Raw genomic sequence first — 57,671 nt, 5'->3', positions numbered from 1 at the left:
TGGATTGATCTAGATAACGATGGCGACTTGGACTTTATGCAAGTTAACGCTGAAAAAATGGTGACAGAGCAAAGCCCCCGTAACATTTTATTTGACAATAACGGCAATGGAACATTCGATTATCACCCTTCCCCCGTCTTTGAAAATTTAAATAGCGAGCGCGTGCTGATCACTGATTTTAATAACGATAACATTCCTGATATTTTCGGCTTTAATGGTTACAGCCCGTTAGTAATTTTACAAGGCAACAATGATTTTAGTTTTACCGATGTCACAGCTAAGGTGTTGCCACAATCAATCGATACAACGGGTACTTTAACTCTTGCCCATGCCGATATCGATAATGATGGAGATATGGACTACTACCTTGCTAGGGGCAAATTACATTACACCATCGCCAATAATAGTATCTCATACAATGACCAACTAAAGCGTTTAGACTTACGAGACGAAGGCAATAAAAGTCATGATGGCTTGAGCCTAACAACACAGGGGGATTTGATTCTAAGTGATTTTTATCATTTTCCTCGGGGCAAAAAAATGAAAGCTATGCCGGTCTTTTTAGGTGCCGAACAGCGACCCATAAACACGCCAGTCTCAGAGCAAAGCATCGCTGCAGATCAAGCCCAAGGATTTGCAAAAAATATCAATAAAACAGGCTGGTATATTGGTCATTTAGGTAACAACAAATGGCGGGTAGAATGGTATTTAGAGCATAATTTAGCATGGGATGTGCGCGCTTCGTTCAAAAATGTCACTAGCTATAACACAGATTGGACACCACAAAACCTAGCATTAAGTGATATTTTACTACGTAACGATAAAGGTCAACTTACGGATATATCAGCGCAATTACCAAAACAAACTATTGATAATAACTGGGGCGTGGTGCCGGGTGATTTTAATAATGACACTTTAATTGATTTCGTGGTGTATCGATTTGGCCATTTAAAGCAACGCGTGGCTGATGTGATGCTTATTAACCAAGGCAATAACCAATTTACTAGCCAGCTATTAAATTCAGCCACCAGCGAGTTAAATCAAGATTCTCATGGTGATATGGGCGCAGCATTTGATTACAACCATGACGGTAAGCTTGATCTGCTCAGTGGCGATGACGACAACGGTCGTTGGCACTTGTATAAAAACACCTCAGCGATGCTTAATAACCATTATAGCTTAGTGCGTATCGGATATTCGCCATCAGGGATTGATGCAATAGGGGCAAAGGTTGAAATAAAAACGGCCCAAACGATCCAATATCAAGTTGTCGGTTCGCACAGTGCAAACCACTCACAAAGCTTAATGAACATTGCCCATTTTGGCTTAGGGAATGATGCTAACATCAAGGCGATTAATGTCACTTGGCGTGATGGCAGCAATCAAGTATTGCGTAATCAACCCGCAGACCGTTTAATCGATATAGGTAATATAAAATACTGATAAAAAGCCCCAATTTTGGGGCTTTTTAATATTTAACAACTGTTTTTTCTCATAAAGAGTTATCACGTTTTCAAACTTAAATTTGAAGTACCTTCAAAGCAATGATGTCGATTATTGATAATAGTTAAGTCTCTATTAATCCAATAAAAATTACGCTGAGCCTTTGTTAATGCAACAAGGTAAATACCATCAAATATTTTAGTTTGGATTTTATAATTAATGCATTGGTTTAATCTTTTACCTTGCCTGTCGCTGCCCATTCCACCCCACGGCGCATAACATTTATAAAGTGCTCATCTTCGAATACTTCAATGCCATGCCCTAGCGTTGTGTGAAACACTCGACCTTGGTGATACTTGACCGTCATCAGCACAGGCTCATGGCGTCCAAATCCATTGAATTTTATATCGTCAAATGCACTTGCTAACACAGTTAAATTTTGTGCTGGGCCGCGAAGCCGGTTGTATAATTCGTCTTTGCTATGAGTCCAGTTTTGAGGAAGTAATTTTGTGATCGGGTGCAGCTGCCTTAAAACGATTTCAAATGCATGCTCTTTACCGTGTCCACCGCCTTGTCCTTTTGATGTATCACGCTTTAATAGTCCTTGTTCATCAAAATAAATGTAAGGGCCACTCTTTTCGTTACGACCGCCCCAACCACCCAGTCCAATCATTTGATTGTATTCAAACCATTCAGGAAACGAGTTGTTAGCAGCGTGAATAGATACAAAACCACCGCCATTTTTCATGAATTTTTCGAACGCTAATCTTGTTTGTTTCGGCCAAGGTGCCGCTTTCCAACCAAAGTTAGAAATCACCACATCATAATCAGCAAAGTTAGGTGAAAATGTTTCGTCTGTTACAGGCTGTTCGAAATCTTGATGCTTTCTTCCATCATTAGCAGGAAATTGCTCCTGCAACTTGCCACCATTCCACGTTTTTGTGGTTCGATAAATATCAACCTCAAACTGACCTGTTTGCTCAAGAAATGTTTTCATCATGTTCGATGTTTTCGGCCAAACATAATGGTTATTTTGACCGTCTACTAGCAACACTTTTATTGATGAAGTACTGGCAAATAGTGATGTACAACCGCACAAAAGCACTGTTAATAACGTGATGAGTAATTTGATCATGAAATTCCTATTCAATAAGCTCATTTAATGTGTAATAGACTTTCTCTACGCTAACACTTCGGCCATTGACATCTTTGAGACCAGCAAAGTCAATTTGCACAATTTTATCTGCCATTAATGGCAGTTCAATATCAATCGACTTTTTGTCTTTGCTTAGCGTTATGTGACTGACTGATAACTGAGTTAAGTCTTTTTTCGGCGAACCATAATTGCCTGAATAATGATAGTGCCAAGATTGCGCCGACAAACTGTCCAATTTCACAGACGCTGCGTCCAACTCATCCGTATATGTTAATCTGAAGCCTGTTTTGGTGAGCTTAATGTCTAATAATTCAAATGGATTGGTGCCATCCCAAACCACTTTTTCTAAACCGAATGGTTTGCCACCTTGTGCCCCCCAACCTCTTGCGGTTTGTCCAATCCAAAGTTGGCCGTTAACGTCAAATTCTGCACGTACATTGCCACTTTGAAACCTATTCATGAAGTTAATAACCGCACCTTGGTATTTGCCGTTCACTTGGTCCAATAAAACACGGAAAACGTTTGATTGCGTTTGGTCGCCTATAAAAATCTGCCCCTCAAATGGTCCGAATTTTCCTTGCGTGGTATTCCACTCAGGGTTGCCGGGTGAGTTGGCGACTTCAACATGTGGTATCCAAACCACTGGTTTTTCACTCATTGCTGCCAAGGTGTCTAACGATAAATTTTTTATTTTTTCTTTAGTAAAACCATCAATTTCAATCAAAGATACAGGGTGGCCGTAAAACTTATCTTTCTGTAACAAATGCATCTTTGAGGTTGGTACCCAATCCCCTTGATTATCAGTAAAAAATATTTCGCCACTAAGACTAGCACCGATCCCGGCAGGAGAACGTAAGCCGTACGCATAAGGAGAGTAACGACCATTTTCATCTACTTTAAAGGCAAAACCGCGATTTCCACCAGCGCTTCCCATTGCGCCCATAGTGAAAGCATCTGGGTTATTGTGGCTCAAATTAAGAGTGCCAAATAAATTACCCGTATTGTCTTTTACAGGCCCAAAGGTAAACTCATGATAATTGTCGTGAAACTCCCAATCATTTGCCACGGGTATATAAGCATCTGCTTTATTATCATTATTAGTATCAATTAATCGCGTCAGTTCTGGTTTTTGCGCAACTAAAATTGAGCCATCGTCGTCAACCATTAATCCCGTTGGCTCATGTAGGCCTTCAGCAAACTTTGACCATTGCCCTTGCTTAAGATACCAAACCTCACCAAAACGAGTAGCAACCCAAATAACGCCAGCACTATCACTGTCTAAGCCAGTAACATGAAAACGAACATCTTTTGGTGTTTCCACAGTGATTATTTTATACCCATCAGGTTTATATTCATGTTGTGGCGCTTGTTGTGCATTAATCGACACAGCAACGGACAGCATTATTATCGATGATAAAAAATTAGTTATTATTTTCATACTAGCTTCACTTCTCTATTGAGGCTGTCAATTCAAACGAGCCTTTGCTGTTAGTAGTAATGACTGCTTTATCTGCAGTGATTTTGCCATTCTCGGACGACCAAATTAAGTTCTCAGAGGTGGGCAAACGTAAAGTGACTGTTTTATTTTCGTTGTTTGAGTTGAACAAAAAGCTTATTTTGTTGCTGTGTTTAGCAATTGCAGTGACACTAAAATTAGTATCCCCAATTGCATAGTTGAAAACCGGCTTTGAATTAACCTGTTGATAGCCTTTATAACTGCACACCTGCTGAGCGTCGGTTACGTGCTTTATGCCTTGAGGCGACTTAAATATCCACTCACCCAACGGTAAACTTGGATCTTCACCGCGACCTGATATATTTGGCCCTATATTGAGAAAATCTCCTTGCCATAGCCCATTAATAGAACAAGTTTTGCTATTGAATGCATAGTTCAACTTGGTTGGCATTCCTACAGATATGCTCAAAGGCGGAAGCTTATGGATGCGTTTTCTTAGAACTATGGTGTCTGACGTCGCTTTGATTTCAAATTTTTTGCCGTCCATGATCACTTTAGCGCGGCTCGAAACTGCAAATAACTTAATGGTCATGTCTAAATTAGTAGCGATAACTGTTAAGTTTCTTTGCCCAGGTTTACTCTTTCCAGAGCGGTAAGTAAGCTTTAAACGCTGTTTGCCTCGCTTAAGTCGCCAGGTTGGAAACCACGGCGTTCCGCCTCTTTGAACCTGCTTGCCATTTATAAATACTTCCATTTCATGAGGTGCGCCCCACTCTAACCAAAGCTGAGCATCTTTATCCTTAGGCGCGTAAAAATCGCCTTCAAACTCAATAAAATAATCTTGTACCTCAGGTATCGCAAAGTCAGCAAGGTTCTTTGCAAGTTGCCCAGACTTGATCAATTTGTCTTCCCTCACAACCTGATCATGTTCATTGTCTAATTGATAGAGCTTATATTGAAGATCATCCCACCCTTCTCGCTTTGACAACACATATGAAACAATTGAGCGAAGCTGTTCTTCAGAAAAGACATCAGCAAACCCAGGCATTCCGGCACTCATAAAACCGTTTTTTACATTGTTTAATATTTCTGAGGGTCGTTTTCCGTGAACCCATTCGCCATCTTTTAAATTAAATCCACTTGCGCCGCTCAAATCTTTGTTGTGACAAGACGCACAAACCTGCTCAAACAGTACTTTCCCATGTTGCAACACAACAGGATTAGTACTGCTTTGGATCAGACTTTCATCTAGCTCTTCAGAATTAACCTCAACAGCCGTAAACAGCATTAGAGCAACAGTAAAAAGTCGTTTAATCATATCAATACACTCCACAGTCAAAGACTAATCAATCGTCCATTGAACGTTTGCACCAAATCCAAGCTCTTGGCCTGGAACACCAACGGCCACTTGATAGCTTTTATCAAAAAGGTTTTGTACATAGACGTTTAATCTAATGTCTGAACGAATTTGCCACTGTGTCGTGATATCAATTTTATTGTAAGCGCCCAAGTCGTAAACGCTATTTTCGCCAGTATGTTGGCTTGTTCCAAGGGTCTCTCCAACATAATCCATATTTAGCGAAGTGGTCACATTGTCATTCACTTGGTATTGAATTCCTAAGCCGCCCTGCCAATCAGGACGCCCAGTTAGAATTTCATTTTCGCTACTTTGAAGGTCAATGTAAGTAAGGTCGAAATTATATGAAAAATCATCGTTCAGCTGTCCTTGCACAATTAGCTCGATACCTGAGCTAATGATTTTTGAGCGGTTTACCAGTGAAAATGTGGCGAAATCAAAATCAACAAGATTGGTATATTCATAGTTAAACACTGACAAGCTAACGTTGGTTTGTTCTAATATAAACTCAACACCAATGTCTTGGTTTGTTGCTTCCTCAGGGTTCAAATTAGGGTTACCAATCAAGTTATTACTCAGTGCATATAAACTTGGCAATTTAAAAGCGGTGCCTGTATTGGCAAACACTCGCACTTGTTCATTAAATTGATAATTTACGCCTAATTTCCACGTCGTTTGATTGCCAAAATCTTTGGTGCTGTCGTATCTAATACCTGAGAAAACCGTTAATCTATCCACTTGCCACTTGGCATCTACAAAGCCTGCTAGGTTTTCTCTGTCTATGTCATATTCGCTAGGCAGATCAAACACAACCATTTGTCCCATATCTGTAAAGGTATGCATTTGCGTACTGCCATTGGTTTCACCCGACTCTGATTTAAAATCAATACCCACAGTGACCAGTGCATGGTTAAACTGCAACCCATTTAAAAATCGTAATTTGTAGTACGAGTAGTCGTTCTCAGAGTAGCTTGGTGGCGCTGAAAAATAAGGTGCTATACCTGGGGATTTTAAACTATCTGACGAGCTGAAAACTTCTGCCTGCAATGCTAACTGATGACTTTGTGAAATCACTTGATTATGACGTACACTACCTGAATATACTTGGCCTTGTTTGTCATCTTTTATCGAGTCTTGAGCATATAAAATGCCGCCACTTTGGTCTGCAAACGCTTTTTGTTGATAATCGCTGAAACGCACACTCAGCTTAGTCTCACTGTCGTTATTATATCTAATGACACTGTGCGCATTTAGTTCAATAGATTCTTGCTCATCACCAGTAGCCGAGTCGTCACTATTGATTGCCGTTACACCAATTTTTGCGCTATCGAACGCGACTGTCGCCGTCGCGGTTTGTGAACCATTATCAAAGGCACCGGCCGAAACCAAGGTGTTACTGGCATCAGCATCATAGGTAATAAAATTGATCACACCAGCAATGGCATCAGAACCATAAATTGACGATTGTGCGCCTTTGATCACTTCTACACGTTGAATCAAGTCTTTCGATAGCGTACCTAAATCAAAACTGCCGCCACGACTGTCCAATGGGTTATTTATTTGCACCCCATCTATCTGAACAATAACGAAGTTTGTTTCAGCACCACGTAAAAAAATCTCTTGGCTTACACCTGATTTTTGAACTCGAATTCCTGGCACCAAGGTTAATATATCGAGTGCCGACAACCCTGCGATAGTGTCTATTTGGCTCTTTTCGAGTACGAATAGTGAACTCGGCATTTGATTCGCTTTTACGGGATAGTAATTACCGTAAACTTGCAGCTGCTCAATCTGCGCGTTAACCGACGCGACAAAGATAAATGACATTATTGTCGCACGCATCATTAATTTCATTTGATAAAACATTACAACCCTATTTTTTATAACTAAACCAAAAAACCCGCAGCAATACTGCGGGCTACGTACTTAGGCAAAATAGTTAGAAATTAATACGGGTATTAAGTCTAAATGTACGTCCGGTATGGTATTGATAAACCGTACGTGATTTAGTGGCTTCACCTTCAAGTGGGCTCCCTTCATCAAAGGTTACACCACCCGCTTGTAAGAAACGGCTAGTGAAATATTGTCTAACGCCTTCATCTGTTAGGTTAGCGACTTGAAAAGAAACACTGATATTATCATTCACTTTATAACTAGCTGAGAAATCAAGTGTTTGACGGCCTTCTTCCCAAAGCGAACCATTCTCCCATGAGCGTTGAACTAACTGATCAGTTGTACCTTGATACGATAAACGTAACTGGTGACCGTTTTTCTCCCAAAAGCCGGTCAAGTTATAGCTATGCTCAGGGGTATACGCCACAGCAAGAGAAGGTACTTTCACATCGCTATCAATTGAAGATACTTCTTGATCATATTTTGAATCTTGGTAGGTATAATTTGCCTGCAAGCCTAAACCAGACCAGATCCCAGGGAGTGAGTCATACGTTTGCATGTACTGTAATTCAAGACCTTTAATTGATGCACCTTTACCATTTTTAATCTGAGTTGTATTAAACTTGGCACACATTTGCTCTAAATCACCTGAATACATCCAATCTAGCTCGTAATCTTGGCCGCCTTGAAAACGCTTAGGCATACACCCCTCTAAGCTATCTTCACCAGCAATCAGTACGAGATCATTTGGATCATATGTTTCCCCCTCAGTTAAACCAACATCACGTAAATCATCCATATAGGTAACGATGGTTTCTGATTCTTCAAAGTTAGTCATGTCTTTATAAAATAAAGTAGCCGCTAATAAACCTGATTCATTAAAATACCACTCATAGGATAAATCGAGATTAAATGACTCCAAAGGATCTAGCTTAGGATTCGTCAAAGTAATGGTGTTATTACGATTTTCGCCGCCCCATTGCGTTTCCTTTACTTTAAAGCCAGGGCGAAGCGAATCAATCTGTGGGCGTGCCATTGTTTTTGATGCCGCGAACCGAATAATTGTGTCTTCACTGTATAAGTAATTGACATTTAAGCTCGGTAAAAATAAATCATATTCGTGCTCATCTGTAACGGCAAAAGAACGTAAGCTTCTATCTTCCGTTGGTAATAAGTTACCTGCTTCATCATAAACTCGTTCACCGTATATCCAATGCTTCTCTGTAGACACATCAGCGTGACGCCATAAATACCATTCTGATTCAAACTCACTACCTTGTATTGCATTAGGATCATGGCACGGACCTTGATCTGGTATCTTAACATCATCAGTCTTATCATTGGTTCCTAAGGTGTCATAACCCAAGCCATCTGTTCTAGACCAACGAATTTCTTCATTATAATCGGTGCCATAGAACGGCGTCGCGGCACAAAGTGGTAAGCTTGGGTCGCGCAGCTCAGCAAGCTTGAAAGGGTCCATTAAGCGGGCATTATTTGAGGGGTCATAAGCAAATTGCACACCAGAGGCGCCTTGCACTTCAACCGTTGTTTTTACATAACGAATACCTACATCACCAGTGATACGGCCATCCTGCAGGTCAAAGTTAAGCTTTGTGTAAAATGCTAGATTATCTAATTCTGTATTTCGGGTATTCGAATCATCCGTATTAAATGCTACTTCGGGGCTACCTAATGCTACTTCAAACGCTTTGAATGCAGAGAAACTACTCCAACCATCTGTCACAGCATCGCGACCATATCCAAGGCCCGCCATAAAGTCATCAACAGGGAATTCTCCACCATCGGTTATCATTTCACCGGTAATATCACGCAGGCCACTGCCCAGGACCGCTGGCAATCCAGTGTTTGGGTTTGTTACTACAACTCCTTCACCTACATTATTAAAAGTACCTTGTTGCGCATCAACATACTTAGTGCGATTTGACCACTTCGCGCCAAACTCAATTGAGCGAAAGTTATCTGAATCAAGTACGTAGTCAAAGTCGACAAACAAAGACTTTTGCTCATCTTCTACAGTGTTTAATGTTCTGCCCATGTAAGATAGATGCTGAGCATCTAATTCGTCCGGATTAAAACCCGTGGTGCTGTAATTATCCCAAAGGCTGTTAGGATCACCAAAAGTATCATTTTCGCCATAGTCAATTAAGCCCGTTCCGGTTACTAAATTACATTGCCCACCATTGCTACAATCATAACCCACAGGCTCCATATCTTCTGGAGGCACCGTTGCCAAACTCCATGCACTAATATTGGCAAAGTTTTGTAATGCCACATACACAGAGTTATTTGGAATTTGCTCTGTTTTAGAGTAACCAATACCCGCATCCATAGTCAGTGAATCACTAAAATTATGCTTCATATCTAAAGAGAATATTTGATTTTTATTTTCAAAATCGCCTTCAGATTGTACTAAACCACCACTACCGAAACGGTTAACGTATTTAGTGAATGTATTGGTTTCTAAATCAATGGTACGCCAATCTTCTTCTGGATCGGTGTAACCCGCGATAACACCCGCTAATCCAGGATCTTCACCTTCAACTAAGTTTTTGGTCTCCACTGAGCGGGTATTAATACCGTGCATTGAGTTATTAATATCTTGCTTACCAATAATAGCATTAAAGTTAAACTCGGTGTCCTCTGAGGCGCGCCATTGCAGGCCTAAATTAAAGTTAATACGATCATTTTGACTTTCATGATATTGATACTGCACATTACGCGGTGTAATACCGACTGCATTTTCAACTATATTACCCTCAGTATCTCTTGCTAAAGGTGACTCAATTGCATACCACTCTGTTGCAGAGTATTGATCTTTACGATACGCATTAGTTTCTTTGACAGCCGTAAAAACAAAACCAAAAGTATCGTCAAAGAATTTTCTTGAAAACGTGCCCGAGACTTTATAGTTATCTTCTTCTGATAAGTCGTTATAACGACCTTCAAGCGTCATGGTGTTTATTTCATAATTTAAATCGAGCGGCTTGGTTGTGGTCAAATTAATATTCGCACCTAATGCACCTTCTTCATGATCTGCACTTGGGGTCTTTACGACTTCGATTTTTGATAAGATATCTGATGAGTACTGAGATAAATCGACACCTTGGCTATAGCCCGTTGAGCCGAGCTGTACACCATTCATACTAATATTATTTTGCTGAGAGTTAGCACCACGAACAGTCACTCGTGCGCCTTCACCATCTACTGTCTGTACTGACACACCCGTTACGCGTGAGAGTGCATCGGCAATGTTTTGGTCTGTCGATTTACCAATATCCTCAGCGTTAATTGAATCAACTACGTTTTCAGCAAAACGTTTATCATTAATTGATTTTTTTACACTTGCAGCTAATCCACTTACTTCAATAATTTCAATATCATCTTCAGCTTTTGTTTTTTCATCTTCTTGTTGTTGTGCATAAATCAAATTCGAAGCAAATAGCGCTGCTGTCAATGCGCTGAGTTTAAATGTCTTCTTTATTGTCGTCATGTGTGTGTTCCCTGTTGAAGGTTTTATTATGTTGTCAGATTGTTATTTTGTAAACATAGTATGAGCAGCAATTCATTGTCAACTGTATTTTGTTAACAATATTAAATTAATTCTAAAAAAAGCGAAGCTGCTTTCACGCTTACTTCGCACTCGTTATCACGGTTTCGCTAAATTAAAGGGATTCAACGTTATTTATAAAAGTCAGTTAAATTATTTGTTAAATTTTTTAACATAAGGCCAACCTGCAAATTGTTTACCCGTTGCAGGGTCGGTGCGCCACTCCCAACACTCTAATTGATAGTGTTGCTGCTGGTGATTAACCTTGATAATGCCATAGCCTTCACTTTTGAGCTCTCGGTCGGCCAAAAATTTACCCCAGCTGTTATTTTGTTTAGCAAACTCTTGGTGGCTAATTTTTGGATTGGCCACCGCTAATACACGCATTTTATTACCAAAGGTATCAATAAATTCTCCCGTATTTCTATCGTTATTGCGTTGATTAGAGAGCGCTGGTTTAGGCTCAAACCAGCGCTGCCAAAATGCGGCACTGGAAGGTCCGGCAAAAAATAAACTACCATCATCGTAATCCTCAATCCCTTGATAAGCTAACAAGCCTAAATGCTGATCACCGGCAATAACCAACGCATTGGCTTCACTGACCAACTTAACTGCCCGGGTTCTACCATCCGCTGGGTAACCATTTGAATCAAAGTCAATAAGAGCTTCCCCTTTTTCATCTGTCTGTGGTGACCCCCATATTGATGCCGTAATACAAATTTTAGGTTTACCTGGGTGCATGCTTTGCCAAGCTTTTAAAAATTCCTCTTGGCGTTGACCTAATAGTTCACCCGTTGTTGCAAGTTTGTCTGCTTTATAATCCGGTGGAGATTTAAATTTACGATCCTCTACAATGGCAAAACTAATTCCACCATATTCAAATGTGGCGTAAGCCACTGGAATGCCATATTTAATTGGTGTAGGGTCGTACGGATCCGGGTTATGCCCATGTTGAATGCGATAAACCATTCTGATCAAATCTTTATCCCATTTAAAGCCACCATCTTCTTCTTTTGCTTTATCTGAGTTTTCACCACCATCTCCCCACAAGTTACCTTGCAATACGTCGTGGTCATCAGCAAGGATGATGGTTGGTTTGTCTTTTATGCTGTCGGCAAACGCCCAATACCATAAATACCATTTATATAGGGTATCTAGCTTGGCATCAGGTGTGTGGCGGCCATACCGAGTTGGGTAAGTTTCATAGTATTGGTCACCACAAAAGACATACATATCGGGATTATGATAAGCAGTATTTTCTATCAGTTCAGTATGGGGAAATAAAATATTGTCTTTAGTGTAGCGTCCAAGTTCTCGCTCTGTGGCGATAAGCTTAGTGTAATAGGTATTATCAAGGCTTTTCGATGTAGGTATAATGCAAGAATACAGTGCAATAGCAAACTCTTTACTATTTTGAGGGTCCTTCGCCACGGTGCCGTGGTATAAACTATCGCGCGCATTATTTGGGTCAACTATACGGTATGAGTGAGTGTGTAAATAATCCCAGCCAGTGACTCTAAAGCGCGCTACGTAGCCATCTTCAATCTTTGCATTGGCAGCTAATCGCCAATTTTTATCACCTTGCGTTTTATATTCTAAGCTTACGGATGGCAAAGCCTGTGTATCAAGCGGCATTAATTGGCACGTTAACTTTAGTACCTCCTTATTTACTGTATACATGCAACCTACAACGGGTCCTAATGTATTACTAATATTTTTAGTTATTTTTGCTCCACCAGTTTGAATCTCACTAAAACCCCAACGCGCGCCATCTCCTAGTGGTTCAGAGGAGCTTAATAAAGAAATGCCGCCTTGTAATTGCTCGCTTGGTACTTTGTGAAGTAAAGCAAAACCAAGCTCTTGACCACTCTCTGCATCAGTAGCCACTAAACGTATATCAAAATACTCGCTTTCTATGGGATCTATATGGCAATCAAGCGTTATTTTCTTTCCATCTTGATACTGCTTTAAGGTGAACAGGTCTCTATTAATTGTCTCAAATTTAAGTGGTTTATTTTCATCATCAAAGCGTCGAAACGAAAGCTTACCACTGCTTTCAAATGCTGCAATTATCCCGCCATTGACTCCTCCCGCTCGCTGAGCCAGTGCAGCTCCTTTAGCGGTTAACTCCCCTTTTCCAACGCCAAGTAAAAATCCACAGAACCCATTTTCACCCGGGGTTAAATTACGTACGGTGGTTTTTAGGCGAGCGCTTTGTAAAGAGCTATTGAGCTGCCTAGTTAATAACGAGACGGTGCGTGCTTCAAAGCTTTTACCTTCTCGTATACATATGAGCTCATTCCCTTCGCGCTGCCAATCTTGAAGTCTGTTTCCCCAAAAATGCGCTCCTAACCATACTTGCTTACTCAGCATGTTGTTATCTATAGGTGCTGTTGATGCTAAATCTCCTCTGTAGGAGGCAAATAGCCCAGCACAGCCATTTAACATACTTGAGCCAATTAAGCCGGCACTGAGTTTTAAAAAACTTCTACGCTTCATTTAATCACCTGTATTATTGTGTGTGAGTTAAACTGCGTTGTATAAAAAGTGTTTATACAAAAGGGAGTTATACACCTAAATAGCCATTAGGATTATTGCTTTGCCAACGCCATGTATCTTTCATCATATCTTCGAGAGTATATTTGCAGTGCCAACCTAAAACAGTCTTCGCTTTCGTAGAGTCAGCCCAAAACGCGGCAAGGTCGCCATCGCGTCTTTTGACTATGTTAAACTTAATATCAACCCCCGTATGGCGAATAAATGCTTTTACTATGCCAAGCACAGAATAAGGCGTGCCTGTACCTAAGTTAAATGCCTCATAAAGGCTATGCTTTTGCTCACCTAGCCATACAAGCGCTTTTATATGTCCTTCGGCTAAGTCGCTCACATGTATATAGTCACGCTCACACGTGCCATCTTCTGTAGGATAGTCACCACCAAAAATAGCGAGTTTGTCACGTTTACCTACAGCTACCTGAGCAATAAAAGGCATTAAGTTATTAGGAATACCTAATGGGTCTTCTCCTATTAGGCCGCTAACATCTGCTCCTATAGGATTAAAATATCGCAAACTTGCCACTTGGAGAGCTGTGTTAGAGGCAACGATTTCTTGCAAAATTTGTTCGATCATTACTTTGGTTTGCCCATATGGGCTTGCCGCGCGTCCAAGCGGTAAGTCTTCGGTATAAGGGACTGAAGCACCTTGACCATAAACCGTAGCTGAAGAGCTAAAAACTAGCTTATTAACGTTATATTTAAGCATGCACTGGCATAAGTTTAAGGTAGATACCAAGTTGGTATAGTAATATTCAAGTGGTTTTTTTATTGATTCGCCAACCGCTTTTAAGCCAGCAAAGTGAATAACAGAATCAAACTTGTGCTCGCAAAACGTGGCAGATAACTTGTCAGTATCGAGTAAACTGGCATGAATAAATTCTACTTTGCGCTTTGCTAAGGCCTCTACACGAGTAAGCGCTTCACGACTTGAGTTACTTAAATCATCTATTACAACTACATCAAAACCATCTCTTAATAAGCTTAAAACAGTGTGGCTGCCAATATAGCCCGCCCCACCTGTTACCAGTACTTTGTCCATTTGGCTCTCCTTATGCACTAATAAGTGATACACCTGTTGAAGGTACGCTTGTGTATATTGTTTCTTTTAATCCAGTTTGCTGCTCGTACTGCGATTCAATAGCGTAAATTACATCCTTTACTAAAACCTTAGGAACAAATGCAACCACACAGCCACCAAAACCACCGCCCGTCATTCTTACGCCGCCATGTGTATTAATTACATTTGCAATAATATCCACAAGAAAATCAATTTCTGGTGTCGTGATTTCGAACAAATCACGCATGGACTCATGGCTTTGCATCATCAGTTTGCTTAATGCTGTGGTGTCGTTATTACTAAACGCGTGCATCGCCTCTAGAGTTCGCGCATTTTCATACACTATATGCTCAACACGTTTTGCAACATCTGCTTTTAAGGTATGCTTTTGCGCCTCAAACTCCTCAATACTAACCTCACGTAAGCTTGATTTAGCTAAGGCCTCAGCACCTTCATAACACTGCTCGCGGCGTAAGTTGTATTCGCTATCTAGCAAGCCACGCTTAACGTTAGAGTTAATCATCAAAATGCTCATGCTTGGGTCAATACCCACTTCAATTAAATCAAGTGAGCGGCAATCAATACCCAGTGCTTGCCCCTGCTTACCACATGCTGAAATAAGCTGATCCATTATCCCGCAGTTGCATCCCACAAAATTGTTTTCTGCAGCTTGCGCAATTTTGGCTATCTCTTTTCGCTCAATAGACAAATCACATAAATGATTAAACGCATAGGCAATACCCACCTCAAGGGAGGCCGAAGAACTAAGGCCTGCGCCCTGGGGTACATTACCGCTGATACAGATATCGCTACCACTTAGTGTATAGCCGCTTTTTTGTAATTCATTTACTACACCGCGCACGTAGTTACTCCACGTTTGAGTGCTGTGGCTATTAAGCTCAGTATTAATAAAAAACGAATCTGTTTGATTATTACAATCAAGTGCAAGTACATTTACTTTATCGTCATCTCGCGCCGACACCGCAATAAAAGTGGCGTATTCAATAGCGCAAGGTAGTACAAACCCGTCATTATAATCTGTATGTTCACCAATTAAATTGACACGCCCAGGAGCTTTAACTATAAAGTCTGCTTCGCGTCCATAGTGATTAATAAAAGCTAAACGTACGCTATGCTCAACATTCATTTCTTGTTCTCTTTATAATGAGTGAGTGATTGTTTTTTTAATATAGTTGCGGCTTGCTCTGGTGTTATATCGCGCTGCGCTTCAGCCATCATTTCATAACCCACCATAAACTTTTTAACAGTTGCAGAGCGTAACAGTGGCGGGAAGAACTGGCCGTGTAATTGCCAATATGAGTCATCTTGGTCATCATATGGCGCACCATGCCACCCCATTGAATAAGCAAATGAACATTGAAATAAATTGTCGTATTTGACTGTGATTAGTTTGATCACCTCAGCTAAACTCGCTAGCTGGACTGTTGTTAAATCAGTCATTCTGGTTATCGCAAAGCGCGGTAATAGAAGCGTTTCAAATGGCCACGCAGCCCAATAAGGCACAACCACTAGCCAGTCATCATTGATACAGACAACGCGCTCCTGTAATTCCACTTCTCGTTTGGCATAATCAAGCAATAAGTTTGACCCATGCTGATCGGTGTATTGTTGTAAGTTAACCTGCTTGCGCTCGACTAAGCTAGGTAGCTGGTGTTGCGCCCAAATTTGGCCATGCGGGTGCGGATTAGAGCAACCCATTACAGCGCCTTTGTTTTCAAACACTTGTACCCAGCGGTAGGTCTGTGATAGCTCTTTACATTGCTGCTGCCACGTTGCCACCACATTGGTAATTTCAGCCAAAGACAATTCAGGCAAGGTTTTCGAATGATCCGGCGAAAAGCAGATTACTCGTGCAGTACCGCGCTCAGTTTGCATACTAAATAATGGATCATCAAACGCAACATCAGGTACATTTTCACGCAGTGCAGCAAAGTCATTGGTAAAAACAAACGTCCCTTCATAATCAGGGTTTACTTCACCATTGATCCGAGTATTGCCTTTACATAAAAAACAGTTTTCGTCATAGGCTGGTTTGATTTCATGATCGACACTCTCTTCTTGGCCCTGCCAAGGGCGCTTAGCTCTATGCGGTGAGACCAATACGGATTCCCCTAATAAAGGGTTAAATCGGCGATGTGGGTGTTCAGTAGGGTCAAATTGGCTGTTTTGATTATTCATTACTGAAAGCCTTAATTACTATTTTGAAATGTGCCGGCATCAAGCACTTGCTTACGCGGTGTAAAACGGCAAATATAATTCCAATTCCAACTAGCATCATATTTATGACACAGCCCCCAACTAAGACCTGGCGCAGGGTTTTCATCAAAGCCTTTGCTTGGGCGGTATAAACCTATGGCTTCAGGCCCGCCTTTAATATGCGCCATTATTTCAAAGTTAATACCGTCTTTTGCAAATTGAATGGTATTTTTTTCAGGGCCGTCCGTTGTCAGCAGGCTGGCAATTCCGCCTCTGAAGTTCCACACCACCACTTCATGACCACTGTTAGAGATAGGGTTAAACTCTGATTTTACATACGGGCCCATTACGTCATCAGCAATTGCAACCCCATGTTTGATTTCACGCCCGCCAAAGTTCATCCCCTCTCCTTGCGTTTCACCTTTGTAATACAAGTAAAATTTATTTTGGAAAAACACTAAACATGGATCGTGTACTTTATGGCTATCAAAACTGCCTTTTTTACTAACGGCAAAGCGGTTGTCTTCATCCCCAGACCACACACCATCTTTACTTGGGCTAACGATTGGCGCAGCTGACTTGTGCCATGGGCCAAAAGGAGAATCGGCCTGAGCAATGGCAATATGCTCGTATTGACGGTTGGTATAAGGTGTTTCAACTGTTTGATAAACCAAATAATACTTACCTAGATGAGCAAATACTTCAGGTGTAAATACGGCACGGTCATCATATTCACCGGCTTTACCACGTGCAATAGCAACGCCTTGCTCTTGCCACGTAATACTGTCTTTCGATGTGGCATGCCACACTTGTGTTAAATCCCACGGAAATACTTTTGCCTCGGGATCATTTGCATTAAAACCTAACGTTTCGCCTTCGCCTTTGGTGTACCAACAGTGGTAAAGCCCATCTATATATAAAACTGATGACGGATCACGGCGAATAACCCCTTCTTGATAAGCAAAATCACCTTTTAAAGGCGCTACATCAAACTCTGTTAACCATTGAGGACCTCGGCTGTCATAGCCTCTTTCGATTGCTCGGCGGCTCGCTAAACTTAATTTTTGTTGATTATCAGACATGTCTATTCCTTACTTTGCACTGTTTAATTTAAGCGCTTGGTAAACGTCAAAAGGTAAAATGGCGCCTTGATGCTGCACAACGTGTGAGGCAACTTTATCAGCCATGTGTAATGCGGTTTGTGGTTCATGATGAGTCATTCTGGCCGCTAAGTAAGTGCCCGCAAAAGAGTCGCCTGCCGCGGTGCTGTCAACTTGCTGTGGCGCAGGATTAAATGAGCACTGTGCCGTTAAGCTATTTTGGCAAAACACCTGCATGCCTTTATTACCGGCTTTTACTATCACTTCATTAACAGCAAATTGTTGGCAATACTGGACTATTTCGCCAATATCCGTGTGGCCAAATAAGGTCTGGTGGTCATCAAGCCCAGGCAATACGAGATCACTGATTTGGTATGCGCGCTCTAACCAGTCAATTGCATGCTCTTTTGATTGCCACATACGGGCACGGTAATTAGGGTCAAACGCAATGGTGCAGCCTTGTCGTTTTAAACTGGCTAATAAATCAAGTAATGCTTGTTTAGATTCATTATCAAGAATGGCTAAACTGATACCACTAAAAAACACCCAATCACTTGCGCCTAAACCTAAATCAAATGGCTTGGCAGCAAACAGTTGCATCATATGTTTAGCAGCAGATTGATTACGCCAATAATCAAAACTACGCTCACCTTGTTGATCTGTTGAAATCGCGTAGATCCCTACATTATGCGTAGCCGTTTTTATTACTTGCTGAGCGCTAATGCCTTCTTGTTGCCATTTTTTCAGCATGTTGACACTTAATACGTCTTCACCAACCGCTGTAAATAATTCACAATTTAGCTGCTGTGCAAAACGCTTGGCGTAAACTAAAGCGTTATACGTATCTCCGGCAAACGATTGCTTGCATTCACTGATCCCTTGAGGAACCAGCTCCACCATACATTCGCCTATCGCTAATAAAGTACTCACACACCCTCCAATACTTTTTTAGCTGATACACCGGCTAATTGCGCTTCAATCTCTTCAATCGACTTGTTTTTCGTCTCTGGCATAATTTTATAAAGTAAGACAAAACCAATCACGCCACTAATGCTATAAAACAAAAAGATATTCGCCGCACCAAAATTATTTAATTGCCAAGGGAAAAATTGCTGAACTAAGTAGCTCACAACACTTGCAATAAAGGCAAACGTTGGAATGGCAACACCACGGATACGGGTTGGGAATATTTCAGAAAAAATAACCCACATTATAGGCCCGATTGAAAAATGAAATGCGGCAATAAAACCTGCAATACCGAGTGAAATAAGTGGGGCATTAATTGTTGCCGCACGTTGTATTAAATCACTTTCAAAACCTTGTAATTGGGTTGCAGAGAACACCGTGGCCAAAGCACGTTTAAACTCAACATCACTGTGATATACCTGACCAATTAATTGCTCTAACCCAGTCACTGTATTTAAGTTCGAAAATTCAGCAATATGCTCTGCTGATAGACTATACTCGGCTTGACTAAAGCCGATATAACACATAAATAAGCTCAACGTTGCCGTTGCTAAACCGCCAATCACTAAAGGTCGACGGCCAAGCTTATCAATCAAAACAATAGCCACCACTGTAAACACAATACTAACCAAACCAATTAACACCGCATTTAAAAAGGCCGCATCAGTCCCCACACCCAACTGCTCAAACACCGTTGGCGCATAAAACATAATGGCGTTAATCCCAGTGACTTGCTGTACCAATGCTATTGTTAACGCAATAATCACAGCAGCACGAACACGACTATCAAGTAACTGTTTGAATGAAGCTAAGTAGCTTCCGCTATCTGAGTAGTCGGTTAAACTCGACTTTATGGATTGCAGTTGTTCAGCGGCCAGCGTACTACATTTGGTTAAGCGTAATAACACCGCTTTTGCACGTGTTTCGTTGCTTTTCATAACTAACCAGCGAGGGCTTTGCGGAATAGTAAATAACAATAAAAACCAAATAACAGCAGGAATAACTTCAACACCCAGCATCCAACGCCATAAGTTATCTTGCATTGCATAAGTACTGACCCATTGATAACTACTTTGTGATAGCTCAACGAGTAAATAATTTGCGAAATAGGCTGCAGATAAACCGACAACAATATTTATTTGGATCATAGAAACCAACTTGCCACGGTACTTAGCTGGGGCTACTTCGCCAATATACATTGCAGCCACTGATAAAGACGTAAATGCCAATCCACCAATAAAACGTGCAATCACTAACGCTTCGTAACTTTGCGCTAATACCGAAGAAATAGCTGAAAATATATAAATGAATGCAATGCCAATCAGTGTATTTTTACGACCAAATACGTTACATATATACCCGGTGATCAATAAGGCGAATAACACGCCAAAACCAGGAGCGCTTACCACAGTGCCTATTTGTATATCAGTTAAATTAAACTCAGCAGAAACAAAACGAACCGTTCCTGAGATCAAAGCAGCATCTAAGCCAAAAATAAAACCGCCAAAGGCGACCACCAAAGCGAAAAAGAACACATTACGGTTGCTACCATTCATACATCTTTATCCAATTTTGTTGTTATCATTGTGTGTTAATTGAGAAATTAATAATCAGTGCATGCCGCTCTGGATATTGTTAACAATTAACCATGAGCGATTGATTTGAGGTTATTTCATAATTAACTCGTATGCAACATATATTTTAAAAAAACTAGCAAATTAGATTTGTACTTATAATTTTTTTAAACTTTTTAATTATTAAAAATCAATAAATTAGATGAATTCAGGTAAAACCAAATTAATTGCACTTTGTTAACAATTTTCAATATATGATTTTTCGTGTATGGTGTGTTAAATACTTAAATAAGGTTGGACAACAATGAAACATAAAAAAAATCTAGCTGTAACCGCACTCCTACTCGCTCTCACAGGATGTAATCAGCAGACAAACAGTGTGTCAGAACCCGTGGCATCACAAGCAACAAACACCAGCAAAACCCTGCTGCAGCTGTTAGATGATGACCAACATACAGCTAACACCGCTGTACAAATAAAAACCAGCGGCGCAAGAGTCACTAATGATGCTGGTGTGATTAATGTTGCATTTGATTCAGAGCAAAACCTCTATTCAGGTATCACATTAACCCCGGATACCCCATGGGATTGGAGCCAATTTAAAGATTTCAATATTGCCTTTGAGCTTGCAAACCCAGGCCAACATTCAGTACAAATTTACTTAGATATCTCAGATATTGATGGTGCTAATTATACCCGCACAGTGAATGTACCTATCGGTGGCTTTAATACTTATTATGCCAAACTTGATGGCCATGATTTAGCCACTCCTGAGGGAGAAGAAAATGTAGAGCTTAACTTTACCTCAGGCTTACGCTCTAATCCTGCAACATGGCAATCCGATGAAACTCAGTTTATCTCTATGTGGGGCAAAAAGAATTTAAACCTAAAAGGGATCACTAAGATTTCTTTGAGTGTACAAAGCGCATTACATGATAAAGCATTACAGATAAAATCAATCGATTTACGTAGCAACCCTGAATTCGATACTGAATTTTTAACCCACATTGTTGATAAGTTTGGCCAAAATGCAAAACAAGACTTTGCCTACAAAGTAGACTCTGAAGCCGAATTAATCGCAGATAAAAAACAAGAAGCGCAACAGCTGCTATCACAGCGTCCAGCAGATCGCTCACGCTTTGGCGGTTGGGCACAAGGGCCAAAACTTGAAGGAACAGGCTACTTTAGAACAGCAAAATACAAGGGTAAATGGTCGCTGGTTGACCCAGACGGTTACCTTTATTTGGCAACGGGTTTAGATATTATTCGTCTTGCCAATTCCACTACCTTAACTGGCTATGATTTTGACCAATCCCTATTCAAAAGTGCCAATGAATCAGGTTTAACACCGGAAGATTCTAAAGGCTTAAACCAAGTGAATAAAGAAGCCCTAGCAAGTCGCTTTGTCGCATCACAAGTACGTAAAGACCTGTTTGAATGGTTGCCCAGCTACGATGAGCCAATGGGTAAACACTATGGTTACCGTAAGAGTGCTCACTCTGGTCCACTCGCTCATGGTGAAACTTACAGCTTTTATTCTTCCAACCTAGAGCGTAAATATGGTCAAAACAATAGCGACTATATGCAAAAATGGCGTGAAGTAACCTTAAAACGCATGATCACATGGGGCTTTACTTCACTAGGTAACTGGACAGATCCAAGCTACTACGATAATCAGCAAGTTCCCTACTTTGCCAATGGCTGGATCATCGGCGACTTTAAAACCGTTTCAAGCGGTAATGACTTTTGGGGTGCAATGCCTGACGTATTCGACCCGCATTTTACAGAGCGTGCCAATATTACAGTAGAAAATGTGGCTAAAGAGGTTAAAAACTCTCCTTGGGCAGTAGGCGTGTTTATTGATAACGAAAAAAGCTTTGGTCGCCCTGATTCAGTGCAAAGCCATTATGGTATCGTGATCAACACCCTAGGCAGAGACGCCGCCACAGTGCCAACTAAAGCTGAATTCTCACGTTTAATGAAACAAAAATACACTGACATAAACGAACTCAATAAAGTGTGGCATTTAAATTTAGCCTCATGGCAAGAGTTTGATAAAGGCGTGAAAGTGGATGTTAAAAACAACGACCAACTGGCTGACTTTTCAATTATGCTAAGCGCTTACGCCGATAAATATTTTAGCGTTGTTGATGCAGCTATGGATAAATACTTACCTAATCACTTGTACTTAGGCGCACGTTTTCCTGATTGGGGAATGCCCATTGAAGTCGTTAGAGCATCAGCAAAGCATGTTGATGTGATAAGCTTTAATGCATACAAAGAAGGCATTAAACCTAAAAAATGGGAATTCTTAAGCGAATTCGACAAGCCAACTATTATTGGTGAGTTCCATGTAGGCGCATCAGATTCTGGCCTATTTCACCCTGGTCTTATCCATGCGTCAAATCAACAAGACCGTGCTAAAATGTACAAAGATTACATGCGTTCAGTGATTGATAATCCATACTTTATTGGTGCTCACTGGTTCCAATACATAGACTCACCTATTACAGGACGAGCTTATGATGGAGAAAACTATAACGTTGGCTTTATTACAGTCACAGATCGCCCCTATACTGAAATGGTCGAAGCGGCAAAAACTATAAACAACGAAATGTACGAGCGTCGATTTAAAAAATAAGCTTAAATAGTGGTCTATTGTAATGTGTTGACAATAGACCATTCGCTTTTTTTTATATACACTAAGTAAAGAAAAACAAAGCATAAAATAAACGTAGGAAAAAATATGGCCGCAACTAAACCAACAAAAATTTTATCTGTAAAAGATCAGATAGCTGAGCAGCTACGTTCAGATATTATTTCTGGTGAGATGCCCCCACAAACTAAATTAAATGAAAAAGAATTAGCAGAACGATTTGGCCTATCTCGTGGCCCTATCCGCGATGTTATACTGCAATTAACGAAAGAAGGTTTATTGATTTCACGTAATAACTGTGGCGCATCAGTAAACAGTGTACTCGACCCTAAACTGCAAAAGTTAATGATCAAACTTCGCCGCAGTATCGAAGAATATGCCGTAACCGAGTTAAACGGCAGTTTAAATGAGCAACACTTTGCAGATTTAGAAGATATCTTAGCTTCGTTGCAAGATGCCTTGGAGCGTGAAGATTACACTGAAGTCACAAAAATCGATATCTCGTTTCACCAATATTTAATTTACCAAGCTGGTGGTGAAGAACTGGTTAATATTTGGTATCCGTATGTCATGCGTATGCGTTTAAATTACAAACGTATTACCTCAAGTTCTGAGTGTGTTAACGAACACCGCGCAATTCTTGAAGCCCTAAAAGCCCAAGATAGCGCCACTGCAATCAAAGCGATTAAACACAATATCAAGTAATGAAATAAATTTTATGCTGAATTAAAGCCGCTGCAAAGTGGCTTTTTTAGTTTTAAAGCCAATAAAACCCCTTTTAGTTATTATTCACAAAGAGATTATGAGGCGCTGCGCTTAAGAGAAGACATTTAAACCCACCATATAATTCATTCGCCGTCACTACTCATGGTTATAGCATCCGCCAATAAAACCTAAATCTCATAATATTGATTTATCGTTTCGCTCAAAGCTAAGTAGCGTCAAACATTCTGAGCAGTAACCAAATGCTGATAACCATTGGCTATCAACGCTTGCTCCATTATCTCAATGACTGCGCGACTGTTAGCATGAGGTATCACATCAGATTCTAACTTGTTCGTTAAGATAAGCGTTGAAATATGCTCTATCTCAAACTCAAAGCTTTCCCCTGTACTATCAATTTCAATTTTTTGTTTGGCTCCATAGTGCGTGATCTCAATAATTTGGGGGTTCCACCATTTTTCATGGATGATAATCTCAACATTTGGGCCTGATAAAACAGCTTTACTTGGTAAGTTTCTGGTTATTGAAGCTGATAGATTACCTTGTACCTTGGTGTTAAATACAAAGTAGACCATTTCATCAACGGCTGATATTGGATTATCTCGCGTAATATTTACTAAGGGTTTCTGTAGAGGAATATTTAACTGACGACAAATATCGACATATAGCCATAGAGGATATACCCCAACGTCTAATGTGGCACCTCCACACTGTTTTGGATCAAATAGACGATTAGTATTATTAAACTCATTCTTAGTACCAAATGAAGCCTCAATACAAGTAATTGCCAGATTATGACTTTTAATAAATTTAAGCAGTTCACGATAAGCAGGAAAAGTAACTGATTTCATTGCCTCAATAAGCAAAAGGTTTTTACTCTTTGCTAAATTGAGCATTTCATCCCAATCTTTGACATTAGTAAATGCTGGCTTCTCTACAAAAACATGCTTATTATGAGCTAAAAATAAAGCTACTAACTCTTTGTGGCATGGATGAATAGTCGCCACATAAACAACATCGACGTGTGGATTTTCTGCAAGCGATTTATAATCACCATACGCAGTCTGGCAAGCGAACTCATTGGCAAATTTATCCGCTCTTTCTTGAGAGCGCGATGACACAGCATATAACTCTGCATTATTTACATTATTTTTTAAATCGAAAGCAAAACGCTGCGCAATACTACCAAGCCCGGCAATTCCCCAACGCACTGTTTTATTTTTATTCATCTAGTCCTATTGCCTTTAGCTATAGATTATTAATAGGCTCAAGTACTTCAATTGATTTAACAAGCCACCTATTGAGTTTTCACCACTATATGCTCGGTTGTTTTAAGGTGTTTCGTTAAGCCAGCCTATTAACTTTTGTATATGCCCTGTTGAAGAGATAATCATATAACAAGCTTGCAGATAGCCCATTTCGTGTAATGACTGAAGCGCATGTGCATCAAGCTGTGCTAATGCTTTTTCGTTAATAACGTATAAACCATTATACGTTTGCTTCTCACCCTGTTGAGTGAGGCTCAGTTGTACGGCTTCTAGCAGCTCATGCTCTAGCAAGGTTGTAATAAACGCGCTAGTGCGCTTATTACCGTGCATTAATGTCATTAACTGCTCACAAACAGCATTCAAGTAAGCTGTGGGCTCTCCTTGCTGATCAAAAATCCGCTCTCCAGTGTTTTCATTAACCCGTGGGTGATCTTGGTGAATAAGCACTGCTAAATCGTTATCCGTAGGCTCGGTTATCGTGGCATCACGTAGACCCAGTTTAAACGGCTGGCGCTTGATGTGCAGCGGAATGTATTGCGCTCGCCAACGTCCTTGCTGCAAAAATAGATTCTCTCCCGCTGTAAAGCCGGTTAAAACAAACAGTTCAAACTGGCCTGTCTGTGGGTTTTTCATAAAATACACAGGGTAATCTAGCACCAATTGTTTTAGCTCATCAGCCACTATGGGAATGTAATTGATATTGTCACCAAATTCAGCACTTGGCGCATTGTTTATGTATAAGTTTGCGTGTGTTTTTTTATCTAATAATGTTGCGTTTGTCATCGTAAAGTTGCTCATTTAAATGCGGTGATTTAGCTAAATTTTTTGTAAACCATACTGCTTGATTTGTTTTAATAATGTGCGGTTATCCGGTAATTTACTCACTAACTCAGCCGTATCTTTGGTATTTTTAGTTGCTAGATTGTGCGCTTTTTTAATCGCGCGAGGATGATTTCCATAATGGGTCGTCGCCGTTTTAAAGCCCATGCCATACAGAACGTATTGGTAGCTTGCTGCCGGAAATACCTCGACAGAATAATCAAAGTGGTTGTCATTAGGGATATGTGTTCGCCATAACGCTAGGTTATCTTGTAAGCTTTGCGGGATACTTTGCTCAGCGCAATGTTGCTGCCAAAAAAGGCTATCGGTTCGCTCACTTAACATGTAGTGCAGCTTTAAAAAATCGATAATACGCTGCCAACGATAGCTAAAGGTGCGATTAAATCGTGCGGCAGTTATATCCATGACTTGCCGGTTAGCTGGTAATTGCTCTGCTATAAAGTTAGCGGATATTACCACCAGCAATAAGGCCGACGCCTCTAATGGCTCTAAAAATCCAGCCGACAAACCAATTGCCACACAGTTTTTGTGCCAAAACTTTTCTCTGTGTCCTGGTTCAAAACTAATTTTTTTCACATTAAAGTCAGCCCGCTTAGCGGGCGAGATGTTTAAGTAATCAAAAAGCTGCTCTTTGGCCTCTTGCTCACTGATATGGCGGCTTGAGTAAACGTGCCCTACTCCACGACGTGTCTGCAGGCCAATATCCCATATCCAACCTGCTGTTTGTGCTGTAGAGATGGTGTGTGAACTAATCACCTGAGTTTCATCGTCATACGGCATGTGTACTGCTAATGCGCTATCAGCAAACAAAATGTCTTTGCATGATTTAAAGCCGATTTTTAAATTCTCACCTAACAGTAAAGATTTCAACCCTGAGCAATCTATAAATAAATCGCCGCAAAGCGCCGTGTTATTATCCAAACTTAAGGAGTGTATATCGCCATTAGCGTTATTATTTACCGATAAAACACTGGCCACTACATGTGTTACATTTAAGTGGTTGATGCAATGATTTTTTAAAAATGTGGCAAATAGGCCAGCATCTAAATGATATGCGTAATTTGCCACACCACTGTATTGTGGAGTTGTTAGGGCTTTAGGCGCTAGGTTGTGCTCACACAATGCGTGTTGTGGGCAAACAAAATTTGCAAAATGGTTATGCGGTGCTGCTGAGTCAGTGTTTTGGCGAAGCCAAGCTGTGGCTAAATCATTATCTGCAAACCCTTGTGGCATCATTAACGGGTGGTAGTAAAAGTCGTTTTCTTTTGTGCTATGCCAGTTAGCAAATTTGGCACCTTGTTTAAACGATACATTACATTGATTAATAAACTGCGCTTCATCAACCCCCATATTTTGTAACGTTCTGCGCATGGTCGGCCATGTTCCCTCACCGACGCCAACCGTTGCTATATCAGCTGATTCAACTAATGTAATGTGATAATTAAGACTGTGATGTTTTTTTAAATAGGCTGCAATAATCCCCGCACTTAACCAACCAGCGGTTCCACCACCGACTATTACAATTGATTTTAATGTATCATTCATAGCAACCTCTATTATTGCTATATAGCCAATAAAAAGAGCAAGACTAGCAGTGCCTTGCTCTTTAAATTTAGCTCATTACCACTTAGCAGTGAAACCTATGCTATAACGTGGACCATATTGCTCAGCAGAGATCAACTGCTCGCTAAAGCGACCATGACGACGAACGGTTTCGTCAGTCAAGTTCAACGCATCAAAGTTAACTGAGTACGATTCATTAATGGTGTAATTAAAGTTAAAGTCTAGCTGACCATAAGCTTCAGTAAACGTAGGCTCTGTGCCTAGCGAAAGTAGAAACTCGTCGCGCCAGTTATAAGCAAGACGCACTTGGAAATCGTCATTCTCATAAAAACCAACAAGATTACCAGAGTCACTCAAGCCTGCCAGTGCAATAGTTTGATCAAAGTTATACGGTTCAAACTCTTCATCACTATTAACTATGGTATAGTTAGCAACAACACCAAAACCAGTATCTTCAATCATGTACTGACCGTTTAATTCCCAACCATCTACTTCACGATTTTGTAGGTTATCAGGTGTTGAGATATCAAAGGTAACAACCGGATCAGACGGTTGGCTCAAACAGTCTGGGTTAGGCTCATCGCTGCTGTCAGGGCAGCCAGGACGTGGGTTTACACTTGGATCGCGCAGCGGCTCACCGTTAATGTCATCAAGTGTGCCTTGTACCACCCCTGCACCTATGAAGTTTTCAACAAACTTTTTAAAGTAACCTACAGATGCATAGCTGCCATCATCACCATACCACTCAAACGAGAAGTCAAAGTTATCTGAGGTAATCGGTAATAGATTTGGATTACCCTGTGAGGCATCAAATGGGCCTTCAGGACGTGCATTAATTGTGGTAGATGGGAACATAGCATCAATCCCTGCACGAGCTAGCGTTCTACTGTATGAGAAACGTGCTTTATAGCCGTTATCGAGATCAGCACTTAAATCAAGGTTTGGTAAAATACGCGTGTATTCACCTTCTAGCTCTTGAGGTGTGGCTTCATCTGCATACACAGGACGTAGCTCTTCAGCATGGCGATAGTTAAGCGCGATGATAGCTGGTTTCACTGAATAACCGGTTACATCCGTGCTTTCGTAACGTACCCCAACATTCATATCAATTGGAATATCATTAAACTCGGTACTTACATCTAATGACACATAAAACGCCATTGTTTGTTCTTGTACACCATTAGTAGAAACATTAGGCTCTATAAATAGACCTTCGTTTTTAACAATATCCACAAAGTCATGGGCACTGTATCTTGGCATATAAGGGAACAACTGATCAGAGCCTGAAAAACCATCAGCAAAACCTGCTGCGTCATCAAACGTCAGCCCTAAGCTATCTAACGGAATATCTACAAATGAAAATTGCTCGGATAAATAAGTATCAATTTGATAATCAGTGTACATAGCACCAAAATGAATCGCTGAAATTGCACCGCTGTTTAAGTTTTCCCACATACCACTGGCGTGATATTGCTTGATGTTATTTTTCATCTCGTAGCCGCGGCGCTGATACAGATCCGATACGATATTATCAGGATTATAAGCACCGCCCGGTAATGATGAGTCATCAATAGTAATACTGGGCACTTCAGTTGCGAAGTTAGCACCAATCAAATCAACAGAGCCAGGCACATTTTTTAAATTTGCAATTGTTTCGGCCGTTGTACCGTCAGGGTTAGAATGAGAGGTTGAATCATGGGCATCGAAGCTTAATTTAAGCGAATCAGATGCTTGCCACGCTAAGTTTAAACCAAAAGAGTCGTTTTCTTTTTTCTCGTAAAGCTCCCATGCCCAAAAGTTAAGCTCATCATTGGCATTGGTGATATCCACTAAAGTACCATTTTGATCTGCTGTACCGCCTGGATTATCAAACCAAAACGACATTTTGTTGGTTTCACTGATCTCTTCAAAACGCGATAAAGTGTAGTCAAACGTAGCAGTTATATTATCTGTAGGGGCAAATTGTAATACTAATTGAGCGTTATCACGGGTACGCTCCGTTTCAAAGCGCTCCATTTCTGGGGTCCAAGGCACCCAATAGGTCCCTGTGGGGTTTGCTGATGTATCAATAGCGCTGCTATCTACACCATCTGGGTTAGCGCGATTTTTAACCCACCCCTGCGACGTACCAACGCGTTCACGACCACTTTCACGCTCTGAGTGAGAAACTGACAACAATACCCCAAACATATCATCAGCAAATGTTTGGCTGATCATGCCGGATATTTCAGGTGTAACATTGGATTTTTCTGAACTGGTGTCTTTTATCGCTTTAACATTCGCGAACGCTTTAAAGCCTTCGTAATCAAATGGTTTGGCGGTATTAATATCAATGGTTGCACCAATACCACCCGATGCGACATTCGCTTTACCTGTTTTATAAACAGTTACACCAGAGACACTTTCAGCTGCAATTTCTCTAAAATTAAAACTACGTGACACACCGGCTTCTTGTAATACCGACGAATTTGGCATTTGGCGGCCATTTAAAGTCACTAAGTTAAAACTAGGACCAAAGCCACGCACTGTTACTTGGTTACCTTCGTTATTGGCTCTATCAATAGATACGCCGCTAATACGCTGTAATGATTCTGCTAAATTAGTATCAGGTAATTTACCGATATCCTCTGCCGAAATGGCATCAACCACACCCGATGAAGTTTGTTTGATTGATGCAGATTTACTAAGAGCACTTCTGATACCGGTTACTTGAATAACTTCTAAATCATTTTGCGCTGATGTATCGTTTTGTTGCTCAGCATTAGCCAATGTGGATGTGAGTAGCATAGCTGCGCAAATCGCATTTAATTTAAATTGTGTGTGAGTCATTTTTGCACCTAAATAATGTGTTTGTAGAGTGTAATTGTTGTTTAATATTTAACGAGATGCCTTATTGTTACCATAATATTGTTAACAATTAACTTTACAGTAAAGTAACTTTGCTACATAAGTCAAATAAATTGCGTATTTATTTTACAATTTATGGGCGTTTTTTAATCATCGTGAATTAAGAGCAAATACAGAAAGTGCCTTATTGAGCAAATACGGGGACTGGAGGTATAAAAATAAGAAGTTGAGCGCCCAGTAATATTAATAGCGCTAAAAATTAGAGATATAAGCTAGGATTTTTTAATTGAGTAACAAATACTCTTTATAGAGCATGGGTGCTTAATGCTTATGTTTTATTGTTACACAATAAGTAATAAAATAACTTTGCCAAACTGCTTATCACAAAAGGTGTGATATAAGTTAATCGCTTTATCTTATTAATATAGAAGTAATGCTATTAGCGGCCGCTTTTAGCTCAGTAATAATACTTTGCTGGTTAAGCGCATCGTGAAAGGGGGTTTCGAATGACGATATTGTGAGTGCTGCTATTAACGTTGCTTCAGGCTTCCCTATTAAAAAGCTGTAGTCGTTAACACCATTAATAAGTGGGTTGCGTTGTATTATGTATCCTTGTTCTTGGATTATATTTAAATCGTTTAAGATTTCATTTTGCTTTTTGTATTCCCTGTAAACGTCATCATGATCAATAAGCATCTCTCGTACTGCACTATTACTATTTGCTAACAGCAGTTTGCCAGGTGTTGATTGACACAACTTAAATAGTGATCCCTCAGCAATGCTTAAATGCATTTCACTGTGGCTACGTGCTTGAGCTACTGTCATGGCTTGGCTTTGATACAGCATAGTTAAGTAACATGACTGCCCTAAATTTACCGCTAAATCTTCCATATAAGGAATGGCACATTGGCGTACTTGATCCACCGGCGAAATAGAGCGGGATAAATTGAAAAGCTTTAGCGATAAACTATACCGGCCAGAAAACTCATCCCGGATTAAATAACCTCTAGACTCTAAACCTACCAACACCCGATAAATTTCATTGGGACTGCGATTAAGCCCAGCCGCTATTTCACTTTGTGAACATGCACTGCCCTTATGCGCCAAATACTCAAGGATATCGAGACCTTTATCTAACGCGGGTACTGCGTATTTATTTTTTACTTTTGTGTTCATAAACCACCATCAGCGCAAAAATTAATCAATTTTTCATCTTCATATATGAATTAAAAAATAATTTTTCTACCGTATTTACAATGAATTTTTGCAGAAACAATTAGTTAATTAATACCACTATTATTCATATATGAATACCATATTTTTATATAAATTACAGCTTGACCGGTTAAATAAACCGATACATCATTGTCAACAATTTACAACAAATAGTCACTAACAGGACACCCAGTTATGAACAACAGACAACTCACACCACAACAAATTGCTGACTTTCATAGAGACGGCTACGTTATTGCAAAAGGCTATTATAATGAGCAAGAAATTGCGCGCTTACAACAAACCGCCTTTAACGACGATTCGTTATACGAGCGAGCATGGCATAAAAAAGATGCCGATGGTGCAGTAAGTAAAGTGTGTTTATGGCAAAAAACGGGAGATGACTTTTACAGTATGTTTTCCCGTGGCCGTCGTTTAGTAGATGTCTGTGAAACCCTTATCGGCGAAGAGGTTTACCATACCAGCACCAAAATTATGATGAAAGAACCCTTTGTAGGCGGTGCTTGGGAATGGCACCAAGACTTTGGTTACTGGCATCGTGATAACTATATGCTTTACCCTAAAGCAATCAGTTGTATGGTGGCGATTAATAAAGCAACGATTGAAAATGGCTGCTTACAAGTTTTAAAAGGCTCTCATCATTTAGGCCGTTTAGATCACAGCAAAACTGGCGATCAAAAAGGCGCGTGCTTAGAGTTTGTCGAAGAGGCTATGAAATATCATGAGCTGGTTAACGTTGAGCTTGAGCCTGGCGATGTGCTGTTTTTCCACTGTAATTTGCTACATAAATCTAATCAAAATAGAGCGTCTGAGCCACGTTGGTCAATGATTTGTGCCTATAACGCCGTCAGCAATCAATCATTTAAAGAAAATGAAGCGATTTACTATCCTCTCGATCGGGTTGATGATGATGCGATTTTAAATCACCCAGGATAGCCACCCTTTTCTAGCCAAACCAACTCAAAGAGTGTTAGCCCTTACTTTGAGTTGGTTTTTTTATTTGGAAATTACAATGCTCCAACAGTTAACTTTACAACAAAAACAACAAATTGCTCACGCAATACCAAAAAACGGACAAGACCCGCATGGCAAAATAGTGGGTCATGGTAACTACCAATACAAGATAGATGCGCACTGGGGTAAATTAGACCCCGAAGTCTACCCCATCGAAAATTGTCACGCCATGGTGATGGACTCGCAAGGGCGTATTTTTATGATCACTGATAACACGCGCAATAACATTTTAGTTTACTCGCAACAAGGTGAGTTACTGGATGCATTTGGTACCCTGTTCCCAGGTGGCCATGCCATTAAAATTGTGCAAGAAGGCGAGCAAGAGTATTTATATGTTGTCGATAGTGGCTGGGTCGTAAACCGACATTGGGATGGTCACAGCAAAGAACAATGGGACAGCCCTACCAACAATGTAATACCACAAGCTGGTTTTATTGCCAAAATGACCCTAGACGGCAAGCTAATTTATACAATTGGCCACCCACAAACTTATGGCGCTTATTCACCTGAGCAACCTTTTCGCCCCACTGATATCGCCATTGCCCCGGATGGCGATTTGTATGTAACCGACGGCTACGGTAGCGATTTTTTACTTCATTTTGATAAACAAGGCCGCTATATAAAACACTGGGGAGGACACGATAACAGCGATAGTCACTACAACTTACAAAATACGCACGGGATTGAAATTGACTTACGTGATGAAAATAACCCGACTTTGCTTGTAAGCTCTCGGTTTGAGCAATGTTTAAAAGTATTTTCTTTAGATGGCCAATACCTTAAAACAATCAGTGCTAATGGCGCTTTCATTGGTGGTCCCGTATTCAAGGGATCCGTTTTTTATGCGCCGGTGTGTTGGTCACACGTTGATAATCGCAATGCCGATGATTCAGGTTTTATTAGTATTTTTGACGAAACAAATAAAATCATCGCTAACGTGGGTGCACCACAACCTGTTTATCAAGATGGTCAACTACAACCGATGCAAACTGATTGGCAAGTATTTAATCATGTGCACTGTATTTGTGTAGATCAAGATGACAATTTATATGTTGGCCAATGGAATTCGTCCAACAGCTACCCAATGAAGTTAATAAAACAGAATTAAAAGTGATAAATATGAATACGATCATTGTTTATTGTTAACAATGATCGTATGTTATTCATTCTAGTTTACAACAGGACCAAACTATAATGACAACACCTCGCCCTTCAATGACACTTAATTTAATTGCGCTAAGCTTAGCCTGTGTGTTTGCCAATGGTTGCAGCGATACACATAAAGCGCCTGTGAAAAAGCCATCAGTTATCTCACAAGCAGACCCATTTACTGAGGTAGAAACACTGACCAAGCTGGTTGATTTTTCAGATCAACAACAGCAAAGTTGGCTTTTTGATAGTCATACATCTCATCAACTGATTGAGTCAGCAAATAATAAACCATTAGTGTTAAATTTTTCAGCTGAGGGAAATATTTCTGAGCTAAAAATAGCTCCACCGAGCCCGTGGGATGTGTCGGCATATAATAACTATAATTTAGCATTTGATGTACAAAACACTAGCTCAGAGTCTATACATATTTACTTGTCATTAGAAAACCCACATGGTCAACTACAAAGCCGCTCAGTGAGTTTACCTGCTAATTACCAAGGGACGGTGTATTTTCCTTTAGCTGGCAAAGAAGCACAAACAAATGCCGGTATGTGGGGAGATGTGCCACCTTGGCAAACAAAAGATCGCTTAATGGTGTGGCGCTCTTGGCGTGATGATGGTGGCGACTTTACTAAAATTAGCGCAATGAACTTATTTACCATTGGCATTTTAGAAGATAAGTCGATATTGATTGGTGACATAAAACTAAGAGAAAACCCATCGTCTGATCCAAATTGGATGGTTAATATCATCGACAAATATGGTCAATACAGTAAACAAACCAATGCACTGACAATCACCTCAGATGAGCAGCTTAAACGTTTGGCTGATAGTGAACTAGCTGAACTTGCAAAATCCAAAGGCATGAGCGACCGCTCACGATTTGGTGGTTACGCCAACGGTCCTAAGTTAGAGGCTACAGGCTATTTCAGAACAGAAAAAGTAGACGGTAAATGGTGGATGGTCGACCCTGAAGGGTATTTATTTTTCTCTCATGGTCCCGCTAATGTCCGTATGGCTAACCTAACAACAATTACCGGGGTAGACTTTAAAGACGACTCAGTACGTAATCGCAGCAGTGATGAGATCACCCCCGAAGATTCTATGGGCATTGTTAAAGTCTCAGAGCAAGCTCGCCAGAGCCGCTTTATTACTTCTGAGCTGCGTCATAATATGTTCCAATGGCTGCCGGATTACGATGAGCCACTGAGCGAGCATTATAGCTACCGACGCTCAACCCATAAAGGCCCTGTGGTACATGGCGAAACATATAGCTTTTATCGTGCAAATTTACAACGTCGCTACGGCGAAACATCACCTAAATCGTACATAGATAAATGGCATGATGTAACACTTGACCGCATGAAGGATTGGGGGTTTACATCGTTTGGTAACTGGGTCGATCCGGCTTTTTATGATAAAGAATCGGTGCCTTATTTTGCTAACGGTTGGATTATTGGTGATTTTAAAACCCTTTCTGGCCACACCAACCACTGGGGTTTAATGCCTGACGTATACGACCCTGAATTTAAAAAACGCGCCGAAATAACAATCGATGCTATAGCACAAAAAATTAAAGCATCACCTTGGTGTATCGGTATTTTTATAGATAACGAGAAAAGTTGGGGCGAGCGTGAAGGCAGTGTTGAAAAGCGTTATGGGATCATACTCGATGCACTTTCTAAAAATGCAGCGAATAGCCCTGCTAAGCATGCTTTTACTACGCACCTTAAACAAAAATACAACTCAATTACTGCATTAAATAAAGCATGGCAAAGTGATATCGCTAACTGGGATGAGCTCGACAAGGGCGTAACATTTACCACTTACAGCGATGCACAAATAGCTGATATTTCTAAAATGCTAGAAATGCTCGGCGAGCAATACTTTAAAGTGGTTAATGGCACCTTAGCTAAAAAGCTCCCTAATCACTTATATATGGGCGCTCGTATGGCTAATTGGGGTATGCCCGATGAAATTATTAAAGCCTCTGTAAAATACTCAGATGTTTTAAGCTTTAATATTTACGAAGAAGGCATGCAAGATCATTATTGGCAATTTTTAGAAGATGTTGATTTACCCGTTGTTATTGGCGAGTTTCATATCGGAACTGCAACCGACTCTGGCTTGTTCAACCCAGGCATTGTCCATGCAGCTAATCAAACTGACCGTGCAGCCATGTATAAAAAATACATGCAAAGCGTTCTCGAAAAACCTTATATGGTAGGCGCGCATTGGTTTCAGTATGTTGATGAACCGGTATCTGGTCGAGCCTTTGATGGTGAAAATGCCAATATCGGCTTTGTCACGGGCACCGATATTCCTTACCCTAAAATGATTGAGGCGGTAAAAGACGTCACATCGACCATGTACGAAAAACGCTACGGTAAATAGTACAAACGCTGATATAACCGGCTTTTTTAAATTAAAGCCGGTTATAAAATATCCCCTCTAGTTACACAACCAAGTGCTGTTTTAGGTAATCTTTCATAGCAACATTCAGTTGCCATTGTTCAGTTATTGGTTTATTAGAATTGAGTTCATTCGGCATATAAGGCCAAGGACCAAACTCGGGGCAAATATAAAATGTTTGCTGACCTCGTGCTTTTGCTAAGTCGATAATCGTTTGCCACCATTGTACATACAGGTTTAATGTTTCACGCCATTGGCTACTAAAGGGATCATTTACTTGCGCGGATTGAGTATGCCCGACTCTTGCGTGAATATAGTAGCTCTGCCGTTGCGCTGCTAATAGGGCATCTTGTTGCTCTTCAAGCAAGCTTTCACTTACATTAGTCCAATGGGAGAAGTCAGCATTTAATTTTAGCTCTGGAAATTGTTGGAGGTAAGGCTCAGTAGCAAAAGCTGCATAGTTAAAGCGCCCTCTGTGAGTCTCGTGCGTAATGGTCACTGTTAAAGTACGTTCTAACGCTAACGCATCTTTTACTAATAAGCTGTTTTGCGCAAAACTATAAAAGTCTTTCCCTGTATGTGAATTTATAAACACAGGGTTAAGAGTAGCAAGAAAGCGTAGTCGCGCATTAAACCTAGCTCGGTACTGTGCAAACGATTCTGCTTTAGCGGCCAGCCACTGTTGAGCAACCACAACAAAATTATCTTCACGAGCCGCACGTTTAATGGTTGCAATAAACTCATCGTCATCAGGGAAGTTAATTTCAGCCCCATCAAAACCCGCAGCGAGTACGCGGGCAACAAACTGCTCTGCGGCTATTCCTTCACAACCCCAGTAAGGGCATAAAAACTTTAATTCCATATTTTCTCCTTCAGGGTATCTAATATTCAATTTGGCTTATCAGACATTGCAGCTTTTAATAAGGCGCGATACACTTTAACTAAGTTTTGTTAACAATAAACCATATGTCTAAGCCTGCAATCTATCGCGAGCCATTTACCATAAAGGATGGCTACGATTTTGAAATTCATCATGTCAGTTACTTGCAGCACGATGCTTATTCCTGTTTTATGCACTTTCATCAGGTCCATGAATTCATCTTTTTTGAGCGCATCGATGGCACTTATTTCTATCATCAGGGCGAGTCAAAGCTATCTGATTATGAGGCCGTATTTACACCAGCAATGGAAACCCATGACTTTGAGTTAAACCCGCGGTCTAAATCTTGGTATATAGTGCAATTTATGCCTGAGCAACTAAATGACCCGGCTTTAAACGAATTTACCGAGCTGCTTAAATCGGGTATGCATCTTAGTTTCTGTGTCGAAATACAACAAAGGCTGCACTGCTTATTAGCCTGGATGCTAAGCGAATACAACCAAAACCCTAAAAGCAAAACCTGTAAGCAGTTGTTTAATAGCCTTATAACACTCGTTTGCGAGTACGGTAAAAATGGCGCGGCAACGCTCAATAAACCGCGCTCTGGCTTAGCAAGCTTTAAAAAGTTAACGCCGATTATTGAACAATTGAAGACCCATAACGGTATTAATGTTTCGTTAGAGCAAGCCGCTGATATGTGTCATTTATCGCCGTCGTATTTTTCTCGGGTTTTTAAAAAGCACTTTCGTGTTCCCTACTCCGATTACCTTATTCAACATAAGTTATATAACGCTGCGCGATTATTGGGTCAAACTGATATATCAGTCACAGATATTGCTTATGATTTAGGCTTTTCCAGTCCTTCTTACTTCATTAAACAGTTTAAGTTTCACTTCAAAGTCACGCCGCTACAGTATCGTCAACAACTGCGCTAATAAGCGCAATTATGTGCTCTGTAATAAGGTTTTACTTAATGCTGTTGTGATGCTTAATAACGCCTTATTGACTGATAGCCCTTGTTTTATCGCTTGCGTCCCTAGTACATAAGCTTTGCTACTATTAACGGCTTCAACACATAACAAGGTGCCATCATGAAAATACCAAACAGAAAACTGCTCTGGTGTTTCTTTGTGAACTATTAGCTCATTATATCCATTTGCTAAGCCCACAATTTGTAACTTGTATTGATATTGATCAGACCAAAACCAAGGCACAGCCGCGGGCGTGTATTGTTGCTTAGCAATAAACATGGCCGCCGATTTGGCTTGATCAACCGCATTTTGGACTGATTCTAAACGGATCCATCGCTGATAAATTTTGCTAAAATGACGAGTACAATCACCGATAGCAAATATATCAGGATGGGATGTTTGGCAAGCCTCATTTACTTTAATTCCCTGCTCGGCCTCTATCCCTGCAGCACTTGCCAATTGGGTATTTAGCTTTACACCCACACCCACTAGAATAAAATCAGCGGGGTATTGACTGCCGTCGCTGCATACCACGATGTGTTTATTGCTTTGGTGTTTTATTTCGACTACATCCTTGCTGGTTTGTAAATTTACCCCTTTGCTTTGATGTAAATCAGTTAAAAAGTCAGACATCACCGCAGAGGTCACCCGGGATAATATTTTGTCTTGCTTTTCAATCACAGTGACATTGGCACCTAATGCAACAAATGACGATGCTGACTCAAGCCCAATATACCCGCCGCCAATAATAACGACTTGTTTATCGCGACTGTTATTAAGCGCAGCTTTTATCGCCTTTGTATCAGCAAAGGTTCGCATAGCAAAATACTGACGACTTCCTTGAGCATCAACAGTCTCATTTAAGCCTTTAATCGCAGGAATAAACGCCGAGCAGCCCGTGGCAATAACAAGTTTGTCAAAGGTAATTAACCGCCCACATGCTAATGTAATTGTTTTTGTTTCACTGTTGATGGCTGTAACCATTTGCCCTAAATACAGCGATAAATTGTTATCTTTATAAGCTTTTTCTGCTTTCAATGGGCTGGCAATTGTGTCACTTGCTTGCAAGGTTTTTTTTGATAACGGCGGTCTGTGATAAGGTAATTCAGGGTCGCTATCAATCAGTGTAATAGCGCCAAGCCAGCCCTGTTGGCGTAAATTAAACGCAAAGTTAACACCTGCGTGGCTGGCACCTATGACGACTACATTTAAATCAATGTCGTTTTGCTCTGTATTTATATGTTGCATAAGAATTTACCGATTAATTTGCCACCACAAATGTCATGCCATCTATGTCATCAGATACCTCAATTTGACAACATAACCGACTATACTCAGTCACGTTATCGTCAAGTTCGAGCATGTCGCTTTCAATTTCATCCGCGGCTCCTACTTTCGCAAAATCTTCAGGGGCAACATAAACATGACAGGTTGCACAAGAGCACACACCGCCACAATCACCATCAATGCCTGATACACCATTTGCCACCGCAAGTTCCATTAACGAACCACCGTTTCCTTCCACTGCAATTGCGCCATTGCTTTGGGTCATAAAAATTACTTTAGCCATGATTATTCCTCTACTTTTTACTGACACTTGCTACAGTGCGCTTTGTTATCGATTAATTATTTAGCGGTTAAACGAACGTGAAGACTGTTAAAGCCGACTTTTCTTGAAAATTCACCAAGCTGTTCAATATTTTCGTTGGCTTTAACTGTCTCTATGCTCGCAACTTTTTTAGCCAGAGATAACACCAATTGACGTAATATTTGTCGCGCATGAGTGGCTCCTAAACAGGTATGGTGACTAAAGCCAAAACTGACGTGGGGGTTTACTTTACGGTCAAAATCTACATGGTTTGGATTTTTAAAGATGTTTTCATCACGGTTTGCTGATGCCCAGCACAAAGAGATACGACTATCAGTTTTTATCGCATGCTCACAAACCTGTGTATCTTGTGTGGCTACTCGCCCCATATGCGTTAAGGGTGAAAAATAACGAAGTAGCTCCTCCACCGCACGATTAAGGATTTCTGGTTCATTGCAAATACGCTGTAAATCGCTACTGTGTTCGCTAAAGTAAGCCATTGAGTTGGTGATAGCATTGATCACGGTATCGCGGCCGCCTGCAAAAGTTAGGATCATAACCCCTTTGACTTGCTCCTTGGTCATGGTTTGACCATTAACCTTGGCTGCCAGTAATACTGAGTACAAATCATCACTAGGTTGCGCCACTGCTTTATCAATTTGTTGATCTATGTAGTCGTACAGAATGTTGGCTTTATCACCATCTAGATTACTGTCTTCACTGCGAAATACATGTGTTCCCCAATCAATCCACGTTTGTGCTGTATCCATTGGGGTATTAAGTAACAATGTCAGTGCCTTCGATTGCAGTGGCAGTGCAAATTCACTGACAATTTCAATCGTCTCGGTATTCAGAGCATGTTCAATAGTGTCATCTATGATTTGTTGTAAGCGCGCTTGGTATTGCTCTTCTAACGGGCGTTTGAACCACGGGTTTAGTAACTCACGAAAACCGCCATGCTCTGGTGGGTCAACTTCAAAGGGAATTTGCCGGGTTTCTCTAATTGCAACTTCAGAAGGGATAACAATGCGGCCAGGTTTGGCACCTGATTGAAACACGGTACAATTATGCGCGGCTTTTCTTACCTCTTTTAAACCTAATATCATCTTTACGGGATCATTTTGGTCATCCATTTGGCTTATGCCTGTTGCGGTACGTTGCCCTTTAAATGCATCGGCAAATTCACTCACCTTTGTGTTTTTTGTTGTCATGACTTAATACCTTCACCGTAAAATATAAATTTGATGAACCATACTAGTCCGTTATTTTTGCTCAAAATACACAACTAACGCTTAAAAATGGTAATTTCATGTCCTATTTGTTTTTTGTTAAAAAACACACAAGCACAAAAAAGCCGATGCACTGCATCGGCTTTAGGTGGGCAAATGTGAGAGAATCCACCTTGCCTAATTACTTCTCATTTAAATACACTGTTTTCTTCTCAAGGTATTGCTCTAACCCGTACTGGCCGTCTTCACCGCCCATACCGCTTAGTTTCCAACCATTGTGAAAACCTTGATGCTGCTCACCTAAACCACGGTTTACATACACTTCGCCTACTTCCATTTCAGCAATAGAGCGGTGAATGTAATCCAATGTTTTTGTGTATAAATAAGCTGATAGACCGTATTCACTGTCATTCGTGTATGCAATCGCTTCATCAATACTGTTGATTTTAATGATTGGCAGTACCGGTCCAAAGGTTTCTTCGTGCACTAAAATATTATCTTGGTCAACATCCACAAGTACCGTGGGTTCGTACCAGTTTCCGCCTTCAAATCCTGCCACCGTCGCGACTTTGCCGCCAGTGGCAAGTTTCGCGCCTTGAGCAATGCCTTTTTCAACAATTGAGTGAATATTATTAATTTCACTCTGGTTTACTTTAGGACCCATCTCTGATGTTGGATCCATCGGATCCCCCACTTTTAAGGCTTTAACCTTAGGGATGAACTTTTCAATAAAGCTGTCGTATACATCACTGTGCACATATAAACGCTCTGCACAGGTGCACACTTGACCACAGTTTGCAAAGCGTGCTGTAACAGCATCGTCAACAGCTTTATCTAGATCTGCATCTTCCATTACGATAAACGGTGCTTTGCCGCCAAGCTCAAGCATAACAGGAGTTAAATGCTTACCGCTGGCTTGATGAATAATTTGCCCTGCACGGGTACTTCCAGTCATGGTGATCAGTTTTGTCAGCGGGCTTTCACATAAATGTTGACCCACCACAGAGCCGGTACCATTAACAATGTTAAGTACGCCAGCAGGAACACCCGCTTGGTTAGCAATTTCACCGAGTTCCATGGTTGCTAATGGCGTTTCTTGCGTTGGCTTAATAACGATAGAGTTACCGGTAATTAATGCAGGGCCAATTTTACGACCTGCTAACGCCAGCGGAAAATTCCACGCTGTGATTGCCACAACCACACCACGTGGCACTTTATGAATATAGATTTTTTCGTTTTCGTGATCAGAAGGAATGATATCCCCTTTGATTGTTAAGGCATTATCACATGCATATTCAATAAACGTTGCTGTGACATTGGCTTCCATACGAGCCACATCAATCAGCTTGCCCTGCTCTTGTACTAATAACTCAGCTAGACGCTCATTATTATCACGAATACCTTGTGCAAAACGACGCAAAATTGTGGCACGTTCACGTGGCGTTTTTTGTGCCCATGCAGTTTGTGCAACCGTCGCTGTTTCAAGGGCTGTTTGTGCATCTTCAACACTGCCTTTAGGAATAACACCCACCTGCTCGCCGGTACTTGGCGAGAGCACGCTGATGGTGTCACTATTTGATGAGCTTACATACTCACCATTGATAAAGTTTACGTTATTTTTAATTGTCATTTTTTATCGTCCCATCCAGCCGCCATCAACTAGCAATACACTGCCGTTCATGTAGTTTGAGGCGTCTGATGCTAAAAATACAGTTGGCCCTTTAAAGTCATCCGGTGTTCCCCAACGACCTTGCGGAATACGCTCTAAAATCGAATTTGCACGCTCAGGGTCATTTCTGAGTGCTTCGGTATTATCTGTTGCAATGTAACCCGGTGCAATAGCGTTTACATTAACACCTTTACTCGCCCACTCATTGGCAAGTGCTTTAGTTAATTGACCTATTGCCCCTTTACTTGCCGCATAGCCAGGTACGGTGATCCCGCCCTGAAAGGTTAACAATGACGCAGTAAAGATAATTTTACCTTGGCCACGCGAGACCATTTCTTTTCCTAGTTCGCGACTTAAGATAAATTGTGAGTTTAAGTTAATCTCAATGATTTTATCCCAATATTCATCGCTATGCTCAACCGCTGGATCGCGCAAGATTGAGCCAGCGTTATTCACTAAAATATCTATTTTAGGGTGATCACTTTTCACTTGCTCAATAAAAGTATACAAGCTTTCTCGTGATGAAAAGTCACATTGATAAGCATGAAATAGCTGACCGCACTCCAAGACTTGGGTTTCAACATCTGAGCCAGACTTTGCTAAGCTTGCTGATACGCCGATGATATCGGCGCCCGCTTCTGCTAATGCCAGTGCCATTGCTTTACCAATACCACGACTACACCCTGTGACTAACGCTGTTTTACCTTTTAGGCTAAATTTATCTAACATAATTTGTTCCATTACTTAGTTTGGCAAGAGACAAGTGCTTTCATACCCGTTGGATTGTTATCCATACTGGCAAATGCAGAGCTAATATCAGCAAGTTCACTCACAGAAGTAATAAATGGTGCTAAGTCAATTTTGCCACTGTCTACCAAATCAATTGCCATTTCAAAGTCAGCGTCTTCGTATACACGTGCACCAACCAGCTCTAACTCACGCCAGAAAAACTGAAATAAATCGACCGGCGGTTTTTGTGAGTGGATAGCAACCATACAGATGCGGCCACGCACAGCTGCAATTTGGGTCATGGCTTCAACTGCTGGCTGCACACCAGATACTTCAAACACGACATCAGCGCCTTTCCCATTGCTCCATTTAGACACATATTCTTGTAAATCTTGTTCCAGTGGATTAATTGTTTCAATATCGTAGCGTGCCGAAAATTTACGTCGTTCGTTATTAACCTCTGAGATCAATACCTCTGCACCCACACTTTTTGCCACTAATGCGACAAGCTGACCAATTGGGCCACCCCCAATCACTACGGCTTTTTCGCCTGCTTTTAAACGAGAACGAGAAATATCGTGGCATGCAACCGATAACGGTTCAATTAGTGCACCCTGCTCAAGTGATACGTTATCTGGTAGTTTATGGATAGTGCGGGCTTTTACGGTCCATGAGTTTTGGAATGCGCCAACTGAATCAATCCCCATAAATTTAAGGTTATGGCACACGTGGCTATGGCCTGCATTACAAGCTGGGCAGTCACCACAATAATCAAGTGGACGTACAACAACACGATCACCTACTTGTAGGTTAGTAACATTACTGCCAAGCTCGGCGACAACACCTGAAATCTCATGTCCTATAGTGTGTGGTGGGTTTACACGTTGATCCATTACACCGTGGTAAATGTGCATGTCGGTACCACAAATACCAACAAAACCAACATCTAAACGAACTTCATCTGCTTGTGGCTTTATCGCTTGACCTGCAACGATACGAAACGATTTATTACCAATATATTCTGCTGCTTGCATAGTGATACCTTATGATTGTTTTACTAAATGTGGTTTAACTAATTGCGCGTCAAACTCTACGCCAGTACCGATAATATCTGGGGCGCAGGCTTTACCGTTATCATCAAGTTGTAACGGTCGCGTTGTGTATTCATCAATCGGGAACGAGTGAACTTCTAAAAACCCCGCATGAGGTTGTGAAGCCAGAAGCGATACATGTAATTCATGCATACCATGGCTACAAATAGGTAAGTTGTGGGTATAAGCTTGGCTTGCTACGTGCAGCCAGCCAGTGATACCGCCAATGTTAGAGGCATCAGGTTGTAAAAAGCCTAATTTGGCTTGATCAATTGCATAGCCAAATTCATGTAAAGTGTGCAGGTTTTCGCCCATCGCTAAAGGAATAGATGTCGCCTGTGCTATACGAGCAAAACCTTTGTAGTCATCAGGGATGGTTGGTTCTTCAAACCACGTAATATCAAATTTTTCAATCGCTTTGGCAAAACGAATTGCATGCTCTACGTTCATTGAGTAATTAGCATCGACCATTAACGTTCTATCATCACCAATCAACTGCCTGACAGCTTCAACACGAGCAACGTCTTCTTTATAGTCTGCTTTACCAACTTTAATTTTAACGGCGTTAAAGCCACGCTCTAGATAGCCTTGAATATTCGCCAGCAGCTTTTTTTGATCAAAATTAAGGTCGATTCCGCCAGCGTAGCACGCTGTTTTATCGCTATGACCACCAGCGACTTGCCACAGTGGTGCTGATAACCGCTTACATTTGATATCCCACAGCGCAATATCAACTGCAGAAATAGCAAAGCTTAATAAACCACCGCGACCAACATAATGCAGATCCCACTGTAATTTATCCCAAATTGACATAATGGCTGATGAGTCGGCGCCAATTAAGCCAGGTTTAATTTCATCATTTAATAATGAATAAATAGCACGGCCACCTTTGCCACCGGTGTAGGTATAACCCATGCCTTCATAGCCGTCGTTTGTCATGATGCGCACAGCAATCACTTCAAAATGGGTATGATCTCCATGTTTAGCATCACTTAACACCTCAGCCAGAGGAATTTGATAATACTCCACCTTTACGCTTTTTATTTTTAGTAATGAATTTCTCATCTAGCCACCAAATTAGTTTACATAATACTGTCTATTGTTAACAATCTACAACAATGCAAATTTATTGTAAAGGATATATAGTTAATAAAATGAAAATAACTTAACGCGGAAATTTGCTTTGAAGTAAAGCGCGAGCAAGTTAATCAACTGATTTGACTTGCTCGATGAGTTGTAATGGTGAACCTTACTAGCTTAATTCTTTAATGAGAGCGCCAGCAAGTGTTGATGTGCAGTGATATACACCCGATTTTGCTGAGCATTAAAGGCTAAATTGGCACTGATGTGAGGCAGCCTTACCCGTGCCAATAACGTGCCTTGTTCATCAAATAGCCAAAGTCCATTAGGCCCGGTTGCAAAAATAATCCCGCTAGCTGCGTGTATTTTTAAGCCATCTGGCAAACCATGACTATCTGATGTAACAGCAGGCAATTGATACAGTAACGTTTTATTTATTACCGTCCCGTCTTTATGCAATTTGTATTGATACCATGCAGGCTTTTGCGGATTGGATGCGGCTACATACAAGGTGCTTTCATCCTTTGATAACGCAATGCCATTTGGGTAAATCAGTGTCTTGTCTAAAAGCTGTAACTGCCCTGTCGTTGTTAGGCTATATACACCTTGAAAGTTTAGCTCTTTAGCGGGATCGTCCAATTGTTTGGCTAAACCATAAGGAGGGTCGGTAAAAAACAACTGGCCTTGGCGATTAAATACGCCGTCATTAGGGCTATTTAACCGCTGGCCTTTATATTTGCTAACAAGTTGTTGATAGTTTGCCTTAGCTGACGTTAATGGCGCGACCATTTTAACTACTTGACGTGAGCGCGATTGCAACAACACCAGCTCGTTCTGCTGATTCAGCAATAGACCATTTGAATAACCACTGTGTGCTAAATATAGCTGCACTCCTTCGCCTTCTTGATACCGATACACACGGTGCGTGGGAATATCTGAAAACAATAAGTACTGGCCATCATTCACCCACACAGGCCCTTCTAACCAATCAAAGCCTGATGCGAGTGTCTCAATCGCTGCATCTAAATCTAAAACCTGTAACGCTTTTTTATTGTATATCTCATACGGGCCTTGCTTTATAAGCGGCTTAACCTCGTGTTGCTCTGCATACACAGATAAGGTAATCACTAAAAATAAGCTAAAGGCCAAGTTTTTAGTTATCTTCATGACTAAACCTGCGTTGATATAGTTGCTGATTAACTTCTTTCGCGGCGTTGACAAGCGGCTGATACGGAATGTCTGCGACATTAACAAAGCCAACATTATAGTTTTCGCCATCATAAGCGCGCCCAGTTAACGGTGAATCTATGTATTGAAACCAATGTGCGCCAACAAAGTATGGGTTATCGATAACACTCTTCATGTATTGTTGATATTTAACGCCACGCTCATGTTGTGACTGAGTATGAATAAGGCCTGGGTTTAATAGCCCTGAATCTAACGCCCCATTATGAAACTCTCCAATAATACTGGGCTTATCAAGTGCGGCTAAAAAATCCCAAAAATCATCATTTAAGCCTTCACGGTAATAATTATAACTCATTACATCTGCGTACTCGCTCGCAGCTTGGCGAATTTCTGGTGTCATACCCCAATCAGCAAATCGCGCGCCCATGTATAGATGATTAGGCAAGTGCTTGGCTGTCGCTTGCTCAACAACGGCAAAGTATTGTTTTGCGTAGTGGTATAACATCACTGAAAAATCAGCTTGTACTGCCTCGTTGATATCTTGGATAACCACTCCTGAAGCAAATTCCTGCCAAGATGAAATATCAGTTTTCCAGTTTACATTTAATGCTGATATATCTTTGTACTTTTCTTTCATCAGTGACACAAATTCAGCTTTTGTCGGGCTTTGTTTTGCATTGACAGTTAATGTTTTAATCACTAAACCATATTGCGAATTAACTGAGCCCATCATGCCCCAGCTCTTTTCGTTATCTATAAATACACCAACACACCATGGATTATTTTTAACTTGCGCGGCTAGCGTTGCTAACGTCACATCAGCACGTTTAATAAAGGCGGGATCAAAGGGGTCTGGTAGTGGGCTCCAGTAATCGTTGCCACTGCTAACGGTTTTAAAGTTACCAATGATCCACGCATTCGCAAAATAGGGTATGCGGTCTTCTTGGTAAAAACCCTCATCAATCCAGTTACCGAACGAGGTAAAACCCCAAGTGAGCATACGGTCAATGGTGGTATCTCGCCATTTTTGCATCAATACCTGTTCGTTTTGGGTTTCATATTTGCGTTGTAAATTAGCTCTATAAAAACTGAATGTTTCGCCTTTTTTTAACGCACCACTGTGAACCTCACGACGATATCCATAATTATCTGCGAGCGGATCATCAACAGCGGGTAGCCAATTAAACATATTTGCTCTTAATTCTGAGCTAATATAACGTGATGCCCATGCCGATTTCGGCGCAGGGTTTAAACCAATCGAATCTTCAGGTGTTAAATCACCGGGCTCTCTTTGTACTATGTATTTTTGATCAAAATCGTAACCTGTAATGGTAGTGGTATTGGCTAAGCGTACATTGGCGATACCGGTTGAAAAAAATAAATAGCCTTGTGGGTCAACTAGGCTCCATTTTCCATTGTACTTTTCGGTCCTAAAGTAGCCTGTAGCCTGAAGTTTTGGCCCCTGCTGCCATCCACCAAACTTAGAGCGACCAGCTAAAGGGACTTTGCTAAGGTTGGCTTGCTCTTGTTTTGAAACTGCAATTAACTGCTCAGTTGAAGATACTTTATTGGCAAAATCACGCTTGGCGTTTTGGCCAAACTTATCCACTAAGCCTGCTAGGTACTCAGTATCAAAGTTTGTCGGTTTTATTAGCCTTACATTATCAATGAGTAAGTGTTTGTCTTCTAATAAGCCCTTTGTGCCAAAGCTCACTTTTGTTACTCGGCTGACATCAATATTTTTGGCACCACCTCGATACAATACCGGTGTGTAGCTGCTTTTCCAACTTGGAGGATTAGAGCGTATACCCGACTCTATATTTAAATCAGCGCCTTTTAATTCAATATAATAAGTATTAGTTGATTCGCTGGGTACCACTACACTACGGCTTTGTGCTTTGCCAGTTTTATCAATTGTTTTTATATATAACTGGGTAGACACTTTATCAGGGTTTTCAATATCTAAAGCAAAAACGAAATTACCTAAAGCTTGCCAATTCCAAGTTTGGTTATTTACAAATTCAATATCACTTTCGTGATGCGTTTTTGCAGCAAATGTAACCTTTAATTTATGGTTGCCTTGCTGTTCAATTAGACTTGTAGTGGCATTGTGGCTTTTTAAAAAAGGTTGGTAGTCAGCTTTTTCAAAATCCCACAGCATGTGTTCTTTTTGTGTAGTGTTACTAAGCTGTGTGCTTTGTTCTGGTTGATTATTAGTACAGCCGACAAGCCCAATGCCTAACAATAGAGCTATTGGGATATAAATGATTTTATGTGTGTGTTTCATAGCAAGCCTATTCTTTTATTATTAAAGAACCGCTTTTGTAAAAAAGCGGTTAGGTACTATGTTGAATAATTACACAACACAAAATAAATAACAATTAATTGTTAACAATTTAAATTAGTGTAAAAAACTTTACTAATCGTATTATTCAATAAGTTGAAAACGTTGATTGTCGCCGTTATAACACTGCCACTGTACAATATCAGCACCATTTGTTTGCAGTTTACCTGCGATATCTACACATTTATTACTTAAACTTGATTTAAGCTCAAAGTAGCCGTCACCCGTGCTATTGAGAGTAAAGCGTTGACTGGTTTTTGCATGATCACAAACCCACTGCTCCAACTTAGCGCCATTACTTGTACTGGCGTTTTCAATCTGCATGCACAAACCACTTAACTGCGAGCTAATTGCATATTCATTATTACTTAACTCAACAAGGTTAAATTGTTGGTTAGTATTATCAGAGCCACAACCCCACTGCTGATAATAAGAGCCATTACTCATAGCGCCAGCTGTTATATCAATACACTTTTGACTATGCTTAGCTTTGATCTGTACACCATTACTAACACTGTTTGTATTGGACGCATTAACAGGTTTATAAACTCGCACCCAATCGACATACATTTTATTTTTACTACCGTCAGCCAAATCGGCATCTGTAGCAATATTTCCCGCCTCTGAACGCCAATCGTGATCTTCTGTATCAATAATAATATAAGCGGATTGATCCATATTATGTGTGTTCTTGTTTAACGTCGCACCGGTATAGTCTTTATCTTTCATCACCACCTGCGCCCATGAACCATCAGGCGTTTGCTGGCCATCAATGTAAAATGTGACTTCTGTTGGGCTTTTCCAATACACGCCAAAACGATGAAAACCTTCACGCCAATACGTTCCCCAACTAGGCGTATTATGCGTTTGATCATTGTAATCACTAATTATTTGGTTAGATTGTTGATCACGAATAAACACATGAAAGTTCGTCGACATATTTTTAGCAAACCAATCATCACGTGCCCCACCGTATACCTCGAGCACATCTATCTCTCGTTCGTCATTGTCACTTAGCAGCCAAAAATTTGAAGATAATTCCAGATTACTTACCTTAATGTTTGCCTCTAAAAAGATTGGAAAGCTAACTTTTGTTTTCGAGGTGATCACCCCTGCATTAACTTTATCTGTACCAGCACGACGCGAAGCACTAATTATAAGGTTGCCGTCTGAAACCCATGACTCATCTTGCTGCCAATAGGTCAAACCTGGACCTGTCCAACTATTAAAGTAAGTATCATTCCATTTACTGGTAAATGCAGCAGGTTTACCTGTGTAATTAAATGAGTCTGAGTATGTTTCTTGTAGCTGCCAGACTTTGCCATCACCGGGAGTAACCGGTAAAGGAATTGAGTCCCAATCATTTGCAAACAAGTTGGTAGTAGTGAGTAAACAGCCGATAAACAATGTTGTTTTGTTCATTTTTGCCTCTTTAAATTAATGTTGTCATTTTGGTCACACACTGTGACCAATACAGACTAGTACAAATAAGAAACAAAATAAACACATTGTTAACAAAATACTTTCTACAATACCCAAACCAAGTTATGCTCAACTTTGCACCAGGACGTGTTTTACTTATTTATTACACGCGCCTCAATCCGAAATTAAATAACAATAATGCAAGGGATCTTATGGTATTCAATAATTTAATGATCACAGAAAAACTGCGGTTTATAATGCTTATTTTAAGCGCGTTACTGATAACGGGGTGCAACGGTACGAAAAATACTGTCAAAATAACCTCTCCTCAAGCTTTAACGACTAGCCTTATTAAAACAACTAAGCCACTGCACATTGACTACCTAGTAACGGGTAGTTTGCTTAAGCAATTAAACTTAACCATCACTAATCCTAGCAATTATGTCACCTTAGATTTGTATGCAAACGATGTTTTATTATTTGAGAACCTCAACATAGCTCGCACTGGTAAACACACGTTTAATGCATTAGTGGAGTTTCCTCAACATGGTGACACTATCCTCACCCTCAAAGTCAACAATACCGATATCACGGTTCACAGTGTCTCATTTACTGATATTGCAGGTTTAACATTACCCACCTATAGAGACATTACCCAAGCGGCAGGACTTGATAGCGTGAACTCAATTAAATACGGTGGGCCGACCATAGCTGACTTAGATAACGATGGTGATTATGATTTTATCGTAAATAATCATAACCAAGAAAGCAGTAAACTTTATTGGAACAATGGTGATGGAACCGTAACAAAACATGATAAAAACTTAGCCCGTTGGTTTATGCATGATTTACACGGCACCGCAGTAGGTGATTATGACAATGACGGCGATCTTGATTTAGTGGTAACACAAGGTGGCGGTAATGGCAAAAATCCCTCTAAAGCTAACTTTTATACTAATAACAATGGCACCTTGGTGCTAACAACTGGTGATGTCAATATTGATAAAGGCGGCCGTGGACGCGGCGCAAAGTGGTCTGATATGGATTTAGATGGCGATTTAGATTTAATACTTATAAATGAAGCCAGCTTAGCAGGCACTAAACCACAACATTATTTTTATGAAAAAACCGGAAAAAATGGTTTTGTTCGTAAAAGAGTAAAAGGTATTGAAGATCAACACCCCTCGCGCGCACTAATAACCGATATAAATAATGATCACATAGACGATATAATTCTGTATGGGCCTTTATCTGTATGGCAAGGTAATGGTGATTTTACTTATACAAATGTTACCTCGCAGTTTCCAAAAATTACTGATACTCATAGCATCATGGCCGTGACTGATATTGATATAGATAACGACGGCGATCTTGATTTATACCTAGCGAGGGGGAAAGAGTTTGAAGCCGGCAAAGGTGAGGCACCGTTTGTTGATCACAACCCCCTTGATAAAACATTTTCAATTAAGCCCCGAGGTTACAAGGGCATCGATAAATTTACCTTTACTGCTGACAATCAAATAAAGCTTCATAACTACTATTTTTTGGCCCAGGGCGCATTTAGGGGCAAAGACTACCCTATATTTTTAGGTCACAAAAAAACACCGGTTATGCTTAAAAGTGGTGAAGAACTGACATTTACTAAAGAGCAGGCACAAGGCATTACAGATGATATGTCAGAAAATGGGGTTTATTTTGGCCATATTGGTAACGGCCAATGGCAAGCTGTATTGGTACGTAATGATGATATTTTTTGGGGTTATAAATTCAGCCTTAAAGGAGTTGATAACGTGCAAACCGCGTTTACCCCTGAAAACCGCAACATGGCAGATATATTATTACGTAATGATAATGGCACTTTCACTGACGTATCTAAGCAATGGAATATCCCTTTAGGGGGTAATTCAATGGGAGTAACACGCGGTGACTTTAATAATGATACACACCAAGATTTGTTTATTTATCGTTGGGGAGATATTGAAAAACGCATTGCGGATTTGATGTTAGTTAATGATGGTAATGGACAGTTTCATGCTGTTACAGCACATGGAGCAAATGCATCGGGCGATCGTGGCAACGGTGATATGGGCCAGGCTTTTGATTTTGATTTAGATGGCGACATTGATCTTCTTAACGGGAGTGAAGGCGGCCAGTGGTATTTATATGCAAATAGCCAAAACAAAGCATCTGAAAATAATTATGTACTTATTAACGTTGGCTACTCACCAAAAAATCATATTGATGCTACATCGGCATTAGTAACCGTTGAAACCGCCAGACAAACCTTTCATAAACGGGTTGGCTCAGCGGGTGCTGTATTTTCACAAAGCTTACTTAACACTGTTCATTTTGGTCTAGCTAAAGAAAATACCATCAAAAAAATAACCGTAAGATGGCGAAATGGTGAAACCGTCGAGTTTAGTGATAAAGTCCCGAACAAAGTGTACTCAACATCTCGCCTTGATCCCACTGCTATTACTTTAAAAGCCGCTCATGAGAGTATTCGCGCTGGCACAAAAATGACATTAATACCGCAATTTTTACCCAAGCAAAGTAATCAAGCATTACACTGGTCGTCATCTAATGAAGCTATATTAACTGTAAACCAAGCTGGCCAAGTAAAAGCCGTGGGTAAACCCACTGAGTATGCGACCATTCGTGTCACCAGCAAAGCTAACCAATTAGTTGCTGAGAAAATCCTGCATATTAGCGAGTTTGTACCTGCCCCACTTAGACATATCTCAATTACTGCTGATCATAATAACGCTAAAAGCTCACTACCCCATGAATTGTTTGTTGGCCAATCGTTACAGCTTAGCGCCAAGCTAACACCTGATATAGCTGATAACCAACAAATTACATGGCAAAGTAGTAAGCCTGCGATTGCCTTTATAAATGACAAGGGGCAAGTAAAAGCTTTAGAGTCTGGCACAGTAACCCTATCAGCGATTGGCGGCCGTAACAATCAAGTAATGGGTAGTCATACACTTGTAATTAAGCCCGTGATCAAACCATATATAACCATTACCAACAAATCAGCGTTAAACAGCTTAACGGTCGATGATGATATAACGGTTCGTGTTGATTACCATGCGGGTAGCAATAACCAGGTTATAGCCTCAGATGAAGGTGGAATTCGTTTTTGGCTAAGGCACTTCAAATCAAAGTGGATCCCAGTAAAAGATACCGTGCTAACAGATAAAAGCGTTTTAAATACGCAATCTGGACAAGCTTCAATGACTTTTTCCCTTGATGGAGTAACCCCAAGCGCAGAACTTCCTGAAGGACATTTTTACTTATTGCGTGCTTCGTTTGTATCCAGTGATGGCACAATGAACGATGTTAATATTTATCCTTTGAATATTAGCGAATCCCATCACTGACTATAACAACTAAAACACATTATGTTCAGTGCTGTAGCCTTTAAAACACTGAACATGATTTATAAGAAATATATATAGGCGGGTAAATTGCAAAGGGCGCCTGATTTATCGCATAGTTTGCTCTTTAGAAAACTAATTGTATTACTGAACCCTTCCACAAAAAATTTCTTAATAAGTAGTTAAATCGAAAAGTATTTTTCCCACTAAAAGTAATTAAAATATTATCTGTACGACTTCAACTCAGTTGGTTAGCGCACTACCCACCTTAAATCCTAACTAATACTACAAACACCCGCGGTGCTTATAAATTCGTTTAAACTAAAACGCCCTCGTATTACTTATTTATTAATGCAGTTTGTTATTTAAAGCCAAATTAAGCCATTACTTAAAGGTGATAACTTTGTTTAATTTATATACTATTTGTTTACAATTTGATTATAATCGCTTAGTGGGTTTTTAAAGTGAGTTTAGGTATGGCGCGGGTTGGTATATTAACAGTATTCTTTTTCTGTGCTTTGTTTAGCCCGCTAGCATATGCTTATACACTTAATAACAACATTACCCTAGAGGATGATAACCTGTGGCGCCCTGTCACAGCATTCAATGCGCCTCCTTCTGCACAGCAAGTAATTACATCTTATAAAAACGCTAGTGAAACGAGTAACCTGCTCGGTAAAAGTGGCGCTGTAGTAACAAAAATTGCACTAAATAGCCCCACCACTGGAGATTGGTATGTGCTGCCGCAAGCCAATTTTATCGACGTTGGTTTAGCCTATTGGCAAACCGAACAGGGGGATATAGTTAAGCTTGCTGATTTTTCGCAGTCACACGTTAATCAACCAGCTATTTTAATGCATGGACAAGCATTTAAATTGCCCTTCTATGCGCCAAGCAGTGGCTATTTATGGATATATTTAGAAGCCAAACACTATCCAACGCCGGTTGATTTAAGTATTTTAAGCGAAGGTGCATTTTTGCATCATCAGTTTTATATAAATTCATTAAGCCTTATTGCTATTTCTGCCATGCTTACTGTAGCAATGATGGCCTTTGTAATGTTTTTAAGAGTAAAGCAAAAAGTGGCCTTGTTTTGTGCTGGGTATGTCGGTTTGCACGGTCTTGGCTGGGCGTTTGCTTCGGGCGCTGTAAATACAATTTATGCCAGCCCCTCTTTTAATAAACATTACTTAGGTATTTATTTATTTGCCTTTGCTGTGAGTTGCGCAGCAGCATTTACCTACTACCTGTTTAATTTCGATAAAGAAAAAGCCAATAAGCTTGGGAGTGCTTTAAAATACTTTACTGTTAGCGCATTTTTATGCGGTATCTGCAGCCTATTTATGCCCTTTTATTTAGTGTTTTATATCGCGCACTTTTTAGCAGCCGTATGGGTTATTCTTAGCTTAACCACCGGGTTTGCCATGCTTAGCCTGAACGATTTTAGAGCCAAGTATTTTTTGTTTGGAAATATGCTCTATAGCCTGTCATTAGTAGTATTCGTTGCATTTCATTTTGATTTAATAAATGCGACCTCATCAGAAATACTTGTGCTGCTAGCCTTAGCAATAGATTGTGTGTGTATTGTGCTGTCTTTGTCTGAGTGGCTAAAGTTAAAACAGCACGAATTTAGTACCTTGTTACATGAATCTCGCTTTGACCCTCTAACCCAAGTAGGCAACCGACTACTATTAAATGATGAGCTGATTAAACTTGCACATAGTGCTTACATCATTGTGTTTATAGATTGTGATGGAATAAAAAAAATAAACGATGCGCTTGGGCACGCCAAAGGTGATGCGTTTTTAATTAATGCAGCAAAATTAATGACACAGCATCTAGCGCAAGACGGCACCGTATTTAGAACCGGGGGCGATGAATTTATTTGGTTATGTAAAGTCAAAAACAAATCACACCTTCCCCAACTAAAAACCACACTTACTCAAAAGCTCACCGCATTACATCGCACTATTCAACAGCAATGGCCCCAATCTGGTATTAGTTATGGCATAGCATCTAGCGATGAGTGCCAAAGCCATACTGAGTGTTTAACCTTAGCGGATCAGCGCATGTATAACTTAAAATCAGCCCATAAACTTAAAGCAAGTTAAGCTACTAACCTCCTCAACCACCTTTTTCGCCACTTACCGCCTTTTATTTTACTCGAAGCCTCTGCTAGGTACGCTCATGTATACGCTAATCACTGCATGCACGTGTGTCGCCCTTTGTTCGCGAGTATGAAATTTATTAAACAGTGTAATAGTACAAAACAAACAAGAACAAAGTTATAATGGCGCTAATTTGTCAGGCGAATAAAGCTATAAATAACACGATTAAATTACACCAATAGGAGTTGTACATGGAACATATTATTTCGGGCGTGGCTAAGTTTCAAAAAGAAGTTTACCCATCAAAAAAAGCAGCGTTTCAAAAACTAGCCAATGGTCAAAACCCAGAAGTGTTATTTATCACCTGTGCCGACTCGCGTATCGACCCTAACCTAGTGACTCAAACTGAACCCGGTGAATTATTTATTTGTCGTAACGCGGGCAATATTATCCCGCCACATAGTAATCAAACCGGCGGTATGACAGCCTCAATTGAATTTGCGGTGGCTGCACTGGGCGTATCGCACATTATTATTTGTGGACACTCGGATTGTGGCGCAATGAAAGGCGCTATAAATACTGAAGGTTTATCAAGCTTACCGCACGTTAAAGAGTGGCTTGGCCACAGCCGCGTAGCAACTGAAGTTGTAAAAGAAAAATGCGGTTGCGCAGAGTTAAACAATAACGACCACCTAGGCTTAGTAATTGAAGAAAACGTAGTACAACAACTACAGCATATAAAAACACACCCTGCTGTGGCTGCAAAAATTGCAACTGGTCAAGTTAAGCTACACGGCTGGGTATATGATATAGAATCTGCAGAAATTAAAACCTACGATGAAGCAACGGGCAGCTTTAAACCTGTTGAAGATACCGATGTAGAAACCCTAGCAAAACAAAGCAAGTAAAGCCGCTTTACAGAATTAATGTGCTTACTGTTATTTTTATCTCAAAATAACAGTAAGCGCATTTTTATTTATAGCCTAAACGCTTACCCCTCGTTATTAGTTAACGGCACAAATGCACTTTTGCTGACTAAACACAACATTGTAGCCTCATTATGTGCACTCCCATAGTGCTAGCACCGCACCAAAACAACTCAAATATGCGTAAGTAAAACCTTTTAAAAGTAATGTAGCTATTAAAAAACAAATACTTATAAAAATGGCCGTGTTTTTGCTTATATGATAACCATACCGTTCGTTATTAAAACGACACACATTTAGGTTGTTATGACCACAGGCAAAGAAGCCCGCTCGCAGTTGCATTAATTTGTAACTGTGGCGGGCTTTTTTGTTTTTAAATTAAACCGTCATTGAGGGGATACCAATGCAAACACCAACAAAAATACTCATTATTGGTAATGGGATGGTTGGGCACCATTTTGTAGAGCAAATGCGCCAAAGCGACGCTAACGCGCACATTACCGTACTGTGTGGAGAAGCAAATTTAGCTTATGACCGTGTTTACTTATCCAGCGTGTTTGATGGTAAAACAGCCGCCGATTTAGCCCTAACCACCTTTGATAATTATCAGCAGTTAAATATAAATGTGCATACTAACCAGTGGGTTAATGAAATAGATAAAACAAACAAGGTAGTTAGCACTCAAACCGGTGATAAATTTAATTACGATAAACTTATTTTAGCAACAGGGTCGTACCCGTTTGTGCCGCCAATAAAAGGGAATGACCAACCCCATTGCTTGGTTTACCGTACCCTAGAAGATTTAGAGCAAATAAAAGCAAGCGCTGCACAAAGTAAAAGTGGCGTAGTGATAGGTGGCGGCTTGTTAGGGCTTGAAGCAGCCAATGCAATTAAGCAACTTGGGCTTGATACTCATGTAGTTGAGTTTGCACCCCAACTTATGGCGGTACAACTTGATGAACAAGGTGGTACGCTGTTAAAAAACAAAATTGAAAAATTGGGCGTAAGCGTG

At 40.5% G+C, this 57,671-nt stretch carries 39 protein-coding genes (2 of these 39 only partly in view); 11 read left to right on the top strand and 28 right to left on the bottom strand.

The genetic code is table 11. The annotated features are described in order from the left end of the window. Nucleotides 1-1,443 carry the 3' portion of a CRTAC1 family protein gene (locus NQT65_RS01485; RefSeq protein WP_256850328.1) on the top strand. 486 nt of this gene lie to the left of the window's left edge, so 1,443 of the gene's 1,929 nt are visible here — the last part of the coding sequence; the start codon falls outside the window, past its left edge; it ends in the stop codon at nucleotides 1,441-1,443. Between the two features lie 229 nt (nucleotides 1,444-1,672). Here NQT65_RS01485 and NQT65_RS01480 read toward each other — a convergent pair whose 3' ends face one another. The 12 genes from NQT65_RS01480 to NQT65_RS01425 all read right to left on the bottom strand — a co-directional run bounded on the left by NQT65_RS01480 (nucleotide 1,673) and on the right by NQT65_RS01425 (nucleotide 20,325). Beyond that, nucleotides 1,673-2,578 (bottom strand): ThuA domain-containing protein, encoded by a 906-nt coding sequence (locus tag NQT65_RS01480; RefSeq protein WP_256850327.1) that lies wholly within the window; start codon nucleotides 2,576-2,578, stop codon nucleotides 1,673-1,675. A 7-nt stretch (nucleotides 2,579-2,585) separates the two neighbouring features. Then, entirely contained in the window at nucleotides 2,586-4,037 is a 1,452-nt protein-coding gene (locus NQT65_RS01475; protein WP_256850326.1) for a DUF7133 domain-containing protein, read from the bottom strand. A gap of 7 nt (nucleotides 4,038-4,044) precedes the next feature. Further along, nucleotides 4,045-5,373: a c-type cytochrome gene (locus tag NQT65_RS01470; protein ID WP_256850325.1), complete on the bottom strand. Its 1,329-nt coding sequence runs from the start codon at nucleotides 5,371-5,373 to the stop codon at nucleotides 4,045-4,047. A gap of 24 nt (nucleotides 5,374-5,397) precedes the next feature. After that, on the bottom strand, nucleotides 5,398-7,239 hold the full coding sequence (locus NQT65_RS01465; protein WP_256850324.1) for a TonB-dependent receptor plug domain-containing protein: 1,842 nt from the start codon (nucleotides 7,237-7,239) through the stop codon (nucleotides 5,398-5,400). 112 nt (nucleotides 7,240-7,351) lie between these two features. After that, on the bottom strand, nucleotides 7,352-10,816 hold the full coding sequence (locus tag NQT65_RS01460) for a TonB-dependent receptor (RefSeq protein WP_256850323.1): 3,465 nt from the start codon (nucleotides 10,814-10,816) through the stop codon (nucleotides 7,352-7,354). A 210-nt stretch (nucleotides 10,817-11,026) separates the two neighbouring features. After that, entirely contained in the window at nucleotides 11,027-13,372 is a 2,346-nt protein-coding gene (locus NQT65_RS01455) for an alkaline phosphatase D family protein (RefSeq protein WP_256850322.1), read from the bottom strand. Nucleotides 13,373-13,439: 67 nt separating this feature from the next. Beyond that, entirely contained in the window at nucleotides 13,440-14,468 is a 1,029-nt protein-coding gene (gene galE, locus NQT65_RS01450) for a UDP-glucose 4-epimerase GalE (RefSeq protein ID WP_256850321.1), read from the bottom strand. 10 nt (nucleotides 14,469-14,478) lie between these two features. Next, nucleotides 14,479-15,633, bottom strand: a complete 1,155-nt coding sequence (galK, locus tag NQT65_RS01445) for a galactokinase (protein WP_256845065.1) — start codon at nucleotides 15,631-15,633, stop codon at nucleotides 14,479-14,481. Continuing rightward, nucleotides 15,630-16,685 (bottom strand): UDP-glucose--hexose-1-phosphate uridylyltransferase, encoded by a 1,056-nt coding sequence (locus NQT65_RS01440; protein WP_256850320.1) that lies wholly within the window; start codon nucleotides 16,683-16,685, stop codon nucleotides 15,630-15,632. Before NQT65_RS01440 ends, galK begins: the two co-directional genes overlap by 4 nt. Nucleotides 16,686-16,696: 11 nt before the next feature. Next, a complete protein-coding gene (locus NQT65_RS01435; RefSeq protein ID WP_256845067.1) occupies nucleotides 16,697-17,785 on the bottom strand; it encodes a glycoside hydrolase family 117 protein in 1,089 nt (362 codons plus the stop codon). Between the two features lie 9 nt (nucleotides 17,786-17,794). Continuing rightward, a complete protein-coding gene (locus NQT65_RS01430; protein ID WP_126007293.1) occupies nucleotides 17,795-18,733 on the bottom strand; it encodes a sugar kinase in 939 nt (312 codons plus the stop codon). Continuing rightward, nucleotides 18,730-20,325 carry an MFS transporter gene (locus NQT65_RS01425; RefSeq protein ID WP_126007295.1) on the bottom strand — a complete coding sequence of 532 codons (1,596 nt, stop codon included), beginning with the start codon at nucleotides 20,323-20,325 and terminating at the stop codon, nucleotides 18,730-18,732. The genes NQT65_RS01430 and NQT65_RS01425 overlap by 4 nt, the downstream gene beginning before the upstream one ends. A gap of 322 nt (nucleotides 20,326-20,647) precedes the next feature. Between NQT65_RS01425 and NQT65_RS01420 the strand changes: the two genes are divergently transcribed. Both NQT65_RS01420 and NQT65_RS01415 read left to right on the top strand, forming a co-directional pair. After that, nucleotides 20,648-22,984, top strand: a complete 2,337-nt coding sequence (locus tag NQT65_RS01420) for a beta-galactosidase (protein WP_126007297.1) — start codon at nucleotides 20,648-20,650, stop codon at nucleotides 22,982-22,984. Nucleotides 22,985-23,089: 105 nt separating this feature from the next. Then, nucleotides 23,090-23,704, top strand: coding sequence for a GntR family transcriptional regulator (locus NQT65_RS01415; RefSeq protein ID WP_096041592.1), 615 nt, complete (start codon nucleotides 23,090-23,092; stop codon nucleotides 23,702-23,704). A gap of 236 nt (nucleotides 23,705-23,940) precedes the next feature. Here the strand turns inward: NQT65_RS01415 and NQT65_RS01410 are convergent, their stop codons facing one another. The 5 genes from NQT65_RS01410 to NQT65_RS01390 all read right to left on the bottom strand — a co-directional run bounded on the left by NQT65_RS01410 (nucleotide 23,941) and on the right by NQT65_RS01390 (nucleotide 31,416). After that, nucleotides 23,941-24,951, bottom strand: coding sequence for a Gfo/Idh/MocA family protein (locus NQT65_RS01410; RefSeq protein WP_256850319.1), 1,011 nt, complete (start codon nucleotides 24,949-24,951; stop codon nucleotides 23,941-23,943). 102 nt (nucleotides 24,952-25,053) lie between these two features. Further along, complete coding sequence (locus tag NQT65_RS01405; protein ID WP_256850318.1) at nucleotides 25,054-25,773, bottom strand: SapC family protein; 720 nt, start codon at nucleotides 25,771-25,773, stop codon at nucleotides 25,054-25,056. 33 nt (nucleotides 25,774-25,806) lie between these two features. Further along, nucleotides 25,807-27,375: a tryptophan halogenase family protein gene (locus NQT65_RS01400; RefSeq protein WP_256850317.1), complete on the bottom strand. Its 1,569-nt coding sequence runs from the start codon at nucleotides 27,373-27,375 to the stop codon at nucleotides 25,807-25,809. 75 nt (nucleotides 27,376-27,450) lie between these two features. After that, nucleotides 27,451-30,222 carry a TonB-dependent receptor gene (locus tag NQT65_RS01395; protein WP_256850316.1) on the bottom strand — a complete coding sequence of 924 codons (2,772 nt, stop codon included), beginning with the start codon at nucleotides 30,220-30,222 and terminating at the stop codon, nucleotides 27,451-27,453. Nucleotides 30,223-30,651: 429 nt separating this feature from the next. Continuing rightward, entirely contained in the window at nucleotides 30,652-31,416 is a 765-nt protein-coding gene (locus NQT65_RS01390; RefSeq protein WP_126007307.1) for an IclR family transcriptional regulator, read from the bottom strand. A gap of 234 nt (nucleotides 31,417-31,650) precedes the next feature. Between NQT65_RS01390 and NQT65_RS01385 the strand changes: the two genes are divergently transcribed. From NQT65_RS01385 to NQT65_RS01375, 3 genes are all read left to right on the top strand, one after another. Then, nucleotides 31,651-32,412, top strand: coding sequence for a phytanoyl-CoA dioxygenase family protein (locus NQT65_RS01385; RefSeq protein ID WP_126007309.1), 762 nt, complete (start codon nucleotides 31,651-31,653; stop codon nucleotides 32,410-32,412). A gap of 76 nt (nucleotides 32,413-32,488) precedes the next feature. Further along, nucleotides 32,489-33,598 carry an NHL repeat-containing protein gene (locus NQT65_RS01380; RefSeq protein ID WP_256850315.1) on the top strand — a complete coding sequence of 370 codons (1,110 nt, stop codon included), beginning with the start codon at nucleotides 32,489-32,491 and terminating at the stop codon, nucleotides 33,596-33,598. Nucleotides 33,599-33,684: 86 nt separating this feature from the next. After that, the gene (locus NQT65_RS01375) at nucleotides 33,685-36,036 is read left to right on the top strand and encodes an agarase (protein ID WP_256850314.1); all 2,352 of its coding nucleotides are present in this window, start codon (nucleotides 33,685-33,687) and stop codon (nucleotides 36,034-36,036) included. 61 nt (nucleotides 36,037-36,097) lie between these two features. On the opposite strand, the gene NQT65_RS01370 is transcribed toward NQT65_RS01375, so the two are convergent. Beyond that, nucleotides 36,098-36,916 (bottom strand): IolE/MocC family protein, encoded by an 819-nt coding sequence (locus tag NQT65_RS01370; protein WP_256850313.1) that lies wholly within the window; start codon nucleotides 36,914-36,916, stop codon nucleotides 36,098-36,100. Between the two features lie 104 nt (nucleotides 36,917-37,020). Between NQT65_RS01370 and NQT65_RS01365 the strand changes: the two genes are divergently transcribed. Next, nucleotides 37,021-37,869, top strand: coding sequence for a helix-turn-helix transcriptional regulator (locus NQT65_RS01365; RefSeq protein WP_256850312.1), 849 nt, complete (start codon nucleotides 37,021-37,023; stop codon nucleotides 37,867-37,869). A gap of 9 nt (nucleotides 37,870-37,878) precedes the next feature. Here NQT65_RS01365 and NQT65_RS01360 read toward each other — a convergent pair whose 3' ends face one another. From NQT65_RS01360 to NQT65_RS01315, 10 genes are all read right to left on the bottom strand, one after another. Then, on the bottom strand, nucleotides 37,879-39,153 hold the full coding sequence (locus NQT65_RS01360; RefSeq protein ID WP_256850311.1) for an NAD(P)/FAD-dependent oxidoreductase: 1,275 nt from the start codon (nucleotides 39,151-39,153) through the stop codon (nucleotides 37,879-37,881). A gap of 13 nt (nucleotides 39,154-39,166) precedes the next feature. After that, entirely contained in the window at nucleotides 39,167-39,475 is a 309-nt protein-coding gene (locus NQT65_RS01355) for a 2Fe-2S iron-sulfur cluster-binding protein (protein ID WP_126007319.1), read from the bottom strand. 56 nt (nucleotides 39,476-39,531) lie between these two features. After that, nucleotides 39,532-40,704: a cytochrome P450 gene (locus NQT65_RS01350; protein WP_256850310.1), complete on the bottom strand. Its 1,173-nt coding sequence runs from the start codon at nucleotides 40,702-40,704 to the stop codon at nucleotides 39,532-39,534. Between the two features lie 199 nt (nucleotides 40,705-40,903). Continuing rightward, on the bottom strand, nucleotides 40,904-42,352 hold the full coding sequence (gene aldA, locus NQT65_RS01345) for an aldehyde dehydrogenase (RefSeq protein ID WP_256850309.1): 1,449 nt from the start codon (nucleotides 42,350-42,352) through the stop codon (nucleotides 40,904-40,906). 3 nt (nucleotides 42,353-42,355) lie between these two features. Next, nucleotides 42,356-43,120, bottom strand: coding sequence for an SDR family oxidoreductase (locus NQT65_RS01340; RefSeq protein WP_126007325.1), 765 nt, complete (start codon nucleotides 43,118-43,120; stop codon nucleotides 42,356-42,358). A gap of 11 nt (nucleotides 43,121-43,131) precedes the next feature. After that, complete coding sequence (locus NQT65_RS01335) at nucleotides 43,132-44,154, bottom strand: zinc-dependent alcohol dehydrogenase (RefSeq protein WP_256850308.1); 1,023 nt, start codon at nucleotides 44,152-44,154, stop codon at nucleotides 43,132-43,134. A 9-nt stretch (nucleotides 44,155-44,163) separates the two neighbouring features. Beyond that, nucleotides 44,164-45,276 (bottom strand): mandelate racemase/muconate lactonizing enzyme family protein, encoded by a 1,113-nt coding sequence (locus NQT65_RS01330; protein ID WP_256850307.1) that lies wholly within the window; start codon nucleotides 45,274-45,276, stop codon nucleotides 44,164-44,166. Between the two features lie 192 nt (nucleotides 45,277-45,468). Next, a complete protein-coding gene (locus tag NQT65_RS01325) occupies nucleotides 45,469-46,458 on the bottom strand; it encodes an SMP-30/gluconolactonase/LRE family protein (RefSeq protein WP_256850306.1) in 990 nt (329 codons plus the stop codon). Then, entirely contained in the window at nucleotides 46,445-48,766 is a 2,322-nt protein-coding gene (locus NQT65_RS01320; RefSeq protein WP_256850305.1) for an agarase, read from the bottom strand. Before NQT65_RS01320 ends, NQT65_RS01325 begins: the two co-directional genes overlap by 14 nt. A 141-nt stretch (nucleotides 48,767-48,907) precedes the next feature. Continuing rightward, nucleotides 48,908-50,245, bottom strand: a complete 1,338-nt coding sequence (locus NQT65_RS01315) for an RICIN domain-containing protein (RefSeq protein ID WP_256850304.1) — start codon at nucleotides 50,243-50,245, stop codon at nucleotides 48,908-48,910. Nucleotides 50,246-50,457: 212 nt separating this feature from the next. On the opposite strand from NQT65_RS01315, the gene NQT65_RS01310 reads away from it, so the two are divergent. From NQT65_RS01310 to nirB, 4 genes are all read left to right on the top strand, one after another. Next, a complete protein-coding gene (locus NQT65_RS01310; protein ID WP_256850303.1) occupies nucleotides 50,458-53,628 on the top strand; it encodes an FG-GAP-like repeat-containing protein in 3,171 nt (1,056 codons plus the stop codon). 461 nt (nucleotides 53,629-54,089) lie between these two features. Continuing rightward, complete coding sequence (locus tag NQT65_RS01305) at nucleotides 54,090-55,736, top strand: sensor domain-containing diguanylate cyclase (protein WP_256850302.1); 1,647 nt, start codon at nucleotides 54,090-54,092, stop codon at nucleotides 55,734-55,736. A gap of 248 nt (nucleotides 55,737-55,984) precedes the next feature. Next, nucleotides 55,985-56,641, top strand: a complete 657-nt coding sequence (locus NQT65_RS01300) for a carbonic anhydrase (protein WP_055255729.1) — start codon at nucleotides 55,985-55,987, stop codon at nucleotides 56,639-56,641. Between the two features lie 421 nt (nucleotides 56,642-57,062). Then, a protein-coding gene (gene nirB, locus NQT65_RS01295) for a nitrite reductase large subunit NirB (RefSeq protein WP_256850301.1) crosses the window boundary here: on the top strand, nucleotides 57,063-57,671 show its start. 1,968 nt of this gene lie beyond the right edge of the window; only the first 609 of its 2,577 coding nucleotides appear in the window; its start codon is at nucleotides 57,063-57,065; the stop codon falls past the right edge of the window.

The sequence above is a fragment of the Pseudoalteromonas agarivorans genome (genome assembly GCF_024518735.1).
GTDB classification, from domain to species: Bacteria; Pseudomonadota; Gammaproteobacteria; order Enterobacterales; family Alteromonadaceae; genus Pseudoalteromonas; species Pseudoalteromonas atlantica.
Note: the sequence above shows the minus strand (reverse complement) of the source record. Positions and strands in the feature narration are given on the sequence as shown.

Bases quoted from the DNA above. Each gene is read 5' to 3' on its own strand.
- NQT65_RS01395 (WP_256850316.1), bottom strand. From the start codon at position 30,222: ATGACTCACACACAATTTAAATTAAATGCGATTTGCGCAGCTATGCTA.
- NQT65_RS01470 (WP_256850325.1), bottom strand. From the start codon at position 5,373: ATGATTAAACGACTTTTTACTGTTGCTCTAATGCTGTTTACGGCTGTT.
- NQT65_RS01390 (WP_126007307.1), bottom strand. From the start codon at position 31,416: ATGAACACAAAAGTAAAAAATAAATACGCAGTACCCGCGTTAGATAAA.
- galK (WP_256845065.1), bottom strand. From the start codon at position 15,633: ATGAATGTTGAGCATAGCGTACGTTTAGCTTTTATTAATCACTATGGA.
- NQT65_RS01315 (WP_256850304.1), bottom strand. From the start codon at position 50,245: ATGAACAAAACAACATTGTTTATCGGCTGTTTACTCACTACTACCAAC.
- NQT65_RS01460 (WP_256850323.1), bottom strand. From the start codon at position 10,816: ATGACGACAATAAAGAAGACATTTAAACTCAGCGCATTGACAGCAGCG.
- NQT65_RS01360 (WP_256850311.1), bottom strand. From the start codon at position 39,153: ATGCAACATATAAATACAGAGCAAAACGACATTGATTTAAATGTAGTC.
- NQT65_RS01335 (WP_256850308.1), bottom strand. From the start codon at position 44,154: ATGCAAGCAGCAGAATATATTGGTAATAAATCGTTTCGTATCGTTGCA.
- NQT65_RS01475 (WP_256850326.1), bottom strand. From the start codon at position 4,037: ATGAAAATAATAACTAATTTTTTATCATCGATAATAATGCTGTCCGTT.
- NQT65_RS01440 (WP_256850320.1), bottom strand. From the start codon at position 16,685: ATGAATAATCAAAACAGCCAATTTGACCCTACTGAACACCCACATCGC.
- NQT65_RS01330 (WP_256850307.1), bottom strand. From the start codon at position 45,276: ATGAGAAATTCATTACTAAAAATAAAAAGCGTAAAGGTGGAGTATTAT.
- NQT65_RS01365 (WP_256850312.1), top strand. From the start codon at position 37,021: ATGTCTAAGCCTGCAATCTATCGCGAGCCATTTACCATAAAGGATGGC.
- aldA (WP_256850309.1), bottom strand. From the start codon at position 42,352: ATGACAATTAAAAATAACGTAAACTTTATCAATGGTGAGTATGTAAGC.
- NQT65_RS01415 (WP_096041592.1), top strand. From the start codon at position 23,090: ATGGCCGCAACTAAACCAACAAAAATTTTATCTGTAAAAGATCAGATA.
- NQT65_RS01420 (WP_126007297.1), top strand. From the start codon at position 20,648: ATGAAACATAAAAAAAATCTAGCTGTAACCGCACTCCTACTCGCTCTC.
- NQT65_RS01385 (WP_126007309.1), top strand. From the start codon at position 31,651: ATGAACAACAGACAACTCACACCACAACAAATTGCTGACTTTCATAGA.
- NQT65_RS01370 (WP_256850313.1), bottom strand. From the start codon at position 36,916: ATGGAATTAAAGTTTTTATGCCCTTACTGGGGTTGTGAAGGAATAGCC.
- galE (WP_256850321.1), bottom strand. From the start codon at position 14,468: ATGGACAAAGTACTGGTAACAGGTGGGGCGGGCTATATTGGCAGCCAC.
- NQT65_RS01480 (WP_256850327.1), bottom strand. From the start codon at position 2,578: ATGATCAAATTACTCATCACGTTATTAACAGTGCTTTTGTGCGGTTGT.
- NQT65_RS01320 (WP_256850305.1), bottom strand. From the start codon at position 48,766: ATGAAACACACACATAAAATCATTTATATCCCAATAGCTCTATTGTTA.
- NQT65_RS01340 (WP_126007325.1), bottom strand. From the start codon at position 43,120: ATGTTAGATAAATTTAGCCTAAAAGGTAAAACAGCGTTAGTCACAGGG.
- NQT65_RS01455 (WP_256850322.1), bottom strand. From the start codon at position 13,372: ATGAAGCGTAGAAGTTTTTTAAAACTCAGTGCCGGCTTAATTGGCTCA.
- NQT65_RS01405 (WP_256850318.1), bottom strand. From the start codon at position 25,773: ATGACAAACGCAACATTATTAGATAAAAAAACACACGCAAACTTATAC.
- NQT65_RS01350 (WP_256850310.1), bottom strand. From the start codon at position 40,704: ATGACAACAAAAAACACAAAGGTGAGTGAATTTGCCGATGCATTTAAA.
- NQT65_RS01325 (WP_256850306.1), bottom strand. From the start codon at position 46,458: ATGAAGATAACTAAAAACTTGGCCTTTAGCTTATTTTTAGTGATTACC.
- NQT65_RS01400 (WP_256850317.1), bottom strand. From the start codon at position 27,375: ATGAATGATACATTAAAATCAATTGTAATAGTCGGTGGTGGAACCGCT.
- NQT65_RS01425 (WP_126007295.1), bottom strand. From the start codon at position 20,325: ATGAATGGTAGCAACCGTAATGTGTTCTTTTTCGCTTTGGTGGTCGCC.
- NQT65_RS01375 (WP_256850314.1), top strand. From the start codon at position 33,685: ATGACAACACCTCGCCCTTCAATGACACTTAATTTAATTGCGCTAAGC.
- NQT65_RS01310 (WP_256850303.1), top strand. From the start codon at position 50,458: ATGGTATTCAATAATTTAATGATCACAGAAAAACTGCGGTTTATAATG.
- NQT65_RS01300 (WP_055255729.1), top strand. From the start codon at position 55,985: ATGGAACATATTATTTCGGGCGTGGCTAAGTTTCAAAAAGAAGTTTAC.
- NQT65_RS01465 (WP_256850324.1), bottom strand. From the start codon at position 7,239: ATGTCATTTATCTTTGTCGCGTCGGTTAACGCGCAGATTGAGCAGCTG.
- NQT65_RS01410 (WP_256850319.1), bottom strand. From the start codon at position 24,951: ATGAATAAAAATAAAACAGTGCGTTGGGGAATTGCCGGGCTTGGTAGT.
- NQT65_RS01380 (WP_256850315.1), top strand. From the start codon at position 32,489: ATGCTCCAACAGTTAACTTTACAACAAAAACAACAAATTGCTCACGCA.
- NQT65_RS01355 (WP_126007319.1), bottom strand. From the start codon at position 39,475: ATGGCTAAAGTAATTTTTATGACCCAAAGCAATGGCGCAATTGCAGTG.
- NQT65_RS01435 (WP_256845067.1), bottom strand. From the start codon at position 17,785: ATGTCTGATAATCAACAAAAATTAAGTTTAGCGAGCCGCCGAGCAATC.